51 protein-coding genes, 3 riboswitches and 2 other annotated features (1 of these 56 running past the window's edge) are annotated in these 57,671 nt (G+C 28.7%); of the genes, 11 read left to right on the top strand and 40 right to left on the bottom strand.

The genetic code is table 11. From position 1 onward, the window contains the following. Nucleotides 1-1,031 (top strand): asparagine--tRNA ligase (gene asnS / locus Q1K13_RS04960; protein WP_300348124.1); only part of this gene is annotated, 1,031 nt, incomplete at its 5' end. A gap of 201 nt (nucleotides 1,032-1,232) precedes the next feature. On the opposite strand, the gene Q1K13_RS04965 is transcribed toward asnS, so the two are convergent. The 3 genes from Q1K13_RS04965 to nrdG all read right to left on the bottom strand — a co-directional run bounded on the left by Q1K13_RS04965 (nucleotide 1,233) and on the right by nrdG (nucleotide 4,081). Beyond that, nucleotides 1,233-2,711 (bottom strand): leucyl aminopeptidase, encoded by a 1,479-nt coding sequence (locus Q1K13_RS04965; protein ID WP_300348125.1) that lies wholly within the window; start codon nucleotides 2,709-2,711, stop codon nucleotides 1,233-1,235. 175 nt (nucleotides 2,712-2,886) lie between these two features. Then, nucleotides 2,887-3,438 (bottom strand): YcxB family protein, encoded by a 552-nt coding sequence (locus tag Q1K13_RS04970; RefSeq protein ID WP_300348126.1) that lies wholly within the window; start codon nucleotides 3,436-3,438, stop codon nucleotides 2,887-2,889. 133 nt (nucleotides 3,439-3,571) lie between these two features. Next, nucleotides 3,572-4,081 (bottom strand): anaerobic ribonucleoside-triphosphate reductase activating protein, encoded by a 510-nt coding sequence (gene nrdG / locus Q1K13_RS04975; protein WP_300348128.1) that lies wholly within the window; start codon nucleotides 4,079-4,081, stop codon nucleotides 3,572-3,574. Nucleotides 4,082-4,195: 114 nt separating this feature from the next. On the opposite strand from nrdG, the gene Q1K13_RS04980 reads away from it, so the two are divergent. Then, complete coding sequence (locus Q1K13_RS04980) at nucleotides 4,196-4,816, top strand: HD domain-containing protein (protein WP_300348129.1); 621 nt, start codon at nucleotides 4,196-4,198, stop codon at nucleotides 4,814-4,816. Nucleotides 4,817-4,870: 54 nt separating this feature from the next. Here Q1K13_RS04980 and Q1K13_RS04985 read toward each other — a convergent pair whose 3' ends face one another. The 3 genes from Q1K13_RS04985 to Q1K13_RS04995 form a co-directional block, all read right to left on the bottom strand. Beyond that, on the bottom strand, nucleotides 4,871-6,229 hold the full coding sequence (locus tag Q1K13_RS04985; RefSeq protein ID WP_366522615.1) for an MATE family efflux transporter: 1,359 nt from the start codon (nucleotides 6,227-6,229) through the stop codon (nucleotides 4,871-4,873). Between the two features lie 506 nt (nucleotides 6,230-6,735). Next, nucleotides 6,736-7,728 carry an adenosine deaminase gene (add, locus tag Q1K13_RS04990; protein ID WP_300348131.1) on the bottom strand — a complete coding sequence of 331 codons (993 nt, stop codon included), beginning with the start codon at nucleotides 7,726-7,728 and terminating at the stop codon, nucleotides 6,736-6,738. Between the two features lie 79 nt (nucleotides 7,729-7,807). Further along, nucleotides 7,808-7,907, bottom strand: a riboswitch (purine riboswitch). A gap of 136 nt (nucleotides 7,908-8,043) precedes the next feature. Further along, nucleotides 8,044-10,161, bottom strand: coding sequence for an anaerobic ribonucleoside triphosphate reductase (locus tag Q1K13_RS04995; RefSeq protein WP_300348133.1), 2,118 nt, complete (start codon nucleotides 10,159-10,161; stop codon nucleotides 8,044-8,046). Nucleotides 10,162-10,421: 260 nt separating this feature from the next. Here Q1K13_RS04995 and Q1K13_RS05000 point away from each other — a divergent pair, with 260 nt between their 5' ends. From Q1K13_RS05000 to Q1K13_RS05010, 3 genes are all read left to right on the top strand, one after another. Next, on the top strand, nucleotides 10,422-11,489 hold the full coding sequence (locus Q1K13_RS05000) for a DUF3048 domain-containing protein (protein ID WP_300348135.1): 1,068 nt from the start codon (nucleotides 10,422-10,424) through the stop codon (nucleotides 11,487-11,489). Nucleotides 11,490-11,659: 170 nt separating this feature from the next. Then, nucleotides 11,660-12,505 (top strand): DegV family protein, encoded by an 846-nt coding sequence (locus Q1K13_RS05005; RefSeq protein ID WP_300348137.1) that lies wholly within the window; start codon nucleotides 11,660-11,662, stop codon nucleotides 12,503-12,505. A 3-nt stretch (nucleotides 12,506-12,508) separates the two neighbouring features. Then, nucleotides 12,509-12,949: a PadR family transcriptional regulator gene (locus Q1K13_RS05010; RefSeq protein ID WP_300348139.1), complete on the top strand. Its 441-nt coding sequence runs from the start codon at nucleotides 12,509-12,511 to the stop codon at nucleotides 12,947-12,949. Nucleotides 12,950-12,991: 42 nt separating this feature from the next. Here Q1K13_RS05010 and Q1K13_RS05015 read toward each other — a convergent pair whose 3' ends face one another. The 11 genes from Q1K13_RS05015 to Q1K13_RS05065 all read right to left on the bottom strand — a co-directional run bounded on the left by Q1K13_RS05015 (nucleotide 12,992) and on the right by Q1K13_RS05065 (nucleotide 23,340). Next, entirely contained in the window at nucleotides 12,992-13,180 is a 189-nt protein-coding gene (locus tag Q1K13_RS05015; RefSeq protein WP_300348141.1) for a ferredoxin, read from the bottom strand. Between the two features lie 121 nt (nucleotides 13,181-13,301). Further along, nucleotides 13,302-14,156 (bottom strand): Mrp/NBP35 family ATP-binding protein, encoded by an 855-nt coding sequence (locus Q1K13_RS05020; RefSeq protein WP_300348143.1) that lies wholly within the window; start codon nucleotides 14,154-14,156, stop codon nucleotides 13,302-13,304. Nucleotides 14,157-14,176: 20 nt separating this feature from the next. Continuing rightward, complete coding sequence (locus Q1K13_RS05025; RefSeq protein ID WP_300348145.1) at nucleotides 14,177-15,019, bottom strand: YhfM domain-containing protein; 843 nt, start codon at nucleotides 15,017-15,019, stop codon at nucleotides 14,177-14,179. Next, nucleotides 15,009-15,779 (bottom strand): prolipoprotein diacylglyceryl transferase, encoded by a 771-nt coding sequence (locus tag Q1K13_RS05030; protein WP_300348146.1) that lies wholly within the window; start codon nucleotides 15,777-15,779, stop codon nucleotides 15,009-15,011. The genes Q1K13_RS05025 and Q1K13_RS05030 overlap by 11 nt, the downstream gene beginning before the upstream one ends. A 99-nt stretch (nucleotides 15,780-15,878) precedes the next feature. Beyond that, nucleotides 15,879-16,451 (bottom strand): hypothetical protein, encoded by a 573-nt coding sequence (locus Q1K13_RS05035; protein WP_300348147.1) that lies wholly within the window; start codon nucleotides 16,449-16,451, stop codon nucleotides 15,879-15,881. 171 nt (nucleotides 16,452-16,622) lie between these two features. Further along, nucleotides 16,623-17,963 carry a hypothetical protein gene (locus Q1K13_RS05040; protein WP_300348149.1) on the bottom strand — a complete coding sequence of 447 codons (1,341 nt, stop codon included), beginning with the start codon at nucleotides 17,961-17,963 and terminating at the stop codon, nucleotides 16,623-16,625. A gap of 98 nt (nucleotides 17,964-18,061) precedes the next feature. Further along, a complete protein-coding gene (gene rsmA / locus Q1K13_RS05045) occupies nucleotides 18,062-18,919 on the bottom strand; it encodes a 16S rRNA (adenine(1518)-N(6)/adenine(1519)-N(6))-dimethyltransferase RsmA (protein WP_300348151.1) in 858 nt (285 codons plus the stop codon). Between the two features lie 11 nt (nucleotides 18,920-18,930). After that, nucleotides 18,931-19,479: a ribonuclease M5 gene (gene rnmV, locus Q1K13_RS05050; RefSeq protein ID WP_300348153.1), complete on the bottom strand. Its 549-nt coding sequence runs from the start codon at nucleotides 19,477-19,479 to the stop codon at nucleotides 18,931-18,933. Between the two features lie 305 nt (nucleotides 19,480-19,784). Then, nucleotides 19,785-20,807, bottom strand: a complete 1,023-nt coding sequence (locus tag Q1K13_RS05055) for a resuscitation-promoting factor (protein WP_300348156.1) — start codon at nucleotides 20,805-20,807, stop codon at nucleotides 19,785-19,787. A gap of 244 nt (nucleotides 20,808-21,051) precedes the next feature. Next, nucleotides 21,052-21,822 carry a TatD family hydrolase gene (locus Q1K13_RS05060; protein ID WP_300348158.1) on the bottom strand — a complete coding sequence of 257 codons (771 nt, stop codon included), beginning with the start codon at nucleotides 21,820-21,822 and terminating at the stop codon, nucleotides 21,052-21,054. A gap of 18 nt (nucleotides 21,823-21,840) precedes the next feature. Further along, complete coding sequence (locus tag Q1K13_RS05065; protein ID WP_300348161.1) at nucleotides 21,841-23,340, bottom strand: DUF445 family protein; 1,500 nt, start codon at nucleotides 23,338-23,340, stop codon at nucleotides 21,841-21,843. Between the two features lie 101 nt (nucleotides 23,341-23,441). Between Q1K13_RS05065 and Q1K13_RS05070 the strand changes: the two genes are divergently transcribed. Next, nucleotides 23,442-24,122: a Crp/Fnr family transcriptional regulator gene (locus Q1K13_RS05070; protein ID WP_300348162.1), complete on the top strand. Its 681-nt coding sequence runs from the start codon at nucleotides 23,442-23,444 to the stop codon at nucleotides 24,120-24,122. 348 nt (nucleotides 24,123-24,470) lie between these two features. Here the strand turns inward: Q1K13_RS05070 and metG are convergent, their stop codons facing one another. Beyond that, nucleotides 24,471-26,408 (bottom strand): methionine--tRNA ligase, encoded by a 1,938-nt coding sequence (gene metG / locus Q1K13_RS05075; RefSeq protein ID WP_300348163.1) that lies wholly within the window; start codon nucleotides 26,406-26,408, stop codon nucleotides 24,471-24,473. Nucleotides 26,409-26,484: 76 nt separating this feature from the next. Next, nucleotides 26,485-26,739 (bottom strand) — a binding site (T-box leader). A 161-nt stretch (nucleotides 26,740-26,900) separates the two neighbouring features. Between metG and Q1K13_RS05080 the strand changes: the two genes are divergently transcribed. After that, nucleotides 26,901-27,470, top strand: a complete 570-nt coding sequence (locus Q1K13_RS05080; RefSeq protein ID WP_300348164.1) for an FUSC family protein — start codon at nucleotides 26,901-26,903, stop codon at nucleotides 27,468-27,470. Nucleotides 27,471-27,501: 31 nt separating this feature from the next. On the opposite strand, the gene Q1K13_RS05085 is transcribed toward Q1K13_RS05080, so the two are convergent. The 7 genes from Q1K13_RS05085 to Q1K13_RS05115 form a co-directional block, all read right to left on the bottom strand. After that, a complete protein-coding gene (locus Q1K13_RS05085) occupies nucleotides 27,502-29,220 on the bottom strand; it encodes a Na+/H+ antiporter NhaC family protein (protein WP_300348165.1) in 1,719 nt (572 codons plus the stop codon). Between the two features lie 172 nt (nucleotides 29,221-29,392). Continuing rightward, nucleotides 29,393-29,569: riboswitch (Lysine riboswitch) on the bottom strand. Between the two features lie 85 nt (nucleotides 29,570-29,654). Next, entirely contained in the window at nucleotides 29,655-31,265 is a 1,611-nt protein-coding gene (locus Q1K13_RS05090; protein ID WP_300348167.1) for an ABC1 kinase family protein, read from the bottom strand. Nucleotides 31,266-31,362: 97 nt separating this feature from the next. Next, a complete protein-coding gene (locus Q1K13_RS05095; protein WP_300348169.1) occupies nucleotides 31,363-31,701 on the bottom strand; it encodes a phasin family protein in 339 nt (112 codons plus the stop codon). A gap of 182 nt (nucleotides 31,702-31,883) precedes the next feature. Beyond that, nucleotides 31,884-33,128 (bottom strand): aminopeptidase P family protein, encoded by a 1,245-nt coding sequence (locus Q1K13_RS05100; protein WP_300348172.1) that lies wholly within the window; start codon nucleotides 33,126-33,128, stop codon nucleotides 31,884-31,886. Nucleotides 33,129-33,276: 148 nt separating this feature from the next. After that, on the bottom strand, nucleotides 33,277-35,874 hold the full coding sequence (gene adhE, locus Q1K13_RS05105) for a bifunctional acetaldehyde-CoA/alcohol dehydrogenase (RefSeq protein WP_300348174.1): 2,598 nt from the start codon (nucleotides 35,872-35,874) through the stop codon (nucleotides 33,277-33,279). Between the two features lie 438 nt (nucleotides 35,875-36,312). After that, the gene (locus tag Q1K13_RS05110; RefSeq protein ID WP_300348176.1) at nucleotides 36,313-36,831 is read right to left on the bottom strand and encodes a spore maturation protein; all 519 of its coding nucleotides are present in this window, start codon (nucleotides 36,829-36,831) and stop codon (nucleotides 36,313-36,315) included. A 16-nt stretch (nucleotides 36,832-36,847) separates the two neighbouring features. Continuing rightward, nucleotides 36,848-37,426 carry a nucleoside recognition domain-containing protein gene (locus tag Q1K13_RS05115; protein WP_300348177.1) on the bottom strand — a complete coding sequence of 193 codons (579 nt, stop codon included), beginning with the start codon at nucleotides 37,424-37,426 and terminating at the stop codon, nucleotides 36,848-36,850. Nucleotides 37,427-37,537: 111 nt separating this feature from the next. On the opposite strand from Q1K13_RS05115, the gene Q1K13_RS05120 reads away from it, so the two are divergent. Beyond that, the gene (locus Q1K13_RS05120) at nucleotides 37,538-37,717 is read left to right on the top strand and encodes a hypothetical protein (protein WP_300348178.1); all 180 of its coding nucleotides are present in this window, start codon (nucleotides 37,538-37,540) and stop codon (nucleotides 37,715-37,717) included. A gap of 94 nt (nucleotides 37,718-37,811) precedes the next feature. Here the strand turns inward: Q1K13_RS05120 and Q1K13_RS05125 are convergent, their stop codons facing one another. From Q1K13_RS05125 to Q1K13_RS05145, 5 genes are all read right to left on the bottom strand, one after another. Continuing rightward, a complete protein-coding gene (locus Q1K13_RS05125) occupies nucleotides 37,812-39,179 on the bottom strand; it encodes an MATE family efflux transporter (RefSeq protein ID WP_300348180.1) in 1,368 nt (455 codons plus the stop codon). A gap of 208 nt (nucleotides 39,180-39,387) precedes the next feature. Then, nucleotides 39,388-40,020, bottom strand: coding sequence for a hypothetical protein (locus Q1K13_RS05130; RefSeq protein WP_300348182.1), 633 nt, complete (start codon nucleotides 40,018-40,020; stop codon nucleotides 39,388-39,390). Between the two features lie 125 nt (nucleotides 40,021-40,145). Continuing rightward, the gene (locus Q1K13_RS05135) at nucleotides 40,146-40,838 is read right to left on the bottom strand and encodes a cytochrome c biogenesis CcdA family protein (RefSeq protein ID WP_300348183.1); all 693 of its coding nucleotides are present in this window, start codon (nucleotides 40,836-40,838) and stop codon (nucleotides 40,146-40,148) included. 1 nt (nucleotide 40,839) lies between these two features. Further along, a complete protein-coding gene (locus Q1K13_RS05140) occupies nucleotides 40,840-41,268 on the bottom strand; it encodes a thioredoxin family protein (RefSeq protein ID WP_300348185.1) in 429 nt (142 codons plus the stop codon). 100 nt (nucleotides 41,269-41,368) lie between these two features. Next, the gene (locus tag Q1K13_RS05145) at nucleotides 41,369-42,367 is read right to left on the bottom strand and encodes a LacI family DNA-binding transcriptional regulator (RefSeq protein ID WP_300348186.1); all 999 of its coding nucleotides are present in this window, start codon (nucleotides 42,365-42,367) and stop codon (nucleotides 41,369-41,371) included. A gap of 317 nt (nucleotides 42,368-42,684) precedes the next feature. Here Q1K13_RS05145 and Q1K13_RS05150 point away from each other — a divergent pair, with 317 nt between their 5' ends. Continuing rightward, the gene (locus tag Q1K13_RS05150) at nucleotides 42,685-43,014 is read left to right on the top strand and encodes a rhodanese-like domain-containing protein (protein ID WP_300348188.1); all 330 of its coding nucleotides are present in this window, start codon (nucleotides 42,685-42,687) and stop codon (nucleotides 43,012-43,014) included. Between the two features lie 125 nt (nucleotides 43,015-43,139). On the opposite strand, the gene ileS is transcribed toward Q1K13_RS05150, so the two are convergent. Then, nucleotides 43,140-46,259: an isoleucine--tRNA ligase gene (ileS, locus tag Q1K13_RS05155; RefSeq protein WP_300348190.1), complete on the bottom strand. Its 3,120-nt coding sequence runs from the start codon at nucleotides 46,257-46,259 to the stop codon at nucleotides 43,140-43,142. 95 nt (nucleotides 46,260-46,354) lie between these two features. Then, nucleotides 46,355-46,638, bottom strand: a binding site (T-box leader). A gap of 386 nt (nucleotides 46,639-47,024) precedes the next feature. On the opposite strand from ileS, the gene Q1K13_RS05160 reads away from it, so the two are divergent. Further along, complete coding sequence (locus tag Q1K13_RS05160) at nucleotides 47,025-47,240, top strand: (2Fe-2S)-binding protein (protein WP_300348193.1); 216 nt, start codon at nucleotides 47,025-47,027, stop codon at nucleotides 47,238-47,240. A gap of 470 nt (nucleotides 47,241-47,710) precedes the next feature. Here the strand turns inward: Q1K13_RS05160 and Q1K13_RS05165 are convergent, their stop codons facing one another. The 5 genes from Q1K13_RS05165 to Q1K13_RS05185 all read right to left on the bottom strand — a co-directional run bounded on the left by Q1K13_RS05165 (nucleotide 47,711) and on the right by Q1K13_RS05185 (nucleotide 52,469). Beyond that, complete coding sequence (locus tag Q1K13_RS05165; RefSeq protein WP_300348195.1) at nucleotides 47,711-48,322, bottom strand: DUF1643 domain-containing protein; 612 nt, start codon at nucleotides 48,320-48,322, stop codon at nucleotides 47,711-47,713. 161 nt (nucleotides 48,323-48,483) lie between these two features. After that, nucleotides 48,484-50,412, bottom strand: coding sequence for an ABC-F family ATP-binding cassette domain-containing protein (locus Q1K13_RS05170; protein ID WP_300348197.1), 1,929 nt, complete (start codon nucleotides 50,410-50,412; stop codon nucleotides 48,484-48,486). A gap of 182 nt (nucleotides 50,413-50,594) precedes the next feature. Next, nucleotides 50,595-51,203: an energy-coupled thiamine transporter ThiT gene (gene thiT, locus Q1K13_RS05175; protein ID WP_300348199.1), complete on the bottom strand. Its 609-nt coding sequence runs from the start codon at nucleotides 51,201-51,203 to the stop codon at nucleotides 50,595-50,597. 2 nt (nucleotides 51,204-51,205) lie between these two features. Continuing rightward, nucleotides 51,206-51,868, bottom strand: coding sequence for a thiaminase II (gene tenA / locus Q1K13_RS05180; RefSeq protein ID WP_300348201.1), 663 nt, complete (start codon nucleotides 51,866-51,868; stop codon nucleotides 51,206-51,208). A gap of 141 nt (nucleotides 51,869-52,009) precedes the next feature. Next, nucleotides 52,010-52,110: riboswitch (TPP riboswitch) on the bottom strand. Between the two features lie 47 nt (nucleotides 52,111-52,157). Beyond that, entirely contained in the window at nucleotides 52,158-52,469 is a 312-nt protein-coding gene (locus tag Q1K13_RS05185; protein ID WP_300348202.1) for a hypothetical protein, read from the bottom strand. Nucleotides 52,470-52,678: 209 nt separating this feature from the next. Here Q1K13_RS05185 and Q1K13_RS05190 point away from each other — a divergent pair, with 209 nt between their 5' ends. Further along, nucleotides 52,679-53,854 carry a class I SAM-dependent rRNA methyltransferase gene (locus tag Q1K13_RS05190; RefSeq protein WP_300348205.1) on the top strand — a complete coding sequence of 392 codons (1,176 nt, stop codon included), beginning with the start codon at nucleotides 52,679-52,681 and terminating at the stop codon, nucleotides 53,852-53,854. Nucleotides 53,855-54,390: 536 nt separating this feature from the next. Here Q1K13_RS05190 and Q1K13_RS05195 read toward each other — a convergent pair. From Q1K13_RS05195 to glpK, 4 genes are all read right to left on the bottom strand, one after another. Then, nucleotides 54,391-54,738 (bottom strand): DUF1667 domain-containing protein, encoded by a 348-nt coding sequence (locus Q1K13_RS05195; RefSeq protein ID WP_300348207.1) that lies wholly within the window; start codon nucleotides 54,736-54,738, stop codon nucleotides 54,391-54,393. 2 nt (nucleotides 54,739-54,740) lie between these two features. Further along, on the bottom strand, nucleotides 54,741-55,994 hold the full coding sequence (locus tag Q1K13_RS05200; RefSeq protein ID WP_300348209.1) for an NAD(P)/FAD-dependent oxidoreductase: 1,254 nt from the start codon (nucleotides 55,992-55,994) through the stop codon (nucleotides 54,741-54,743). Between the two features lie 12 nt (nucleotides 55,995-56,006). Further along, complete coding sequence (locus tag Q1K13_RS05205; RefSeq protein ID WP_300348211.1) at nucleotides 56,007-57,437, bottom strand: NAD(P)/FAD-dependent oxidoreductase; 1,431 nt, start codon at nucleotides 57,435-57,437, stop codon at nucleotides 56,007-56,009. 155 nt (nucleotides 57,438-57,592) lie between these two features. Then, nucleotides 57,593-57,671, bottom strand: partial view of a glycerol kinase GlpK gene (gene glpK / locus Q1K13_RS05210; protein ID WP_300348214.1) — the 3' portion only. The gene runs 1,424 nt beyond the window's last position; only the last 79 of its 1,503 coding nucleotides appear in the window; its start codon lies beyond the right edge, outside the window; the stop codon is at nucleotides 57,593-57,595.

Raw genomic sequence — 57,671 nt, forward strand, 5'->3', positions numbered from 1 at the left:
TAGCTCACTTAAGACCAAGAAGTAATGCTTTCTCAGCTACATTCAGAGTAAGAAGTGTTGCAGCTTACGCTATCCATAAATTCTTCCAAGATCAAGGATTTGTTTACACTCATACTCCAATATTAACAGGATCAGACTGTGAAGGTGCAGGAGAAATGTTCAGAGTAACTACTTTAGATATGATGAACCCTCCAATGAATGAAGAAGGATCAATCGACTTTTCACAAGATTTCTTTGGAAAAGAAACTAACTTAACAGTTTCAGGACAATTAAATGCAGAGTGTTTCGCATTAGCATTCAGAAATATTTATACTTTTGGTCCAACATTCAGAGCAGAAAACTCAAACACAGTTAAACACGCTGCTGAGTTCTGGATGATAGAGCCTGAAATGGCATTTGCTGACTTAATAGATGATATGGAAGTTGCTGAAAACATGCTAAAATACGTAATAAAATACGTAATGGATGAATGTCCAGAAGAAATAGCTTTCTTCAATCAATTTGTTGATAAAGGATTAGTTGAAAGATTAAACCATGTTGTAAGCTCAGACTTTGGTAAAGTTTCTTACACAGAAGCTGTTAAATTACTTCAAGAATCAGGTAAAGAATTCGAATACCCAGTTGAGTGGGGAATAGATCTTCAAACTGAGCATGAAAGATTCTTAACTGAAGAAATATTCAAGAAGCCAGTATTCGTTACTGACTATCCAAAGGATATTAAAGCATTCTATATGAGATTAAATGAAGATGGAAAAACAGTGGCTGCTATGGATTGTTTAGTTCCTGGAATTGGTGAAATAATAGGTGGTAGCCAAAGAGAAGAAAGACTTGATGTTTTAAAAGCTAGAATGGCTGAATTAAACTTAAGTGAAGAAGATTACTGGTGGTACCTAGAGCTTAGAAAATACGGTGGAACTGTTCACTCAGGATTTGGTCTAGGTTTTGAAAGATTAATCATGTATATCACAGGAATGGCTAACATAAGAGACGTAATTCCATTCCCAAGAACTACTGGTTCATCAGAATTCTAATAAAATAAAAAAGAAGTGGAAAATCCACTTCTTTTTTTGTTTTATTCTTTTTTAAAAGAATTTTGATTTTAGCTATCCTATAAGAAATACTTAATTTTAATTAAAAACCAAACTTTGTATTTTTAAGTTATACCTTAAAATGAATATTATAAGTTAAATCTTATTTAGGTTTAAATATTCTAGAATAATCTAAAAATTATATTATTTATTTCTCTTCTTAGCTAATTCATATAAAGTTCTAACTGCTGCCCCTGTTCCACCTGCTGGACAGTAATCTAAATTTTTCTCTGCAAAGGCTGGACCTGCTATATCAAGATGTAACCATGGTTTATTTTCAACAAACTCTCCAATGAATAAACCAGCAGTTATTGTTCCTGCATATTTACCACCTATATTTTTTAAGTCCGCTATACTTGATTTAATAAGATTTTTATAATCTTCAAAGCTTGGTAGCTGCCACATCTTCTCTCCTGTTATTTCTGTAGCTTCTTTTAATTCTTTATAAAATTCATCTTTATTAGTTATAACAGCTGTTACATCCTCTCCTAAGGCAACTAAAGCAGCCCCTGTTAATGTAGCTAAGTCAATAACCTCACTTGCTTTTTCTTTTTCTATTGCATAAGTTACAGCATCAATTAAAGTAAGTCTTCCTTCTGCATCTGTATTTAAAATTTCTATTGTTTTTCCTGCCATTGAGCCAATTATATCTCCTGGTTTATAAGCATGACCTGAAATCATATTTTCACAGGCAGCTACTATACCAACTACGTTTATTTTTAGATTTTTCTTTGCTATTGCACTGATAACCCCAATCACAGAGGCAGCTCCACCCATATCTGATTTCATTGTTGCCATTCCTGCTGTAGGTTTTAATGAATATCCACCTGAATCATAAGTTAATCCCTTACCTACTAATGCAAGTCTTTGATCCATATTATCTCTATCTCCAAAGTATCTCATTACTATAAGTCTTGGTAAGTTATCTGAACCCATCCCTACTGATAAAAAAGCTTCCATTTTCAATTCTTCTATTTGTTTTTCATCAAAAACTTCAACTTCAAAACCATATTTTTTACCAGTTTCTAACACCTTATTAGCTAGTGTTTCTGGATATATTTTATTTGCAGGTTCGTTAACTAAATCTCTAGCTAGACAAGTTGTTTCTGCAAGTAATAAAGCTTCTTCTACAAATTTTTCGCAGCTCTCGACTTCATCCTCTTTTATATTATGTCCACCAATATGAATTACTACTTCACTTTCTTCTTTTTTATCACTCTTATATTTATTAAAAGTATATGATGCCAATGCCATACCTTCAACTAAAGCTTTTAAAGATTCTTCTAAAGAAAATTTTCCTCCATCAAATCTAACAAAAACACTTTTACACTTTAATCTTTTAACTTCTGATACAACTTTACCAAAAGCTCTTCTTAAATTTTCTTTTGTTAAATCTTCTGATTTTCCAAGACCCAATAATATTATATCTTGTATATTTCCTTCAACAATTCTATTTGTATTGAAAATTTCTCCATAACTTCCTTTAAACTGTCCTTTTTTCTTTAATATATCTATTGTATTTTGAACTTCTTCACTAGATATTTTTGTTTCATCTTCAAAAAATGGAATTATTAATGCCTCTGTATCTGTACATTTTGCTTTTTTTACTAAAAAGTCATACATACTCTCACCTCATTATGTTTTTCTAATACTATATTATAAACTTTACTTATTTTTCTATTATTATTTTTTTAAATAAATTTATAAAATCAATATAACCTAATTTCATTAAAAAGTACGTAACTTAAATCACCAATTTAAAATTTAATAAAAAAAGCTTAACTTTTTAGTTAAGCTTCTATACAAGTCCAATTATTGATAACAGACGTTCTTTAATATCATTTCTATCACTATTTATTTTGTTTAAAAATCCATTACGTTCTTCTTCATTTTTAAAAGCATTTTTAGGTATTGATAAATAATCAAATGATGATATATAAATATATATGTTCTTTTTAAAAGAAAATACTTCTCTTACTATTTTCCAAGGATATCTTCTACCTGTTATGCCATTATTATAAATCACATTAATCCCATCACTTGAAACTTCAATTATACATGGTCCAAACATATTTCTTTCTTCTAGTAAATTTAATTTATTTTGAATATCTTTTTGTATTAATTTTTTATTATTTCTGTTGCATATAATCGAGAAAATAATCCATACTGACAAAGTAACTAAGTAGAAAGTTTCACTTAAATTTTTGTTAGCTTTAATAAAAACCATGGTCATTATAAAAACAAAAACTGCACCTATTAATTCAAATAAAACCCAAAATAAAAATTCTCTACTTATAAAATCTCTACGACAATCTATGAATTCATTTTTATCTAAAATAAACTCCAACATATACTTCCCCCTATTGCCCACTAATACTCTAATATTAAAGCTACAATATTTATATAAATAATTTTATCATAGCTTTCCTTATTAAACTATACAGATAATTTACATTTGAAATATTTTACAAAAACTTAATCAACTAAAATTGAAATTCAAAAATCTTACCATGTTTTAAACTTTTTTTAACATCAATTATCCTTTGATTAGCTGATCCTCTAAATCTTAATCCATCTTCTTTTTTATTAATCTCAAACTTTCCATCAACTAAAACATCTATATTCTCTAAAAATTCTCTCCACTTATTTTCATCATTTGCATTTTCTAAAATAAATTCAAATCTATAACCAGTAAAACTCCAAACATTTAATCCTAGTTTTTTACTTTCTTTAGCTAAATATATAAATTTATCAGCTTGTTCTAAAGGATCTCCTCCACTAAATGTTACTCCATCAATAAATGGATTTTCAGCTAAATCAGCTATTAATTTATCCATATCCATTATTTCTCCCCCATTAAAATCATGGGTATCGGGATTGAAACATCCTACACAATTATGTTTACATCCTTGTGCAAAGAATACTCTTCTTATTCCTGGACCATTTACTAAACTCTCATAGGCTATACCTGATAATCTGATAGTTTTACTCATTTAAATTCCTCCTACTTTTTATCTATATGTTGCTTATTTTTTCATTTTTAATGTTTAAAAATCTATTCATATGTTAATCCTCTAAATAAGTATTTATATTAGGGGGTAAATCAAATGAACAGTAAAAATTTATTTTTAGAAATCGAAAGTCACTTATTAAATGATAATAAACCATCTTTATTTTTAAATCAAATAAAAAATAAAGATGATTTTAAAAACTCTCCTTTTAATATTTTCAATCAATTTACTAATGAAAATCAAATTGATAATATTCTAAATAAGGATAATATATGGACTCACACGCTAAATGTAGTTGATTTAGCATCAAAATACAAATACCTATCAAATAATCAAAAAGCTTTTATGTGGGCTGCTTTATTTCACGATATAGGTAAAATAAGAACCCTTAATCCAATTCACGATAAAATAGGTGGTGAAATAACTAGAAGGATTCTTAGGGAGGTTAGTAATGATGAAATACTAAATAAAAACATAATTTCACTAGTTAAACATCACTCAGCTCCATCCTTTATTTTAAATAGAATTTCATATAGCATAATTGATTTAATAAACACAGCAGATATTCATGATATTGCTTTACTTTCTCTTTGTAATGAACTAGACACTCTTTCTCTTAAAGATTGTAGTTTAGAAAAAGTTCTTTTAGATAGCAATAAATTTTTAGAAGTTATGTCTTCTAAAACATGCATGTATTTTGAAAAACTAATATTATAAAAATAAGGTTGTATTAAGTTTTATAAATTAACTCTTAATACAACCTTTAATTATTTAAACAGGTATTAAATCATCTTCACTTACTTCTTCATTCTTAACATTATTTATAACATTCTTTATCCACTTACCTGATTTTAATCTTCCTACCTCAAATATAATCTTTAAGAATTCTTCAGTACATATTAGGAAATATACACTATAAACAGGAAGTGAGAATACTGTGGCACCTAAGAAGGCCATTGGAACAGCGTATAACCATATAGTTCCTGATTGAACAAGCATTGAATAAGTAGTATCTCCACCACCTCTAAATACTCCAACTATCATAACCATATTAAAAGCTCTTATTGTGAAGAATAATCCTATTACTCTAAGCACTTTTAATGTGTCTAGATAAGTTGATTTACTAATATTGAATGGTAACAATGCTAATGGAGCGGTAATCCATATTAAAACTCCTAATATAAATCCAACACTCACAGACATAACTGCTATACTCTTAGCATATTTCCTTGCTGTTTCTTCTTCATCAGAACCTATCTTATTTCCTATCATTATTGATGAGGCTGTAGCAAGACCTATTAGGAAAACCATAAACATATTATTTAATGTTGTGGCTATTTGCATACTAGCTACAGCATTTGTTCCTATGGCTGCGTAAGCAATAGAATATGCTGTCATTCCTAATGACCAAACAATCTCATTTATAATAACAGACCAAGATGTTCTAAAATATATTTTTACAAAATTTAAATCAAAACTAGTAAGCTCAGCAAATCTTGAAGCTATCTTATTGTTCTTAATATAAACAAATGTTAAAATAACGATCATCTCAATACCCCTTGCAATAGTAGTGGCTAAAGCAGCACCTGAAACTCCCATTTCTTTAAATCCTAAATTTCCAAATATAAATACCCAATTTAAACACGCATTTACTAAAACACCTATTAAGCTGGCATACATAGGAACTTTAGGTTGCTCAGTACTTCTTAATGCAGAAGAATATGCTTGAGTAAAATTAGTAAATATACAACTTATAGCAACAATTTTTAAATAGTTAGCACCTAATTCTATTACTCTAGGGTCATTAGATAAAATCTCCATTATTTCATTTGAAAAAACTCCACAACCTATTGCAAAAATCATAGATACAACAAGACCTACTGTTAAGTCTAAGCCTAAAATCTTCTTAATATTTTTCAAATCTTTCTTTCCCCAAAATTGAGACATAAAAACACTAGCACCTGCATTTACTCCTAAAATACATAGTGTAAAGATAAAGATATATTGATTTGCTAAACCTACTGATGCAATGGCTTCTTCTCCAAGTTTTCCAACCATTAAGTTATCAACTAAGTTTAATGATGAAGTTATAAAACTTTGTATAGTTATTGGAACAGCCATCATAATCATAGTAGATAAAAACTCTTTATTCTTTAAATCTTTAAACAAAATCATTCCCCCTTAAATTTAATATATGCACAAAAAAATAAAAGCAAATGGGTAGTACTCAGCCGCCCATCTGCTTTTAAATCTCATTTATTTTCTAATAAATAGAACATAAAGTCAATATATTATCTATACTCTTTACACTAATTTAAAATATTATAATAAAATAAATTTGTTACCTAATTTATACTAGTATTTTCATAAATTTTTAGGTATAATATATTTCTCACTAAATTTTTTAGTGAAAATAGACCAAAATTACTAACAATAATACATTCAAAAAAATTATCCACAAAATATTTTTTTGAAAATTATCCACAGCTGTTAAAATAAAAAATAATCCACAGGTAAATGAATACTTCATCCCTGTGGATTATTTTGTGCTTTTTAAAACAATTTCTCTAAATTATAAAGAAATTCTCTTCATATTAAGTTTATATATTAAAAATAATACTAAGTTTAATATTATTTTATATAGCTAATTTTAATTGCTTTTTTAATTCCTCATTACAGAAAGCTGCTTCTATACTATTAATGTAAATTTTTTTATAATCCTCAAAATCTATATTAAATACTTTATGTACATTTGAAAATTCTTCAGTAAGAGTTATATTAGAAACAGTTCTATTATCTGTACTTAAATTAACTTTTATATCATCTTTATGATATTTATAAATAGGATGCTCTTCATATTCATTTACCCCCTTAGTATCTATATTACTCTTAGGACACATTTCTAAAGTTACTCCTTTTTCTTTAACTAATTCATATGCTTCCTTATCGTTGAATATAAATAGTCCATGTCCTATTCTTTCAGCACCTAAAAGTTCAATTGCATCCTTAACATTTTTTCCATATCCGGTTTCACCAGCATGAATTGTAACTCTAAACCCAGCATCTCTAGCAACATTCATAACTTCTTCGTAAGGTTTTACGAAATCTTTAACCTCACAACCAGCTAGATCTATAGCAACTACTCCATTTCCTATAAATTTCTTACCAGCTTCAATAACTTCATAAACACTATCAACAGAATGATGTCTTAAACATGATAATATTACATTTCCTCTTATATCATACATTGATTCAGCTTTTCTAATTCCCCTTATAACACTTTCAATTACCTCTTCTTGATTCATTCCTTGTTCTAAGTGGAATAATGGTGCAAATCTTATCTCTATATATTTTACATTCTCTCTATTTGCATCTTCCATTAATTCAAAAGCTACTCTTTCTAAATTTTCTGGTTTTTGCAATATACTAACAGGAAGATCAAATCTTCTTAAATATTCATCTAGTGATGAACAATCTTCTGGTATAACTAATAATTCTTTAACCTTATCATAGTCATAACTTTCTAATTCAATTCCTTCTTTTTTAGCTAATTCTATAGCAGTTTCAACTCTTAGTGATCCATCCAAGTGACAATGTAACTCTATCTTAGGTAAATTTAATAAATCCATTTTATATCCTCCCTAAACATTATTATTTATATAAATTCCCAAAAAAATTTTTAAAAAAAATTCTTGATTACGAAGAAAGCACCTATAGTGCTTTCTTCGTAATCAAGAATTATTGGTTCTTGGTAGAAACCCCCAAACCATATTATTGGGGTTATACGAAGATTTTTATTGTTTTTTATTCTACCACATAAAAATATTAAGTCAACAAAAAATAATAAAATAATAGCATTTCTTTATTTTCTTTCTCCTAAAAACAATAAAATAAAAGAATCATATTAATTTTAATATGACTCTTTTATTAAAACTCTTATTATGTTAAACACATTTATATGATTTTTTATTTCCATCTAAATGTGAACGTCTGTCTGCTCTCTCATGATATTTTCCTGGACCAAACCTTTCATCAAGACTTAAGTACCCAGTAACTCTTGATATACCTTGAATATCTTGACTTCCACATTTAGTACACTTGCACTCATTATTATGAAGGTATGTTCCACAATCCTTACAGTATCTTATATGGAAGTTGATTCCTAAGTAACTTATATTAGTTTGCTTATATGCATAGTTTAATATTTTCATTATAGCTTCACCATTTGGACAGTCATCTACTTCTAAATAACTTATATGTCCACCATTACATAATTTATGATATGGTGCTTCTATATCAATTTTATGCTTAATTGAAATTGCATAGTAAACTGGAACATGGAAACTATTAGTATAGTAGTCTTTATCAGTTACACCTTCTATACATCCAAAAGCTTTCTGATCTTGTTTTATGAATTTTCCTGATAAACCTTCTGCTGGTGTAGCATAACAACTCCAATTTAAACTAGTTTCTTCACATAATCTATCACAGTATTCTCTTATATGACCTATTATTTTTAATCCTAATTCTTTAGAAGTCTCATCTTCTCCATGGTGCTTTCCAGTTAAAGCAATTAATGTTTCTGCAAGTCCTATAAATCCAATTCCCCAAGTACCTTGTTTTAATATTGGTTCTATTGAATCGTCTGGTCCTAAATTTTCAGCACCTTTCATTAATCCTTGACCTGCAACAAATGGTAAATCCTTAACTTTTAAATTTTTAAGAACTCCATATCTATGCATTAATGATTCTTTTGCTATTCTTAATCTATCATCTAATAATTCAAAGAATTTATCCAAATCTTTCTTTGCTAATATACCAAGTCTAGGTAAGTTTAAAGTTGTAGGTGCTATATTTCCTCTACCTTTGCAACCTGGCTCTCCATTAACATTTTTCATAAGATAAGTTCTACATCCCATAGTTGCTGGCATATATCCTTTATCATAGTATTCCTTATTAAAGTCCGCATCGATATTCATGAAGGTTGGGTTCATTCTTTTAGCTGCTACTCTACATGCTAATTCATATAAATAGAAGTATGGATCTTCAGTATCTCTGTTAACCCCTTCTTTTACTCTAAATATTATGTTAGGGAATATTGGTTGCTCACCTTTTCCTAAACCTTTATCATACTCTTTTAAGAATACTTCACACACTAATGCTGCATCCTCATTATTTGGTATTCCTAAGTTTAATGAACTAAATGGAACCTGTGATCCTGCTCTTGAATGCATAGTGTTTAAATTATATACAATACCTTGCATAGCTTGATGAACTCTTTCTCTTAATTTTTTTTCAACTAGTTCATCTAATTTCTCGCCTTCTAAGCCTAAACTTATATACTCTTCTCTAATTTCTTCTCTTGTAGGCTCTACAAAAACACTCATATCATTATCAAAGTCTGGGTGTGATTGACCACCAAACATATCATTTTGAGTTGATTGTAATAAAATACATGATAACTCAGCGGCAGTTTCTATTCTTCTTGGGGCATTTATTGTTCCGTATCCTGTGTTAAATCCACTTTGTAGTAACTCACCAGTTGGTATGTGTAAACAGTTAGTAGTTAAATTATAACTATCTAAATCATGGTAATACACATCTCCATTTTCATGAGCTCTTGATAATTCTTTAGGCATATTTGCTAAATTAAACCACTTGTTAGATTCTGAAGCTATTCTTAATAATTTTGATGAGAAGTTATTTCCTACGTTAGCATTATCTCTATCAGTTTCTATTCCGATCTTACTAATAGCTTTCATTAAGTCTGATTTAATTTCCCTAACTTTTGTTCTTTCTGTTCTATATGCCTTATAAGCACTAGCTATTTTATTAAATCCGTTGTCTACTAAAGCTTTTTCTACTAATACTTGAATTTCCTCAACTGTTACTTTTGTCTTACCTGACATTTCTATGTAGTTGATTACCTTTTGTATAGTATCTAAAACTTGACTTTCTCTTATTGTAACGCCAATTTCATTGGCTGCTCCTTTTATTGCGTTTGCTATTTTATCTGCATTAAATCTTGCTTCTCTACCGTCCCTTTTCACAACATGTAGCATTAATACTTCCTCCACTCCACTATATATTGTACTCGAACCATTATACCCCACTATAGCTAGTTATGCTAATTTTCAAAAATCCTTATAGTTAAAAAAGACCTTATTATCTCCATCTTTTCTTCTTTTTCTTAGCACATATTCATTTTTTCTTTAGTTGACATTAGAAAAATATTGTTAATCACTTCTCCATATGATGAATAATATTCCATTTAATGTAACATAATATTTTATGTATATTGCCATACGAAGGAGGATATTAAATGAAAAAAATACTGTTAATATCAATCCAATTGATAGTTAGCTTATTAATTGGATTATTTTTAGGAAACTTTATAGTTCCATTAAACCAAGAAAAAGAAATAAATACTTTAAAAGGGATAGATTCATTAAAAGAAACTTTTAGTAAAAATAATTCTAAAAACTATTTAAACTCAGAAAAGTCTCAAGAAATATTCAGCCCATATACAGGAAGTTTATTAGACTCAGAATCAATTGATAATATTCCTTTCTTATGTATAGTTGAAAATTCAAGAGATGCTCGCCCACAAAGTGGATTATCTCAAGCTGATTTAGTTTATGAAACTATGACTGAAGGAGGTATTCCTAGATTCTTAGCATTATTTCATAAAAGTTTTCCTGAAGTAATAGGACCAGTTAGAAGTGTACGTCCATACTTCCTAAACATATCAAAAGAGCATTCTCTTCCATTTGCTCATTGCGGAGGTAGCCAGGAAGCTTTGTTAGCAATATCAACAGATGATTCTCTAAATAGTATAAATGAAATTAAAAATGGTACTGCTTTTTGGAGAGATAAAACTAGAAAAGCCCCTCATAACTTATATACCTCTGCTGATAATATAAGAAATTTTATAAAAGATAATTCCCTTCAATACTCAAAAGAAAACAATCTTAAATTTGAAGATAATGCATTGTTAAATTCAAACAACTATTCTTCTAATATTAATTTAAAATTAAGTAACTATTATAATACTTCCTATAAATATGTAGATGGTTTTTACGAAAAATACATGGATGGTAAATTATCAATTGATAAAAATACAGGTGAAACTTTAAAATTTAAAAACATAATTATTCAAATTACTAATATGTCTTTACAATCTGATAATGTACATATAGATGTGGATTTAGTTGGTGAAGGAGAAGGTTATTTACTTACTAATGGAAAAATAGAAAAAATAAATTGGAGAAAAGATAATTTGAATAGTAAAACTACTCTAAAATTTGAAGATAATTCTCTAGTTACTCTTTCATCAGGAAATACTATTTGGCATATAGTTGATCCAAATTCAAAATTAAACTTTAATTAAGTTTACAAATAAACCATTAAGTTTATTTGTAAACCGTTTTCCTCAAAAATAATCTGTTTTAATATTTTATTAACAGATTGTTTTCCTTTTGTACCATTATCAGTATTGATAACACTCTCAATATTGATATATAATGCAATAAACAATAAAAGGATTGGGGGACAAATAACTTGCAAAAAATCGCTATAATAACAGATAGTTCTTGTGACTTAACTATAAATGAAATAAATAAATTTAATATAAATGTATTACCACTAAAGATAATCTATAAAGATAAAGAATATAATGATATTTTTGATATAACATCAAATGAAGTTTACCAAAACTTACATAATGAAGTTCCTACAACTTCGCTTTGTAGCCCTGATTATATAAATTCAGTTTTAGACAAACTAGAAGAGGAAGGCTACACTCACCTAATAGGAATTTTTATATCTAGTTCATTATCTGGAACATTTAATGCAGCTAGATTAATAATAGAAGAAAGAACAACTATTAAATCATTTCTATTTGATAGTAAAATAATTGGTTTCCCTCTAGGTTCTATAGTTTTAAAAGCTTCTGAATTAGTTTATGAAGGAAAAAGTTTTGAAGAAATAATTAAAGATTTACCAATTATAAGAGAATCAACAACTGGTTACTATACCATTAACACTTTAGAATATTTAAGAAAAGGTGGAAGAATCGGAAAAGTAGCTGGAACAGTTGGTGATTTACTTCACTTAAAACCTATAATAAGTGTTGATGAAAATGGTGCTTATTGTACTTATACTAAAGCAAGAGGAAGAAAACAATCTTTAAAAAAGCTTATAAATATAATTTTAGAGCATCTTGACGAAGATAAATGCAATATATCTATATTAAATGGAATGGCTGAAGAGGAAGCTAATCAAATACTTTCTTCAATAGAAAACCACCCTAACTTACTAAAATCTGAAATTAGATCAATTGGTGCTGCCATGGGTGTACATGCTGGTCCTGGAATGGTAGGAGTATCAATTCAAAAAGGAATTTAAACTATGTATAATGATGAATTTATAAAAGCTGAAGAAAAACGCCTTTATGAAGAATATAAAAAGCAAGTTTCTAAGTTAAAAAAAGTTCAAAAAGAAAAAAATGCTGTTGGACAGGTTTTTACTAAAGGTTTACTACCAATTTATGCATTGCATATTCTAAGCATACAACCTACAAATGGAAATGATTTAGCACAAAAAATAGGAGAACATACCCATGGACTTTGGATTCCAAGTACAGGTGGTATTTATCCTTTATTAAAAAAATTAGAAAAGCAAGGCTTTGTAGTCGGAGAATGGGATGATCCTAAACGTAAAATACAAAAGGTTTATTCTCTTACTCCAGAAGGTTTATTAGAATTTGAACAAAAGAAACATCTATTAAAACCTAAAATAAAAGAGGCCTTAGAGGTTTTTAAAATAATATATTCTAATCTCTATAACTAAAAAAAGATTCTAAGAGAATTAATTTCTCTTAGAATCTTTTTATTATCCTACTGATATAGCTCCTACTGGACAGCTTGTTTCAGCCTCTTTGGCTACTTCTTCACTATTTGCTGGAACTTCATCTACTATTACATGAGCTTTTCCATCATCATCCATATCAAAAACATCTGCTGCTATTGACGGACATAGTCCACATCCAATGCAAGTATCTTTATCTACTGCTGCTTTCATTGTTGCTTCCTCCTTAAATTAGATTAATAGTTATAGTATTATCATTTTTAAGGATTCTATGTAATTTTAATTATTTATAAAAATAAAAAGGCATGACTTAAAAATCATGCCTCTATATTAATTAGTATAATCCTTCAAATATTAATGAATATAATGGATTTTCAGCTACATAAGCTTCTGCTTTTCCCTCTTCTAATGCTTCTGTTAAATCTAAGTTTATTGGTAATTCTCCTATTAAAGGAAGTCCTAAATATTCAGCATGTTCTTCTGAAGATTTTTTGCTAAATACTTTCATCTTCTTACCACATTCACATTCAATGTAAGCCATGTTTTCAACAACACCTCTTACCTTAACATTCATCTTATTAGCCATAGTAACAAGTTTCTTAACTATCATAGAAACCATATCTTGAGGTGTTGAAACTATTACAAGTTCCTTAATAGGGAATGTTTGCATTACTGTTAAAGTAATATCACTTGTTCCTGGTGGCATATCTATTAATAAATAATCTAATTCTTCCCACTCTGTATCCCTAAACATTTGATTTAATACTCCTGTAACCATTGGTCCTCTCCATATTACAGGATCATCTTCAACTTCCATAAGTAAGTTCATTGAAATAACTTTTACACCTAATTCAGTTTTTACTGGAACAAATTTAACTTGCTTTCCTTCGCTATCCATAGCTATCATGTCAGCTCTTTTTTCATTTATTCCAAAGAATCTTGGCATTGATGGACCAGTTATATCGGCATCTAAAACTCCAACTTTATATCCTTTTTTAGCTAACTGAGTTGCTAATATTCCAGTAACAGTTGATTTACCAACTCCACCTTTACCACTTATAACTCCGATAACATTTTTTATATTTCCATAATTATTTCCTAGTTTTAAAGATACAGATGAACTGCATCCTCCATTTTTACTAGCTGAACCACATTTATCTTTATTGGCACAACTTGCACAACTTCCCATAATAAAACTCCTCCATTAATTTATTTATTCCATTCCTTTTCGACATCATTCCAACTGTCATAAACTTTAATATCCCAAGAGTTTTTATACTCCCCATCTACATAGAATTTCTTTTCTGAATGAGTTACTTTGTTTTCTATGGTTATTATTGTTCTAAACATTGTTGATGTATAACCATAGTTTCTAACACTAACTATTATATCAAAATCATTTCTATTATGGTTCATTATTGAAGCATTTGGCACAATTTTTTTCATTTGATCTTCAAAATCTTCAATGTCAACTGATAACATATATCTTGTGCATTCTCTATCACCAAATATATCTACTCCAACTTTTCTATTATCTTTATTTAATTCTTCTTTTTCTTTTTCTAAAACTTTCAATATTGAATCATAATAAACTTCATCAAATTCTCTAGGCTTTCTTATTACTTGCATGTTCTGCATCAAATAGTTATCTAATCTTTTTGATATTCTGTAAAAATGATTATCATCATAGAAGTTACCTTCTCCACTATTTTTTACTCCTGTTACATAGTAAAAAGTTTTAACTTCATCCCCTACATGAATTTCAAAAATATAGTCTGGAGGTAAGTCTGTTTTCTTTTTAACCACCTCTGCATCTGATAACATGTTGTATATATTGTCTATAACTAATTTTTCTTTAACTAAAAATCTAAATCCAGGATCTCTTGTACTTTGAATAACAATTTTATCTGTTTTATTTTCTTTTATATATTCAAAGTCTGTATTCTTATTTCCACCAAATTTATTAGTTATATCCTTAGATGTACATCCAACAATAATTAATCCTAAAGCTATACATAATACTATAATAAAACTTACTTTTTTATTTTTCACTTGTTTGTTTTCTCCCTTTTATTTTATTTATATTATATAGTATAATTCCTCCTATTAATATAAATATTGATATAAATTGAGATGTAGATAAAAATCCAACGTTACCTCTAGGGTCATTTCGTAAAAATTCAACAAAGAATCTTCCTATGCTGTATATTATCATATACATACTAAGAGTTTTTCCATGTTCTTTATTTTTATTGCCATACCATAGTAAAAATAAACCTAATGCAAAATCAAAAACTGATGAAAAAATTTGTGTTGGATATAATGGAATTCCTGCCGGTGCTAATGAACCCTTTGGAAAAACAACCCCTATAAAGCTATGTGTTTCAGCTCCATAACAACATCCTGCAAGGAAACATCCTATTCTTCCAAAACCTTGTGCTATAGCAACCCCAGGTATAACCAAATCACTAAGTTCTAACACACTCCACTTATTTTTACGAGAATACATTGCAATTGCTAAGGCTCCTCCAATTATAGCTCCGTAAATTACAAATCCATTTCCAAAATCTCTAAATATTATGCTTGGATCTTCTGTTACAAGTTTCCATTCCGTAATTATATAAAGTAACTTTCCTCCAAGTATTCCAGAGATAACAGTTATGATAGTTGCATTGAATAATTTATCTTCATTGTACCCCCTTTTGGTAGCCCTGTTTATGAATAATAAGGTAGCACAAATTATGCCTAGTCCTATCATAAATCCATAGCTATAAATCTTCAAGCCAAAAATTTCCCCTAAAACAATTCTCATAAACTCCTCCATATTTAATTTGTAAATTTAAAAAAGAAGCATAATTTATGCTTCTCTTTTAAATAATTATAATACTTATACAAATTCAAATCAAATTTTCTAATCATTGTCAAACAAACTATGAATTATTGCTTTATACACAACAGAATAATCCTCTTTTTCATTCTTCTCACTAGCACTAAATAATACTTTCACTATCTTATTTTCACCAATTTCCTTGTAGTAGATAGTATTTATATATATATCTCCCTTTTCATTTTTCTCTTTAAATACAACTTTCTTAACAATATCATCTTCAATCTTTTCATCCACAATCAAATAATTGCTTACATTACTTGTGTCTAAATTTTTCTTATCCTTTTCAATTACATTATCTATTTTCTCTTCAAAATTTAATATTTGAACATATCCAAAAATACCCATATCTTCACTAGTAAAATTATTATCATAAATAATATAGTTTCCTGGATATTTCTTTTCTTCTACATCCCAACTATCAGGTAACTTATAAGATACAACTCCATCTAGGGCAGTATATGTACTAAGTCCTTCAATATTCTTATTTATCAATGCAACTCTGTTTATATTATTATTAAATATATTCTCACCACTAACTAATATAAGCATAAGAAGAATCAGTACTAATGTTATTCCTAACTGCTTTTTATTCATATTGTTTCACCTCTTTTCCCTCATTTAGTAAAAAGTCTATACTTAAATATATTCAAGTTAACTTTAAAAATTACCATAAAATTAAAACACATTACCAAAATAAAAAACTTTGCTTTAAACAAAGAAAAACTGTCTATATAGTTTTTCTATATAAACAGTTTTTAGTTAAATTTATTTCATAGGAATAACAACACATGAATTTTCAAAGTCATAGAACATTATCCAATATCCATTTCCCTCTTCACCATGCTCATCCCAAGTAACAAATCCTGTTCTTCCACCATAAGGTTGATCTTTTTTGCTCTTTGTTCCTGGAATTGCATATAAAATATATTTTATTTCTCCATCCTTATCACACTTAATTCCAAAGAAGAAATGCCCTTTCTTATTTATATATGGATAATAATTTATCATTGGATAATACATCATTGTGTACTTATTATAATTTGACATGTTACACATAGCATCAAAACTATCTACATCTACCTTGTACCAAGCACACCTTTTTATATCTTTAGCAAAACCAGTTACTTTTTCACATCCTTCTAATGCACCAACTATGATTTCGCCTATAGGGCTATCAAAATCTACCTCATAACTTTCTCCTTGCACATTAACTTTCTCTCTATACTTAACTGACTCTATATCTTCTTCATACTTATCAAATCTATTCTCTAACTCATACTCCTCTCCCTGATAGCTATCAGAACCTCTTTCTAATTTACCTATATAATCAAAGTCTCTCTTTATTTCTTCTTTCTTACTATAATCTTTCTTTTCTTTCATATAGTATTCATCATCATCTTTTTCATAACACTCTTTTTCCTTACTATATGTTTTGATATTTTCCTTTTTTTCTTTCATTACTTTTTCATTTTTTGGCTTTTCTTCAATTATATCTTCACAACTATGTTTTTCATCATCATTATACTCTTTATTCTTGCTATAATCCTCTTTTTTGTTATCTTCACTCTTTTTATAGTCATATTTTTTATGCTCTTTTTTCTCTTCCTTCTTATATTCTTTATCATTCTTATATTTATATTCCTTATTTACCTTTTCCTTAACTTCTCCACCAACAACCTTCTTAAGATCATAGTTTTTCCAGTTATCTTTAGGCATTTGATTATTTAAAAATCCACACATAAAGAAAACAATTCTACCATTAATCTCTTTTCCAACTGCAGCTCCAACTATTTTGTCATAAGATATGTTTAAATCACCTATGTTGATAGAATCGTATTCTATGTTCATTTCAGCCTTTCCTTGCGGACTTATGTTCATTGGACCAAGATTTATATTCTTTTTAAAATCTTTTTTATCGCATACAAGTATCATGCAACACTCTTTATAATCTTTCTTTAAATTCTGAGCATAGAAAGAAACCTTACATTTATCATTTCTAGTTTCTATTTTGGCATATCCAGTTAAAGGCTTATCTGAAGCCATTGAATGTCCTTTTTCATCTTCTTGTAAAATTATAAAACTTCTATATGATTTATTATGTGCCAATTCTCTGGTCCCTCCAATATAATTTTATTCTTTACAGTATATGAAAGAATAAAAAAAAAGAGAATAAAAATTTTTTAAATTCTTATTCTCTAGAACATCTAATTATTCATATATTTATCTATTGCATCTGAAAGAGCACCAAACTCAGCTAAACTTAAAGTTTCTCCTCTTCTCTTTGGATCTATTCCTGATTCTTCATATGCTTTTTGCATAAGTTCTTTATCAAGTTTTATATTCTTAGTTGCATTCCATAAAGTTTTTCTTCTCATATTGAATGCATGTCTAACAATCTCAAAGAATAATTTTTCATTATTAACCTTAACACTTGGTTCTTCTAATCTTTCTAATCTTATTACTATAGAATCAACCTTTGGTCTTGGTATAAAGCATGAAGGTGGTACTTTTCTAACAATCTTAGTATTGCAGTAATATTGTACTAAAATTGATAATGCGCCATAATCCTTACAATTTGGTTCTGCATTCATTCTCTCTGCAACTTCTTTTTGAATCATTATTGTTAATGATTTAAAATTATATCCACCTTTTAATAGATTTACTATTATAGGAGTTGTTACATAGTATGGTAAGTTAGCAACAAGCTTAACACTCTTCTCTTCTCCTATAATTTCATTAAAATCTACTTTTAAGGCATCATTATGTATTAATTGAAATTTTTGATTATCTCCAAGCTCGGCTGTTAATATTGGTATTAATGAACTATCTAGCTCAATAGCAACAACCCTCTTAGCTCTCTTAAGCAACTGGGCAGTAAGTGTACCAACCCCAGGTCCAATCTCTATTACTAAATCCTCTTCATTAACATCTGCCCCATTAACTATATCTCTAGGCACAGACTCATCTATTAGGAAGTTTTGTCCTAAACTTTTTGAAAATCTAAAGTTATACTTTTGAACAAGCTCCTTGGTCTTGATATCTTTTATATCGTTTATATCCATTCATTTTTCTCCTATATCATTTTTTCTATCTTTTCTATAGCTTTAACAAATTCTTCTTTTGTTATGCCATAGTTATTTAATCTTGAAAGAACTTGGTTTGCATTACCATAACCAATTCTTAATTCTTTTCCAAGCAATTCTCTTCTAAGCTTTGCTTTTGGATCTGCTGATAATCCAAAGTATATTAAATCTTGTATTGTAAACTCTTCTCTCTTATCTTCAAGTGTTATTTTTGCACTTTCTAAAGCTTTTATAATAGCTTCTGGGCAAGCATTTTCCACACCTATATTTCCATCCTTAGCTCTTGTTCCTTCTTCTCTTCCAATATAAGCATGTTTAACACCTTTAACTCTCTTAGAAATTATATTTCTTATTTTTTCCCCAGCAAAATCAGGATCAGTAAGAACTATAACACCCTTTCTCTTCTGTGCTTCCTTTATTCTCTCTATTACCTTTGCATTTATTCCAAACCCACCAACAGCAATCATTTCGGCATCCACAGCTTTTTTTACTGCTGTTATATCATCTCTTCCTTCAACTACGATAACTTCTTTAATCAAGGTCAAAACTCCCTTTCTAATTATAAATACTTAAATTAAGCATTCTCCATTTATGTAAATATATTTTCATTCATCAATGTTTAATTTATAAAACTCTATTTAATTTCTAAATAGATATATTATATATAAATTTTTTTATAAAAAGCTACGTGAGCCTTACTACAACATTATAACAGATTATATTATAACAAAACTTATATTTAATTATAAGTAAAAATACTAAGCTTTTACATTTTACTATTTTTCCAAAAAAATTAGAGGGTTCTAAAAGACCTAAATCTTTTAGACTCCCTCTTTAATTTCTTTTACCATTCTCCTGGATAAGCTATAACATAAAGATTAATATTTCTTCTTCCCCAAGCTTTACATTCAGATGAAGAATTTAAGAATATATCTATTATATTATTTTTTATAGCTCCACCAGTGTCCTCAGCTATTGCATAGCCATATCCTTCAACATAAACCTTTGTTCCTAAAGGTATAACTCTTGGATCTACTGCTATTGTACTTAAACCACCTGGATTTCTCTTAGGCACTGTACCTGTGGCAGTTATTCCATCTCCAGAATAAGCTGTAGCTTGGACTGCTATTTTCTTTTTATAATTTATATTGTCATTTCCTCTTGAAAGAACTAACTCTTCCTTAGTTCCTTTTGTAATGATTTGATTAACTGGCTCCTTGACAACTTTAGATTCAACTACTTCTCTTGAAACTTCTTGGCCATTTTCCATAACTACTTTTATAGTTACTTCTTTTTCTCCATTAACTCCTTCTTGAGTAGTTTTTTTAACACCTTTATCTAAGTTTTTATCTTCTTTTATTTCAGTTTCAAATTCAATCAGTTCTTTCTCAACTATTGTTTTTTCATGAACTCTTGTAATTTTTACTTTTAAATCTTTAGATAGTTCTGTGTCCATTGAAGGTTCAACCTTATCTAAATTGTTGATAGTTATTCCTTCTTTAACCAGCATATCCTTTACTGAATTCTCAGCAGAATCTATCTTAATATCTTTTCCATCAACCATTACTTCCACTGGAACTGCTTTTTTAATCTTTATAACATCATCATTAGATAATTTCGTTGTTAAGCTTGGCTCAACTTTATCCTTATCTGATAAATAAATTCCTTCTTGATTTAAAACTGCTTGTACATTTCCTTTAAATGTAGTAACCTCAATTTTATTTCCGTCTAAATCTATAATTATATTTTTATGTGCTGTTGCACCAATTATTACAGAGCATGTTAATAATACTCCACATACACTTAATATAATTTTACTGTTTTTCGAGGCAACCTTCTCTTTCAATGCCTTAAATATTTTTTTCATGTAACTTCCCCCTTTTAGGCAAGAGTCATTTCGACATTATATATTACCTTTTCAAGTATGTCAAATTTACTGACTCTATTTTTTATACTTTTAGTTGTAAATTATAATAAATAATTGACCTCTGCTTATACAGGGATTTGGATAATAATGGTTAATTAATATTCAAAAGAAGTACACTATAGTATATTAGTGTACTCCATTTATTATTACTTATATTTTTCATTAGTTTAATATTTTTTACATATTAAATTTTAAATAAATCACTCTTATTTTTAAGTAAAATTTCATTCATTTCTTCTCCAGAAACTCCTCTAATTTCACTCATCTTGTCTATTATAAATTCTATATAATCTGACTGGTTTCTTTTTCCTCTAAAAGGAACTGGTGCCATGAATGGACAATCTGTTTCAACCAGCATTCTATCTGAAGGTATTTCCTTACAAACTTCCACTAATTTCTTTGCATTTTTAAATGTTAAAACACCTGTAAATCCTATATAATATCCAAGCTTAATACATTCTTTTGCAAATTCAACAGAACCTGAAAAACAATGTATAACCCCTTTTACATTAGGAAATTCTTTCATGATTTCTAAAGTGTCCCCATGTGCATCTCTATCATGAATTATTACAGGTAAATTTAACTCATCTGCCAGTTTCATTTGCGCTCTAAAAACTTCTTTTTGAACTTCCTTTGGTGGATTTTCTTCCCAGTAATAATCTAGTCCAATTTCACCTATAGCTTTAACTTTTTCTTCTTTAACATATTCTTTTATTTCTTTTACAACTTCCTCATTAAATTCATCTGCATTTTCTGGATGAATTCCAACAGCTGCATAGAAAATATCAAAATCTCTTGAAAGTTCAACTGATTTTCTTAATCCATATAAATCAGAACCGCAGTTTAAAATTCCAACAACCCCATTATTTTCTAATTCTTTTACAAGATTTTCTCTGTCCTCATTAAAATCTTTTGAATCATAATGTGCATGTGTATCAAATATTTTGTACTTCATAATTTTCTCCTTCTCTCCTTACATATACATTGTAGATAAAAGTGGTGAAAGTATTCCTAAAATCCCACCTAATAAAGCTCCAAGCCAAGTTATAGCCTTAAGTTCCTTATTTGCTATTCCTAAAATTATTTCCTCTGCATAATCAACTTCAAAAGCATTAATCTGCTCTTCAACTATAGAAGAAATATCCACTATTTCAAGAACTTTAGATGATTTATTATCCACAAAATCATTATAAAGATTGTCTAAAATACTCATTATCTTATCTTCTAGTTTTTGTCTATTATAACATATATCACCCAGAGTTTTCTGTAAAAATTTAGAAAATAATTTTTCTATTACTTCACTAATTTGTAAACTTAACTTAGAATCATTAATAATTTTTGAAATAATTAAATCACCACTCAATATTAAGGTGCTTTCATAATCCCCAAATAAAGCTTTTAAAAGTTCATCATAACTTGTAAATTCAGATAATTTCTCATTAATTTTTTCAATCAATAAATTTTTATTATCTTCTTCAAAAACCTTTTTAGCTACTTTATTTCCTAATGTTTCAGAAATAATGCTAAACTTATCCTCTCCAATATTTTGTGCAACATCACTTATTTTTTTATTCATACTCTCTTGAATAAATATTAAGACTGCATCACATAAATATTCTTTATTTTCTTCTTTATCTAAAGCTGAGTCTATTAAAGAAACAATTTTTCCATATATCACATCACCATTTAAAAACATAGATACTATAGAAGGAATATTTTCATTTATAGCACCTTTTATTTTAAATGATACCTCTTCATCCCTTAATAACTTTTTAATAATTTCAGCAAGTGTATCCTTTTGAGATTTAACATATTCCTCAATTGTTGGCTTTAGGGCTTCTGGAACTAACTCATTTATTAATCTCTCATCATTTTCTAAAGCTTTTAATTCTTTTAAAATACCACTTTCTAATGCTTTACTAGTTTTTTCTTCAGATAAAACTTTATCAACTAACTTTTTAAATTTTTCACTATTTAAAAACTGTGATATTTTCTCTGGCTTCTTACTTAATTGTTCCTTTAATGCATCAACAATGTAAAATTTAAGCTTATTCTTAAACTCTTCTTCTTTAATTGAATTTAAAATAGACTTACTAATTTGTTTTATAGTATCTGATTTTAAAGAATAATATTCTTCTCCTATATAATTTTTTAAAATCTCTTCAATAGCCTCATCACTTTCAATTAACTTTTCTATTTTATTTTTAGCCATCTCATCAAATTTCAATTTAACCTTATCATTTTTTAAGGCTTTTGTTAAACTATCAGAATTTAACAAATGGGTTCCAACAGTTTCTCCAACCTTATTAGCAATTCTACTTTTTTCTTTTGGTATTAAACCTGGTGTAAAAGGAACTTTCATTCCAAATATGTATTTTGCTTCTCTTGGTCTAAATAACATCTTTATAGCTAACCAGTTTGTTATATACCCTATAACCCCTCCAATCAAAGCTCCTATAAGATAAATTTTCATTTATTTTTCACTCCTACCTATTAAATTTTCCCCTTAATAGTGTACACTATTAATATTCATATTAATATAATACTACTTATTTTAAAAAGGTGGGTGATAAAATGAACATCAATAAAGTAATAGCTTTAAAGAAATGCAAATTATTTTCTCAATTTACAGATGAAGATATTAAATCACTTCTTAACTCAGGATTTGCATCCTTAAAATCATATACTAAAGAAGATTTATTATTCTCAGAAGGAGAACAATGTAAATTTTTAAGCGTAGTAATAGATGGTACTATAGAAATTCAAAAATTAGATTCCAATGGTAATCTTCTAGTTGTTGCTACCCTAAACAAAGGAAATGTTTTTGGTGAAAACCTTCTTTTTGGAGATAGAAACACTTATCCTATGTCTGTTGTTTCAAAAAACAATACTGAAGTTTTACATATAAATAAAGATTACATATATAAACTTTGTTCAACTAACGAGTGTTTTTTAAGGGAAATATTAAGAATACTTTCAAATAAAGCCCTAAACCTAAGCTCAAAACTAAAACAAGTAACAATGAAATCCATAAGAGAAATGATTTCTTCATATTTGTTAGAAAGATATGAAAGTGAAAAGAACGAAACCATAAAACTTGAATTTTCAAGAAAAGCATGGGCTGATAAACTAGGAGTGCAAAGACCCTCTCTTTCTAGAGAACTTATGAAAATGAGAGATGCTGGTTTAATAGACTTTTCAAAAGATATAATAATAATAAAAGATATGAAAGCCTTAAAAGAAAACTTATTTTAAATAAAATGTTAATATTTTTATACCCTTTTGACACATAACTGCCACATAACAAGATTAATATAATAACTGTAACGTAGCTAAAACACTAATTTAATTTTACCCCTTAAATAGTCCTTGAACGGTTTGTCCCCCTTACGCAAATGTCAAGGACTATTAAGTTTAATCAATTTAAAATTTCTATATAATAATTCCTAACCTTAAACCTTTAAATTAAGTTAAGCCTTGTTTCTTACATTAATTAGAATCAAAGCTTAACTTAATTTTTTTATTAGGTCTTAAAAAAACTCCCATATTCAATAAAGCTATTTTTATTGAATACAAGAGTCCTTTTATAATCTATAAAATTTCCTATCTTACTTGGCTTCCAGTTAATAATTCACCTGGATTAACTAATAATAACTCAGAATCATCTGAAGGGGCTGCAGCAAGTATCATACCTTGTGATAACTCCCCTCTTAATTTAACTGGTTTTAAGTTAGCAACTAATACTACATACTTTCCAACTAATTCTTCTGGTTTATAGTGCATAGCTATTCCTGAAATAACCTGTCTTTCTTCTCCACCTAAATCAACTTTAAGTTTTAATAACTTTTTAGCTTTTTTAACTGGCTCACACTCTAAAACCTTAACAACTCTTAAATCAATTTTATCAAAGTCCTCTATAGTTATTTCTTCTTTTATTGGATTTTTAACTAATTCTTCATTAGCTGGTTTAACTTTAGCTGGTTTTAAAGCTTCTAATTCTGCTAATTTTTCCTCAACATCTATTCTTGGGAATATAACATCACCTTTAACAACCTTTTCTCCAGCAATTGTTCCATTAAACTCTTTTAAACTTTCCCAAGTTATTAACTTATTGTTTAACTGATCATTTATTTTTTCACTAGCCTCTGTTAAAAATGGTGAAACCATTACTGAAACAAATCTTAAGGTTTCAAGTAAGTTATATAAAACTGTGCCTAATCTTTCTTTCTTATCTTCATCCTTAGCAAGTATCCAAGGAGTTGTTTCATCTATATATTTATTAGCTCTGCTTATTAAAGTCCAGATATTTTCTAAAGCTTCTGGTATTTTTAAAGCATCTATGCTAGCTTCCACTTTTTTAGGAGTAGCTAAAGCTAAGTTTATTAATTCATCGTCTATAGCCTCTTTACAAGTTGGTGCTTGAATAACTCCATCAAAATATTTATAAACCATAGCTATTGTTCTTGATAAAAGATTACCTAAGTCATTAGCTAAGTCTGTATTTACTTTTTTAATGAATATTTCATTATTGAATAATCCATCTGAACCAAATGGTATTTCTCTTAATAAGTAATATCTTACAGCGTCTGCTCCAAACATATTAACTAATACTACTGGGTCAACAACGTTACCCTTTGATTTTGACATTTTTCCTCCATCAACAAGTAACCATCCATGACCAAATACTTGCTTAGGTAATTCTAAACCTAAAGCCATTAACATTATTGGCCAATAAATTGTATGGAATCTTAAAATATCCTTTCCTATTAAATGAACATCAGCTGGCCAGAATTTTTTATATAATTCTTGATTCTCTTGACCATATCCTAAGGTAGTTATATAGTTTGATAATGCATCTATCCAAACATAGATAACATGTTTTTCATCAAAACTTACTGGAATTCCCCAAGTAAAACTTGTTCTTGAAACACAAAGGTCTTGTAATCCTGGTCTTAAGAAGTTATTTAACATTTCATTCTTTCTTGATTCTGGTTGAATAAAATCAGGATGTTCTTCTATATACTTAATTAATCTATCAGCATATTTGCTCATTTTGAAGAAATAAGCTTCTTCCTTAGCTTTTTCAACTGGTCTTCCACAATCAGGACAATTTCCATTTACTAATTGAGTTTCAGTCCAGAATGACTCACATGGAGTACAATATAAACCTTCATATGAATCCTTATAAATATCTCCTTGATCATATAACTTTTTGAAAATCTCTTGAACAGCTTTCACATGATAATCATCAGTTGTTCTAATAAATTTATCATAGCTTATATTCATCATTTTCCAAAGATCTTTTATTCCTGCAACTATTTCATCAACATGCTCTTTTGGAGTAATACCTTTTTCATTCGCTATTCTCTCTATTTTTTGACCATGTTCATCAGTTCCTGTTAAAAACATAACCTCATGACCTGTAAGTCTTTTAAATCTTGCTATAGCATCAGCTGCCACTGTAGTATAAGTATTACCTATATGTAGGTTAGTTGATGGGTAATAAATAGGTGTTGTAATGTAATAAGGTTTTTTACACATTTATTTCTTCCTCCTCTTTCATTTACTACTATTATTTACATTATTTCAAAAATTAAAAAGCCTCTATGGGAATTCCCATAGAGGCGTTAATTACGCGATACCACTCTATTTCATGCTTTCGTCACCAAAAACATCTCACTAAGTAACTCCTAAATATAAGTTTATTTTATTACTTTGCAATATAACGGTTGCCACCGTACCTTTCTAAGATTATTTCCTCAAAAAGTCTGCTCCAAGTCCATATTCACAAAGCTTCCTGTCTCTGGCTTTCACCTACCCCAGCTCTCTTTTGCACCATCTACTTCATTACTCTTCTCTTCATAGCATTTATTTACTTAATTTAAATTATATGATTAGTTCATTGGTACTGTCAATCGTTTTTCTACACAAATACTCATATATTCTATATTTCTTATAGTTTATAATAAATAAAAAATATTATATACTATCTATATTAACTCAATATCTTAAATTATTAGGGGGTTTTAATTCATGAAAGGTTTTACCTTACCTAAAATAGGTGCGAGAAACTTAAAAACAGCCTTGGCTGTTAGCTTATGTATAATAATTTTTGAACTAATTGATAGACCATATCCATTTTACGCATGCATAGCAGCAGTAATTTGTATGAAAGATACTGTGGAAAATTCTATGTCAATAGGTAAAAATAGAATGATTGGAACTATAACAGGAGCTTGTGTTGGAATTCTTCTTACATTTATAGCAAGAAGCTTTAATCTTACAAATTTTCAAGGAATAATAACTGGCATAGGGATTGTACTAACAATTTATTTACTAAATATATTTAAAAAGAATGGTTCAGTTGTAATAGCTTGTATTGTGTGTATAGCTATAATGACAAACCTTCATGGCAGAACACCATATTCATATGCAATAAACAGAGTTATTGATACATTCATAGGCATAATAATAGCTCTTTTAATAAATAATTATATATATAAATATAGAAAAATAGTAAAAAAAGATTTAGAAAATATAGAAGAAAAAATACTAAGACTTGAAAAAGAAGTTAAAGAAGATATTAAAAAAAATAAAAAATAGAAGAAATTAATTCTTCTATTTTTTAATTTAATTAATTATTATTTATGGCAAACTCATCAACTTTCTTACCAAATATCATTGTAAATATAAATAAAGCGACTAAAGCCATAGGTAATACAATCCAGAAATTTAATCCAAGTCCTGCTGGTATATATCCAAATAATACTGTTATAGCCCCAACAAATAAAGCATACCAAATCTGAGTTCTAACATGTTCTATATGGTCACATCCTGATCCTGTTGATGAAAGTATTGTTGTATCTGATATTGGAGAACAATGATCTCCAAATATTGCTCCTGTTAAGACTGCTGATGTACTAACTATAACAAACTGCCACTCTGGATTTATAGCATAAGCTAAAGGAATTGCTAAAGGCATCAAAATTCCCATGGTTCCATAAGCTGTACCTGTTGCAAATGCTATGACTGAACCTAAAACAAATATTATTGAAGGTAGTAAAAATGCTGGTATTCTATCAGATAATATTCCAACTAAATAAGGTGCTGTTCCAAGTTCTTTTATTACTGAACTTAATGACCAAGCTAATATAAGAATTACTCCTGTTATAAGAAGTCCTTTCATTCCTTCAATCCATATTCCAATCCCTTCTGATATTGTAAATATTTTTCTTACTACTCCTAAAATTAAAGCAACCATTGTAGCCAATAATGCTGATTGGAATAAAACAATTGAAGCATCTGCATTTGAAAATGCTGCTTGTATGCTAGAAAAACTTAATGGAGAATTATTCATCATTTCTATGATTTTTAAATCTTCTCCTCCCATTATAGTTACCCATCCACTATAATAGAATCCTATTAATGAAGAACCTATTAAAACACCTATTGGAATTATTGCATTCCAAATACTTAATTTAACCCCTTCTATTGGTTCTAAATCTTCACTGTCTACAGAAACCTCAGTTATAGGTAAAACTTCTCCTTTTCTTGCCCTTCTCTCTGCTTTAAGCATTGGCCCAAATTCCCTTAAGGTTAAAGCTGATATAACAACAAAAGCTAAAATTAATATATTATAAAATCTATAAGGTATAGTCTCTAAAAAAACTCCAAATCCGTCAGCTTCTATTCCCACACTTTTAAGTGCATCACCTATTAAACCAACTTCTAACCCTATCCATGTTGAAATTATTGCTAAGCCTGCAATTGGAGCAGCTGTAGCATCTATAACGAAAGCTAATTTCTCTCTTGAAACTCCTAATTTGTCAGTAACTGGCCTCATTATAGGTCCAACTATTAATGAATTAGCATAATCATCAAAGAAAACTGCTAATCCTAAAAGCCAAGTTGTAATCTGAGCACTTTTCACAGTCTTTGCCTTCTTTGCTAATGCCTCTGCAATAGCCTTAGCACCTCCCATTTTAGCAACCAAATGAATCACTCCTCCAATAACTAAAACCTGAAGAATTATTCCTGCATTCCATGGATCTGCTAAGGAATTTAAAGCTCTGTAAGTAAAATCAATAAATCCTTGTGATAATGATTGAAGAATATTAAATCCATTAATTTGAAGCATTATACATCCAGTAATTGTGCCTATGAATAATGACACTATAACATTCTTTGTTATAAAAGCTAAAACAATAGAAACTAATGGTGGTAATACAGTCCAAGCCCCAAATTTTACTGAATTAACCGCTGCAATATCTTCTGTTGCAAATACTAATGTTGAACAAAGCATTGTCATAATAAAAATTGCTAAAAAAACCTGTAATCTTGTTCTTTTTTTCATATTAAAGCCCCCTTAAAATTTTAGTGAATTAATTTATAGAGGTATATCTTTTCATTACTATTATCCCTAAACTTTTTATATTTATAAAAAAGACCTTAGGTTTATCAACCTAAGGTCTTAATAGTCATGAAATTTATTAAAAACAAATTATACATTACTAATAATTATTCCCTAAGATGATAGCACTCCACAAATCTTCTTGTGACAGTGTTACATATATTCTATGTAACCCCAGCAATTAGCATTAAAGCATCCGCTAAAAACTTCGGCAACCATCCCTTTCCTAAAAACTTCATCGTTGCTTAACTCAGTTTTAGTACTTTTGATTAATCGCACCTCTACCTCTTTTAAATTATTCACTTCATATTATTATATACATTTATATCCTATAAGTATGCATAATTCAATACAAATTTCAATTTATTAACTATTTATTAAAAAAATCCAGATTTTATTATTGAAATTAAAAGCCAAAAACCAAAGATACCAGCAGCTACAAATCCAATAACCCCCAAAATAGGTACTCCTCTTAAAGTAGGACCAATCTTTGAATCAACAATCAAAGAAGAACCTATTATAATACAACCCACAATAACTGCAAAGGCAATTCTATTTACCATTCTATTTAAATCAGTTAAAGGCTTATCTAATCCAGTTACCTCTATTTGAACCTTAGTTCTACCATTTGATAAACTATCAACTAACTCAGAAAATTTAGCAGGTATTTCAAAGCTTTTTGAAGCAAATTTATATGCCCCAATAATAAGTTTATCCTTATCTAAACTATTTAACATTTCTTCTTTATTTCTCTCTTTTATATAAGGGAAAATACATTCCATTATTTCTAATTCAGGGTCTATTTTTGCAACAACCCCTTCTAATATAACAATTGATCTAACAAGTGCTACAAATTCCTTTGGAAACTCAAGATTATTTCTATCTGTAATATCAAAAACTTCTTTAAATAAATTAGATATTTTAATATTTTTCAATGAAGCATTTATGTATTTTTTAACCATAGTATTTAAATCGTCATACAAAACTGAAATTTTAACTGGTCCTTTTTTTACTCCAACAGCATTAACAAAATCAACTAAAGTATCAATATCCTCTAAAGCCATTGCTATCATTGCCTTTGTAAGCCATTTTTTTAAATTTGAATCTAACTCACCAACTAGTCCAAAATCCAAGAAATATATCTTTCCATCCTTTATAAAAATATTACCTGGATGAGGATCCCCATGAAAAAATCCATCTTCAAAAACTTGTTTAAAGAAAGAATTCGCTAGTTTATTAGCAATATCTTTTTTATCATATCCTTTTCGTTCCAATCCCTCATGATCAGTTATTTTAATTCCTTCTATATACTCCATTGTCAATACTCTTTTTGAAGTTAAATTATCAATGATTTCTGGAACATCCACACAAGCTACATTCTCGTTTAACCTCCTAAATTTATCTAAATTATCAGCTTCTTTAAAGAAATCTAATTCATTTAATGTAGCCTCTTCAATTTCTTTAAAAGCCTCAAAAGGATTCACTAAAGTATTAGATATATGAGATGCAGCTATTCTACTTAGCCTTCTTAAAATACTTAAATCAAGTATCATCTTCTCTTCTATTTTATAATGCTGGACTTTAACAACAACTTCCCTTCCATCAAGCAAAACAGCTCTATGAACCTGTGCAATAGAAGCTGATGCTAATGGCTCCTTACTAAAATATTTAAAATAATTTTTAATCCCTACTCCAAATGATTCCTCAAAAATTTCTTCAACCTTATCAAAACTTGTTATTTCATTTTTATCCTGAAGTTTTTCAAGTTCCTCAATATAAGCTTTAGGAAGTAAATCTGGCCTTGTACTTAAAATCTGACCTATTTTAACAAAAGTAGCTCCTAATTCTTCTAATGCCTCTCTAAAAGCTTGTGGTCTTGGCTCCACCTTATTATTAGGCATCTTACTAGAAACTAAAAAATCAAATCCATAGTAAGTAAAAACTCTAACTATCTCTTTTAACCTTTGTACTTTCTTTTTTTTACTCATAAATTCACCTCCTGACCAATTATTTCATTTTCCACTAAATACAATAAATAAAACTATGGACTATACCAAACTAATTTGATACAGTCCTATATCTATATTATTCTTCTCTATTATTTAATTTATCTTCTAATACTTTAACTCTTTCTCTAAGCCTATTAATTTCCTCCAGTGTTTCCTTATTAGCCTCATCATACATAGCCTTAAAATCTTCCTTAGTTAATGGTTTTAATTTTTCTAATTTATCATTTATTTCAATAGTTGCTTCCTGTGTTTTTTCCTGAACATTTCTTTTTAATTCCTCTGAAAGAACTTTTCCATCCTCCACAGTCATTTTTCCTTTTGAAACCATATCCACAATAAAAGAATCTGCTTTTTCATAAGCTGTTGCAGCTGTTCCAACTCCTGCTAACAAAGCTTTTTTGAGTTCATTAATCATAATTATCATCTCCTAAAACCATATATTTTTATTTTATTCTTAATTTTAAATTATCTAATTATAATCTTAATTTATTCAAAAATACAAGTATTATACTTAGGTATTTTTTTAATCTCCTAAAAACAAATACCTAAGTAAGCAGTCTACGCAGTTTTTAAGATAGAATGCTTACTTAATTTAAGTTATCTATTAGCCATGAAGTTTTCTATATCCTCTACAGATTTTATACACTCTTTAGTTAATACTTCACACCCATCTTTAGTTACCAAAACATCATCTTCTATCCTTATTCCTATGCTTTCTTCCTCTATATATAAGCCAGGTTCTACAGTATAAACCATACCTTCTTCTAATATTATATTTCTTTTACCAACATCATGAGTATCAAGACCTAAACTATGACCTATTGAATGGAAGTAATATTTTCTATAATCCTTCTTATCCTCAACAAGACCAAGTCTTACACAAGCTTCTGCTAATAAATCATTAGCCTTTTCATTTAATTCAACAAATCCTATTCCCGGTCTAATAGAATTTATTATCTCTTCATTAACCTTTAAAACTTCTTCATAAACTTCTTTTTGTCTTGGTGAGAACTTACCGTTTATAGGGAAAGTTCTTGATATATCACCATTGTAGTAGTTTACTTGAGCCCCTAAATCAAATAAAATTAAATCTCCATCTTTCATTTCACTATTATTATCAACATAGTGTAAAGTGGCCGCATTAACACCTGCTGCTGCTATTGTTTTAAATGCAAAATCCTTAACACCATGTTGTTTTAAGTAGAAATCAAAATAAGCCTCTAATTCATATTCTTTCATCCCTGGCTTACACTCTTTCATTAAAAGCTCTACACCCTTAGCTGTTATGTGGGCAGCTTTCTTAATTTCCTTAACTTCTTCTCCACACTTAACTTGTCTTAAAGCTGCAATTTTACTATAAGCATCTTTTATAATTATTTGTGGATATTTATCTCTAATTTCTTTTGCAAAAGCCTGACTCTTACTTATTTCTTCACCATAATTAAATCTCTCTAAATCTAAATAAAGTTTATCAACTATTCCGTTAACAAATAATCCATTTAAATCACTTTCAAATTGTTCTAAATACTTAATATTTTCTATCCCTGAAACTTCCCTAGCTTCATAATCTCTTATTGTTTTTCCAGTCCATTTTTCTTGTTCTAAATTTGGTCTTAAAATATATAACTCTTCCTCAACAACGCTATTAGTTTTCTTAATAACTAATATATGTTTTTCTTCATCAATACCAGTTAAATAGTAAAAATTTCTGTTAGGAGTAAATGGGAAATACTCATCAGCAGTCTTTCTCTTTGCCTCTCCTGCAAACAATACTAATACTGAGTTATTATCTAATTGCTTTGATAAATTCTCTCTATGTTTAGTAAAAACTAATTTATTCATATAAATCCCTCCAATTCCTATTTATTAAATTTTACCATATATAAAATCTAAAATCTTAATCTTTCACATAATATCTTTTTATTTTTTACTAAAAAAATACTCACTAGTTATCTAGTGAGTATTTATTATTTATCTTAGTACAAAGCTATTAAACTCTGTCTTTTTTGCCTTCGAAAGCATTAATATACATTTGCTTTATTTCACTAATTAATGGGTATCTTGGGTTAGCTCCTGTACATTGGTCATCGAATGCATCTTCACTCATTTTTTCTAATGTAGCGTAGAAGGCTTCTTTTGAAACTCCACATTCAGCTATTGTTGTAGGAATTCCAACAGTCTTCTTAAGACCATCTATAGCTTTGATTAAGTTGTTAACTTTTTCGTCTTCATTCTTTCCACCTAATCCTAAGTAATCAGCTACTACGGCATATCTCCATTTAGCATTAGGATACTTGTATTGTGGGAATGCAGCTTGTTTTCTTGGATTGTCAACAGCATTGAACTTTATTACTTGGTCTATTAAAATTCCATTAGCAACTCCGTGAGCTATATGGTGTTCTGATCCTAATTTGTGTGCCATTGAGTGACATACTCCTAAGAATGCGTTAGCAAATGCCATACCTGCCATTGTTGAAGCATGAGCCATTTTCTCTCTTGCTTTAACATTTGTAGTTCCCTCAGCATAAGCTTGTGGTAAGTATTTAAATATTAATCTTATAGCTTCTAAAGCTAATCCATTAGTATATTCTGATGCTAAAACTGAAACATAAGCTTCCAAAGCATGAGTTAATGCGTCTATTCCTGATGCAGCTGTTAATCCTTTTGGCATATTCATCATAAGCTCAGCATCAATAATAGCCATATCTGGAGTTAACTCATAGTCTGCTAGTGGGTATTTTACTCCTGTCTCTTCATCAGTTATAACCGCGAATGGTGTTACCTCTGATCCAGTACCAGCTGATGTTGGAACTGCTATCATCATAGCTTTTTCACCCATAGTTGGGAATGGATAAACTCTCTTTCTAATATCCATAAATCTCATTGCTAAATCTTCAAAAGCAACTTCTGGATGTTCATACATTACCCACATAATCTTAGCAGCATCCATTGGTGAACCTCCACCAAGAGATATTATTGTATCTGGTTGATAGCTTCTCATTGCTTCAGCTCCTTTTTTAGCACATGCTAAAGTTGGATCTGGAGTAACTTCTGAGAATACTCTGAAATCTACACCTATTTCTTCTAAAACATTTGTTATTTTATCAACATATCCTAGACTAGCTAATACGTTATCTGTTACTATAAATACTTTCTTTTTGTTTAAATCTTTTAATTCTCTAAGAGCAACTCCTAAAGCACCATATTTGAAGTAAACTTTTTCTGGAACTCTGAACCAAAGCATATTTTCTCTCCTTTCAGCTACACTCTTAACATTTAATAAGTGTTTAGGACCAACGTTTTCTGAAACTGAGTTTCCACCCCATGATCCACAACCTAAAGTTAATGATGGTGCTAGCTTAAAGTTATATATATCTCCGATTGCTCCTTGAGTTGATGGCATATTGATTATTGTTCTACCAGTTTTCATAGTTGCACCGAATTTAGCAATTCTATCTTGTGATTTCATTCTATCAGTATATAAAACTGAAGTATGTCCGAATCCACCAAGTTCAACTAATCTTTCAGCTTTAGTTAAAGCTTCTTCAAAATTAGCAACTCTATACATTCCTAATACTGGTGATAATTTTTCATGTGAGAATGGCTCTTCTAATTCAACTGATTCAACTTCACCAATTAAAACTTTAGTGTCCTTTGGAACTTTAACACCAGCCATGTCAGCTATTTTCCATGCTGATTGACCAACTATATTAGCATTTAAGTTACCATTTATTAAAATTGTTTTTCTTACTTTGTCTATTTCTTTATCTTTTAAGAAGTAAGCACCTCTATCAGCAAACTCTTTTCTTACTTTATCATAAACTTCATCAACAACTAATACTGTTTGCTCTGATGCACAGATAACTCCGTTATCAAAAGTTTTTGATAATAATATTGAGTTTACAGCCATTTTTAAGTGAGCTGTCTCATCTATTATAGCTGGTGTATTACCTGCTCCAACTCCGATAGCTGGTTTTCCTGATGAGTAAGCTGCTTTAACCATTCCTGGACCACCAGTAGCTAATATTATATCAGCTTCTGACATTAATACTTGTGACATTTCAACTGATGGCTCATCTATCCATCCAATTATATCTTTTGGAGCTCCTGCTTTAACAGCTGCATCTAAAACAACTTTAGCTGCCTCTATTGTTGAGTTTTTAGCTCTTGGATGTGGTGAGAAGAATACAGCATTTCTAGTCTTTAATGATATTAAAGCTTTGAAGATTGCTGTTGATGTTGGATTTGTAGTAGGAACTATTGCTGCTACAACTCCTATTGGCTCAGCTATTTTAGTGATACCAAATGATTCATCTTTTTCTATAACTCCACAAGTTTTATCATCTTTATATTTGTTGTATATATATTCAGCAGCGAAATGGTTTTTGATAACTTTATCTTCTACTATTCCCATTCCTGACTCTTCAACAGCCATTTTAGCTAATTTTATTCTCTCATTATTAGCTGCTACTGCTGCTTGTCTGAAAATTTCATCTACTTGTTCTTGAGAAAATTTTGAAAACTCTTTTTGAGCTGCTCTAACTTTCTCTAATCTAAGCATTAATTCATCTACATTTGTTACTTTCATGATACCCACCTCATTATAGATTAGTTTCTATTTTTATAATATATGTAAAATTTAATTAAAAGCATTTTAGTTATTTTTTTAACTTTAATAATATTCCATTTAATGATATTTTTATCATTAAATTTTGTACCTTTTTATTTGTAAGCTTTTTCATACTTTCTAAAAAAGTAATTTACCAACCTTACGAAATTATAATATCATCTTTCACTTCTAAAATCCAGACTTTTTTTTACATTTATTACATTTTATCGGCAAAAAATTGTTATTTATTTAACTATTTTGTGATTTTTTTATCAACTCTAAATATTTATATTTTAGTTAAACGATTTCTGTAATATTTTGGATTATTTCTAATCACTATTCAAATTTAAATTAAATTCATCTTTTGTGTCTTATTTTCATAATATTATATTGCTAAATTTTAAATATTTTATTCATTTAAATTCCAAAGAAAATACTTACTACTATTACAGCCATAATTATAGCTGTTAAATCAGCCATAAAAGCTGCCCAAAAAGTATGTCTTATCTTTTTAATGCCTACAGCACCAAAATACACAGTCAATGTATAGAATATAGTTTCTGTTCCACCCATTATCACTGAAGCTATCAATCCTTCTCTAGTATCAGGGCCTACTGTGTTTATAAGTTCTGTATAAATTCCTAATGCCCCACTTCCTGATAATGGTTTAATTAATACTAAAGGAACCACCTCTTTAGGAAGTCTTATTAATGAAACAAAAGGTTCCATAAAGTCATTTAATAAATTAAGTAAATTTGCATCTTTAAAAATTTTAATTGCAATCATCATAGCTAATAAAGCAGGAAATATTTTAAAACATACTATTAACCCCTCCTTTGCACCTTCTAAAAACCATTCATAAACTTTTCTTCCTTTAAACATTCCATAACAAACTATTAAAAGAAATATTATTGGAATTATGTTACTTGAAAACAAATATTTACTCCTCCTTTTAAAAATATCTCTGAAGTATCTTACAACATATTATTCCTATACAACATGAAGTAAATGTAGCTATTATTGCTGGTAGTATTATACTAGCTGGTTCACTTGATCCTGCGGCTGCTCTAATTGAAACAACAGTTGATGGAATAAGTTGAATACATGATGCATTTATAACTAAAAATAAAGCCATATCATTGGATGCTTTTCCATCCTTTTCTTTATTTATCTTATTTAATTCAACCATAGCTTTAATCCCAAAAGGAGTGGCTGCATTTGATAATCCAAACATATTGGCGGTTAAATTCATTACTATTGCTCCCATAGCCTCATCATTCTCAGAACTCTCTTTAAATATTTTCCTTAATATAGGTTTTAATAACTTAGCAATTTTTGAAGTAAGTCCACTTTTTTCTGCTATTTTCATTACTCCACACCAAAAACACATTATTCCAACTAATGAAATTATGAAATTCACAGCACCTTCTGATGACTCTATTATTCCCTTTGTAATCAACTCTCCCTGGCCTGTCATTATGCTAAAAACCAACCCTGAAGCTATAATAGCAAACCATATATAATTAATCATGTCTCCTCCCTACTCACAAGTAATTTCTGTATAATATATGCCTTGCGTAGAAAGAATAGTAGTGTTACCATAAAACTACAAAGAACGAATTTACTTCAAAGGAGAATTTTTATGAACGAGAATAATTTAAAATTAGCTCAACAAGATATTGATGAGGTTTTAAAAACAGTTGAAGAATTAGAGGGACAAATAGAAGATTTATCAAAAGATGATATAAAACAAAAATTCGTTACGTTAACTGAAAAGGTAAGAAAACTTGAAAATCTATTAAAAGATGAAGGTATTATATAAATAAAAAGCTTGGTTTATCAATTTCTAAACCAAGCTTTTTTTTGTTTTCTATAATTTATTTTCCATAAGCTATTGATATTTTAATTATTATTTATTAAACATATCCTACCACTTCTTCTTTATCTTCTTTTTTGAATTCTTTCACAACAAATATTCCTGTTATTACTGTTGATAAGAAATCTGAAGTTGTACCAGCTAACCAAACACCTATTAATCCTAAACCAGCTACTTTAGGCAATATAATTGTAAGTGGAATTAACAAAATTACCTGTCTTAACAAACTTAAAAAGGTTGCAAGTTTAGCTTTACCAATGGCTTGGAAGTAATTTGATCCTATTATTGGTATTCCTATAATAGGCATCATTAATAAGTAAATTCTTAATCCTGGAATACCAATTTCTAATAACTGTGGATCTGAGTTAAACATACTTATTGCAACTTCTGGGAATGTTTGAATTAGTATTCCACCAATTACTAATATTACAGATGCTACTGCCATTGCAAGTTTTAATGTTTTCTGAGCTCTCTCATATTTCTTAGCCCCATAATTATATCCTATAATAGGTTGTGACCCTTGATTTATTCCAAATATAGGCATTAAAAATATCATTGAAATTGATGATATTACTGCCATTGCACCTATTGCTAAATCCCCACCATAGTTTTTTAATGAATTATTAGCTACTATTTGGACTGCACTTGCTGCCATTTGCATTGAGAAAGGTGCAATTCCTATTGCTACTATTAATTTTACTATCCTCCATTCTAATTTAAATGTTTTAAACTTAAATTTTAAATTTGAAGAACCTAATGTATAGTAATATAACATTATTACTGTTGTTACAATCTGAGAAATTACTGTTGCCCATGCAGCCCCTTTAATTCCTAAGCCCAATCCAAAAATAAATACAGCATCTAAAATAACATTTACTATACATCCTAATATCATTATTGCTGCTGACATTTTAGGATTTCCATCTGCCCTAATTGTACTATTTAAAGAAAATGACATTAAGTTAAATATTGTTCCAAGTAATATTACATTTATATATTCCTTAGCATAAAATATTGTTGATTCACTAGCGCCAAATAAACTTAATATATTATTAGCAAATATAATTCCTACTACTGTTAATATTATTGATATTAAAGTTATTAAAATTACAGAATTACCTAAAATCTTCTCTGCATCTTTTCTATTATTTTGTCCAAATTTTATAGATATGTTTGCAGTTGCACCTATACCTATAAGCATTCCAAAACCAAGTAATATAGACATAATAGGCATTGTTATACCTACTCCTGTTATTGCCATAGGTCCAACTTTTGGTATATGTCCTATAAAGGCTCTATCAACTATGTTGTAAAGCGCATTAACAAGCATTCCTATAATTGCAGGTACAGAATACTTAATTAAAAGTTTAATTTCTGATTCTTCCCCTAATATTTTTTGATTTTTCATAATCCTTCCTCCTTTGAATCTATACTTCTTAAATATATGCATTAGTCTATTATACATTAATATTATTTTTTCATAAGATATAAAAAAATCATAACCACCTGTAAAATATGTGTTTTAATCTAGTCCTATAAAGGCATGTTATTGGCTGTAGTATTCATTAAATACAACAAAAAGACTAAAAGTACCTCTACTCTTAGTCTTTATATTTCTATTTGACAATATCTCCATATATTATATTGCCAGCAATTAAATTTAAGCTAGTTGTTAGATTTAATACTATTGATAATACTATAATAGAAATAATATTTTTACCTAAAAACATGGCTAGTCCCATAGTTAAAAAGTTTAATATTATCATAAGTAACATCTGCTTTAATAATACATCTAAGAAGTTTTCTTTAATAACTGAAAAACTCTTCTTTATACTGTCCATTGTATTCTTATTTTCAAATATGCAGCACTGCATAGCTATTACAAAAAATATTGATAATACAATTCCTATTGGTGCAAAGAATCTTGTGCCAAAGGATATTGTAAAATTTTGAATCATAAATACTGATAGTGGAAATATAGGATCTTTAAATGATGATTTTATTGCATCTATCCATTTCATCTTTGATCCACTTGTAAAACTACTAGTAACTTTAACTATCGCTATAGAAAAAAATCCTAAAGCAAGCATACTTATTACAGATATTATTGGGTTACCTGCTCCTAAAAAGCTAGGTATAGTAAATAGTATTGTTATTGTTATAATGTCTAGTAAGTTTTTACTAAATGTATTGAAAACTGTTTTTATAAATTGACCAGCAGGCATGTTTTTTCTAACACTCTGTTGCATAAGTTTCCTCCAAACAAAAATTTAACCTTCGATATAGTGTAACACTAATATTATCAAAATTATTTATATTTTTGTTTATATTAACCTTAATTTAACATATTGTATAAATTTATTTACAAATAACTTTATACCCCTAAATAGAAAAGATATAAGCCAACTAAAAGTATTATTATTCCTAGAATATTTTTCAAAATATTGCCTACTCTTTGCCCTTTATCTGAGTAAGCTATTTTTTCAACTAATCCAAAGGATGTTCCTGCTAATATTATAAGTACACTATGACCTAATGAATACATAAGCAACATAATAATTCCTAATATTAAATTCCCACTTGCTGCTATGAATGCTATTATGGCAGCCATAATAGGGGTTGCACAAGGCGAAGCCAAAACTCCACTTAAAATTCCTAAAAAGAATACTTCAAAAAATCCTTCTCTCTTTTTAGGAATTTTACAAGCCTCCTTTTTATCTCCAAATATATTTATAACTCCTATAACTTGAAGTCCAGATGCAAGCATAATTAATGATAGTACTATGTACCACATCTTTCCTGCACCTAAAAATACTTTTCCTATAATTGCAGTAATTACCCCAATTGAAGTGAATGTAATTGCTATTCCTAAAGAAAATATCAATGAATATTTTAATGCTTTTTTATCATCCTTTATACCATTGCCTTGAACATATCCTATAAGCAATGGTATTGATGAAATTGTACAAGGACTAAAAGAAGCAACACATCCTGCAAAGAATGATAAAAATATTGCTAAAAATGTATTATGAAAAATAACTTCATTAAAATATGATAAAAACTCCATATTAATTAACCCCCAATGATTTTAATACATTTTCTATATAATCTGCTCTCATTAATCCTTGTTGAGTATAAAATTCTTTTCCATTCTTATCTAAAAACACAGTTGTTGGAACAACATTTACCCTGTATTTATATGCTAAATCCATATTTCTATCTTCTTCTAACCTAGCATAATAAACATTAAATTTCTCTGGATACTTTTCTGATATTCCCCTTATTTCCTTTTGCATTTCAACACAATAAGGACATGTATCTGTTTTAAACATTATAATAGTTGGAATTCCTTTTTTAGCATCTTCTAAATTTTTAATAATATTAATTTCTGAAGATGTTATTTCTTTCCTTTTGTCACCATAATTTTTCCCCAAATATATTCCTATCAAAGATAAGATCAGTAGAGATAAAATTACTATCTTTTTTTTATTTCCCATATATTCCTCCCTTTAATTTAAATTCCCCTCTAAAAAATAAAAGGGTAACATAATTTTTATATTATGTTACCCAATAATTATGCATTTTTTATGCATTATATTATTTACAACTATCTCTTTCAACCAACTTATGATTTAAGACAAAATGGTCTTGTTCTAATGGTTTGTTATTTATTATTTTTATTAACATTCTCATAGCTATTGATCCCATATCATACATTGGTTGAGATACAGTTGTTAATTTCGGATAGAATACGTGAGCTAAGTCTATATCATTAAATCCTATAACACTAACATTCTCTGGAACTTTTATTCCATTATCTCTTAATGCATTTATAGCACCCATTGCTATCTCGTCAGAAGCACAGATTACACCCTCTATCTTCTGTCCTCTCTCTAGCATTGATTTAATTGCATCATATCCAGTTTTTACTTTTAAGTTCTTGAAATAAGTTAATTCTTCTTTCATTTCTATTCCAGCTTCTTTTAAAGCAGCTTGATATCCTTGAAATCTTTTACCCCAAGCATTATTTAAATCACCTTCAACACCTATGAAAGCTATATTTTTTATACCTTTTTCTATTAAATGCTTAGTGGCTTCATATGTAGCTTTTTCATTATCAATTGTTACACTTGGAAACTTACCATTTTGTTCATCGTTCTCAACTAAAACAGTTTTTAAATCTAACTCATTTATTAGGTTTAAAGTTTCCTCGCCTAATGATGAACTCATATAAAGAACACCATCAACCATTTTCTCTTTAAGAACTCTTAAATATTCTTTTTCTTTTTCTAAATCTAAATCTGAATTACATAGCATAACATTATATTTATATATATTTGCTACGTCTTCAGCACCTCTAACTATTTCAGGGTATATTTGGTTTGATATATCAGGAACTAATATTCCTATAGTTCTTGTTCTATGTGTTTTTAAACTTCTTGCAACTATGTTAGGTCTATAACCTAATTTTTTTATAGCTTCTAAAACTTTTTTCTTAGTTTCTTCGTTTACAACGTCTATGTCATTTAATACTCTTGAAACTGTTGCTATTGATACTCCGGCTTCTCTAGCAACATCTTTAATTGAAGCAGCCATTTAACTCAACTCCTCTATACTTAACTTATTACCTATCTATTACTCAGTACTTCAATATTATAATGATAACTTTTAATTTATACAAGGAATTTGTGTAAATTGCTTAAATTCCTTATAACATTTTTAATTTAAAAACGTTTTCTCATTAATAATTGTAATAAAATTCAAAAATTAATTCAATGCAAAAAACTAATTATATGATTTAAATTTTCTACACTCAGTAAATTATGTTGTATAATCAAATATATCAACAGTAATATGTTAACCACAGGTTGTTTATATTATAACATTTGAAAATTTATAGGAGGAAAATATAAATGTATAAAGATATAGATATAAAAGAATCAATAAAATTAATAGAAGAAAATAAAGATTTACTAATCTTAGATGTTAGAACAGACGAGGAATATGAGTTTGATGGCTATATAAAGAATGCTAAACTAATTCCTCTTGGAAAATTACTTTTTTCTCTAGATGAACTTTACGGTTATGAAGAATCTCCCATATTAGTTTATTGTAGAAGAGGTTCTAGAAGCATGCAGGCTTGTGAAATTCTAGAAGACAATGGATTTGAAAATCTTTATAATATGATGGGTGGATTTTCAAAATTAGTTAATGAAGGACCAAAGGAACTTTGGACTAAGTAAATTCATTAAAACTTATATTTCAATAATATATAAAGTATTTATTATTTTTATATTGTGTTGTTATATAAATTTATCATTTAAATAAAAAAAGAAGGTAATTTCTTACCTTCTTTTTTTTATTTAGATTAAGCTCTCTTTTGAACAGCCATTTTTAATACTTCACCGTTTATTTTAGCTTCTGAGTAATCAGCTTCTCCGTTATAAACAACTTCTTCTGTTAAAGTTTCTTTCTTTATAACATCTTCAAATTTCTTGATTACATCTATAAGCATATCATTATCAGCAACGTAAAGAGTTATTTTATCAGCAACCTCAAATCCACTTTCTTTTCTCATGTTTTGGATTTTTGATATTATTTCTCTTACATGACCTTCTTCTCTTAACTCTGGAGTGATAGTTGTATCTAAAACAACCCCAACTGAACCTTCACCAGCAAACGCAAATCCTTCTAATCCTTGCATTGTTACAAGTAAGCTTTCAGCATTTAACTCTATTTCATTTCCATCTATAGTTATAACTTCTGTTCCACCATTTTGGATTTTTTGAGCTAATTCCATTTGATTTCTTGAAGCTATTTCTTTTCTTATAGCTGGTATTAACTTACCATAAGCTCTTCCTAAAACAGGTAGGTTAGGCTTAATTTCAAAGTTAACATACTTAGAAAGGTCAGCTCCTAATTCTACTTCCTTAATATTTAACTCATCCTTGATTATGTCTCCATAATATTCTGGAAGATCTGATGTTGAAAGAAGCATTTTTGAAAGTGGCTGTCTATTCTTAATATTAGCACCATTTCTAGCACTTCTTCCAAGCTTAACTATTTTATAAGCTAAGTCCATTTTCTCTTCTAATTCTTTATTTATAGCTGATTCATCAGCCACTGGCCACATTCCTAAATGTATGCTTTCTAAAGCATCTTTATCTAGGTTCACAACTAAGTTTTGGTATATTTCCTCAGTTATGAATGGTACGAATGGAGCGGCAACTTTACATAAAGTAACTAATACTCTGTATAAAGTAGTGTAAGCACCAATCTTATCATCAGTTAACTCTTCTGACCAATATCTTGATCTATTTCTTCTTACATACCAGTTTGATAACTCATCTGTAAACTCTTCAATTTCTAAAGCAGCCTGAGTGATTCTGTAGTTTTCTAAATGATTATCTACATCATTAATTAAAGTATTAAGTTTTGACATTATCCACTTATCCATTACGTTGTCTGATACGAAATCTTTGTAATCTAATGGATTAAACTTATCTAAGTCTGCATATAAAACGTAGAATGAGTAAACATTCCATAATGTACTTAAGAATTTTCTTTGAGTCTCAGCAACATCATTGATTGAGAATCTAGTTGGTAACCACGGAGCACTTGCTGTGTAGAAATGCCATCTAGTAGCATCAGCACCCTGTGAATTAAGTACTTCAAATGGATCTACTGCATTGCCCTTAGATTTTGACATCTTTAAGCCTTTGCTATCAAGAACGTGACCTAAAACTATACAGTTTTCAAATGGATTTCTATCAAATATAGCAGTTGATATTGCTAGCATTGTGTAAAACCATCCTCTTGTTTGGTCAACAGCCTCTGATATGAATTGAGCTGGGTAGTTTTGATCAAATAATTCTTTGTTCTCAAATGGATAATGAAGTTGTGCAAATGGCATTGATCCTGAATCAAACCAACAGTCAATAACTTCTGCTGTTCTCTTCATTTCTTTATTACAATGAGGACAATTTAAATGAACTTTATCAATGTATGGTTTATGAAGTTCTATATCTTCTGGAACATTTATTCCTTTAGATTTTAATTCTTCAATACTTCCTATACATTCTCTGTGGCCACATTCACATTCCCATATTGGAAGTGGTGTTCCCCAATATCTATCTCTTGAGATACCCCAATCTATAACATTCTCTAAGAACTTACCAAATCTTCCGTTCTTAATGTTATCTGGGTACCAGTTTATCTTATCATTGTTAGCTAAAAGTTTGTCTCTTAATGTTGACATTGCAACAAACCAGCTGTCTTTTGGATAATAAAGAAGTGGTGTATCACATCTCCAACAATGTGGATATGAGTGAGTATGTCTTTCAGCTTTGAATAATTTATTTTCTTCTTTTAAATAATCAACTATTTGTTGATCACATTTCTTAACGAATTTTCCAGCCCATGGAGTTACTTCTTCAACAAAGTTACCATTTAAATCAACTAAGTTTAAGAACGCTAATCCATTTTGCTTTCCAATTAAGTTATCATCTTCACCATAAGCTGGTGCTATGTGGACAATCCCAGTACCATCTGATAATGTTACATAATCACCATGAACAACAACAAAAGATTTTCCTTCAGTTGGTGTTACGAATGGTAATAATTGCTCATATTCCATTCCTAATAATTCTTCACCTTTGAACTCTTTAACTATTTCGAATCCTTCTCCTAAAATTTTAGGTGCTAATTCTTTAGCTAAGATATATATTTCATCATTATCAGCTTGCTTAGCTTCAACATAGTCATAAGCTTTGTTTATACATAAAGCTACGTTTGAAGGTAAAGTCCAAGGAGTTGTTGTCCAAGCTAAGAAGTATTTATTATCTTCTCCTTTAACTTTGAACTTAGCAACGGCAGTTAAGTCCTTAACATCCTTATATCCTTGTGAAACTTCGTGTGATGATAAACTTGTTCCACATCTTGGGCAATAAGGCATTGTTTTATAACCTTTGTATAGAAGGTTCTTATCCCACATTTGTTTTAATGCCCACCATACTGATTCTATGTATGGATTGTGGTAAGTAACATATGGATGCTCCATATCTACCCAGTAACCTATTTGCTCAGTCATTTTTTCCCACATGCTAACATATGTGAATACACTATCCTTACATTCAGTTACAAATTTCTCTACTCCATAATCCTCTATTTGAGGTTTACCTGATATTCCTAATTTCTTCTCTATTTCAAGTTCAACTGGAAGTCCGTGAGTATCCCATCCTGCTTTTCTTATTACTTTATAACCCTTCATAACTTTATATCTTGGGATTATATCTTTCATAACCCTTGTTAAGATATGTCCTACGTGAGGTTTTCCATTGGCAGTTGGAGGACCATCATAGAATGTGAAATATTCACCATCTTGATTCATATCAAAGTTCTTTTGGATTACATTTTTTTCTTTCCAAAGGTTTGCAATTTCTTTTTCTACACCAACAAAACCTTTAGGCAATTCAACTTTTTTATACATATTGAAACTCCTTTCCTACTTCTTTAATATTTAAATTATTTACTTATAATTGATTATTTAGCCAAAACTTTGTGAAAAATAAAAAAACTCCATCCTAAAAGGACGAAGTTATATTCGCTATACCACCTAAAGTTAAATCCTATCTATTAATTCAATTATAAATATTAAAAATTTGCATTTTTTGATAGGTATATTTAAAAGCACATATTATGCTCGCATCCTATAACGTGGATAAACGGGATAAACTTAATAAGAATAGAATTCCTTTCAGTCACCAACTCCCAGGTGATTTTCCTTAAATATTCTTATAGTTTCACACCAACCAACTACTCTCTGAATAAGTTTCTACTTAAGTACTTGCCCTGTTCACAGTCTTTAAAAAAATTATATAATAGCACTTTTGAAAAGTCAACGAAGTAAATCCATATATTTGAAGTATTTAGGTTTTATTTTTCATTTCTATATAATTTTAAAATTTTTATAAATGTTAAATATACATTATTATATTTTAAAATTACATTTTACAAGTAATTTATATAAAGTTACTTACTTTATTATAAAGTCAAATTAAAACCTATATTTTTAAACAAAATAAATCATATAATAAATAGCTTATGAATTAAATAACAAAAACTAATTAATAATTTTTATTATTTAATGTTGACTTTTCTTATCAACTAACTTATAATTAAATCATCAAATACATTCCATTCCCTTTTGTTAATCGTGCTGTTTTACTTTAAATTTATTTAGGAGGAAAATAGTATGACTGATAATAATAATTTAAATCAACAAATAATTGATAAAATGACTAAAGTTTGTATCTGTAGAGCAATCTCTAGAGCCAAAATTAAAGAGGCTATAAAAAATGGTGCCCACACAGTTGAAGCCGTTGCTGAAAAGACTGGCGCAACAAAGGGCGCATGTAGAGGTTGCAGATGCAAAGATAAAATTGAAGAATTAATTGAAGACAACCAATAATTCTTTTAAGCAAAACTTATTTACTGTTTTAATTTTGTATCTCCCTAAAAGAGTGCCATACCCTGGCACTCTTTTTTACTTGTTATATAAATTTTAAAGTAACTGAGTAAAATTCTTATAAATCTTATAAACAAAAAGGCATGTATCAAAATAACTTTTTATAAAACTTACAAATAATTATGAAGAGAATATCTAGATGGGCTTTAGAATTTAAATTATTCCGTAGAAAATATCACGTTAAAAAACTTAAATTGCTTAAAGCGTAGCAAGTTTCTAAGCTTTAGTGATATTTTCGTAGTAATTATTATAAATTCTTAGCATAATCTAGTAATTCTATGAATATATCTGTAAGTTTTATTATTGTATTTTGATACAGACCATTTCAATTTTTCTTTGTTTTAAATTAGTATTGATTTTATATAGAAGAAATAGCTAAAATCAACACACTCTTAAGACAGAACCTAATTTTTTTATATATCAAATTCATTTAAAGATGTGTTCTTTGTCCAACTAGTATAATGTCTAGGATATCCTTGATTTGTTAGAGTTCCAACATGGTAAAACTTCTTAATATCAAAGCAATTATTTTTTACCACCTTAAATCCTTTTAAAAGATAATGAAGCCTACTTTCGTATAACCTCTTCATTAACTTAGTTTTAGGTTCTCCCCAAGCAAATATTATATGATTACTATTTATTAGATTTTCAAATATTACTAAGTCATTTTTTAAATATTCTCCATCCTCTATAAATCCATCATTACCACATAGGAATAATTCACCCTTTGTTTCATAAATCTCTTCAAAAACATCTTTATTATATTCTATAACAGGGAATAAAAATACGAAGTTAATTTCTTTTATTGTTCCAAATTCATCTTCATTATTTAATAAATATTTTACCGCTCTATTTAATTCTTTTTTTAAATCCTCAATATTATGTGATTTAGGAGCTCTAGTAATAACTAATATACTACTTTCTCCCTCTTCATATATTGGAAAAGTTACTTTAAATCCTCTTCCACTTTTATGATCAACTAGAAAATTTATATTATTAATTGAATTCCTATAATACATCTGCATAAGCGCTCCCCTTTTTTACCCAACTCTTGTTCATCAACTTAATATTCAATATTAAGTATATTCTTAATTTAGTTTAGTATATAATCGAATCTTTATAAATTCTACAAATTCAAATAAATTTAACTTATTAAAAGAAATAATTGAATACTTTTTAATAAAATCTATTTATTCTTCTTGTTTTCCTCTATTTGAGCAGCTAATTCATTAAGATATTCCCATCTTTCATATTTATTATTTAATTCATCTTCCACTTTAGCTTTTTCTTCCATAAGTTCTTGAAGTCTTCCATACTCTGATGCATGTTTAGCCATTAATTCATCTAACTCTTCTATTTTTTCTTCAAGCTTCATAATATCTTCATCGATAGTTTCAAATTCTCTTTGTTCTTTAAATGAAAATTTAGTCACCTTACTCTTATCTTTAGATTTATCCACAGGCTCTTCTTTTTTAGATTTATCCACAACTACTTCTTTTTCTTTAACTTCTGCAATCTCTTCTTGCTTTGTTAATAAGTAATCGAAATAATTTCCAGTATAGATATCTATTTTTCCATCTCCTTTATAAGAGAATATTTTATTACAGATTCTATCTAAGAAGTATCTATCATGGGATACAGTTATTACTACTCCACCAAAATCATCTATATAATCCTCTAGTCTATTTAAAGTTTCAATATCTAAATCATTTGTAGGCTCATCTAGTAATAAAACATTTGGTGCTTCCATTAAGGTTCTTAAAAGATGAAGTCTTCTTCTTTCTCCACCTGATAGCATTCCTATCATTGTCCATTGTAAAGTTCCATCAAATAAAAATTTCTCACACATTTGAGAAGCTGTTATTCTTTCACCAGTAGCAGTTTGAAGATATTCTCCTGCTTCCTTAATATAATCTATAGCTCTCATTTCTGGGTGCATATGAGTATCTTCTTGTGAGAAACAAGCTATTTTTACTGTCTCTCCTTTTATTATTTCCCCACTATCTGGAGCTATTTTTCCTTCTATCATGCCCATAAGCGTTGATTTACCTATTCCATTAGGTCCTACAATTCCTATTCTATCACTTCTTAAAACTATGTAGTTAAAATCATCAACAATCTTTTTATCACCAAAACTTTTATTTAGGTGTTCTATCTCTATTATTTTCTTTCCTAATCTAGTTCCCATAACAGAGATTTCTATGTTTTCATTCTCAACAAATCCCTCTTGATTTACTAATTCATCAAATCTTTGAAGTCTTGCTTTTTGTTTAGTTGTCCTAGCCTTAGCTCCTCTTCTAACCCAAGCAAGTTCCTTTCTCATAAGATTTTGTCTTTTTTCTTCGCTAGCTTTTTCTATTGCTATTCTCTCCATTTTCTTTTCTAAGAAAACTGAGTAGTTTCCATCATAACTAAATAATCTACCTCTATCTAGTTCAAGTATTCTATTTGTTACTCTATCTAAGAAATATCTATCATGAGTAATCATTAATAAGGCACCTTTTCTACTATTTAAGTATTCTTCTAACCAACTTATAGTCTCATTATCTAAATGGTTTGTAGGCTCATCTAGTATTAAAAGTTCACAAGGCGTTATTAAGGCAGCAGCAAGCATTATTCTCTTTTTCTGTCCACCTGATAAATTTCCAACTTTCTCTTCAAAATTAGTTATTCCAAGCTTAGTTAAAACATTCTTAGCTTCACTTTCCATATCCCAAAGATTTAAAGCATCTATTTTACCTTGTAATTTTATTAATTTATCTGAATCTGAATCAGTACAACTTCCATTATTTATTTTTTCTAAAAGTTCCTCATAATTTCTTAATATTCTCATTTCCTCTGAGTTACCTTTGAAAACTTGTTCTAAAACAGTTGCATTATTATCATAATCTGGAGTTTGAGCTAAATATTCAATTCTTACTCTATTACCCTTTGTAATAGTCCCTTCATCTGGTTCTTCAACACCTGCAACTATTTTTAAGAAAGAAGATTTCCCTGTACCATTTACACCTATAAGACCAATCTTCTCTCCTTCATTTATTCCTAAAGATATATTATTGGCTAAAATTTTCTCTGAATAGCTCTTACTTATATTTTCAAGAGTTATTAAATTCATCTCTTATCCATCCTTTTCAAACAAATCTTAACTTCATTATAATATATAAATTAAACTTCTTCCAAAAAATAAACTATTTATTAAAGATAAAAAATAAAACTTACAAATATTATGAGAAATCTAGTAATTCTCAAAATAGATTTGTAAGTTTTATTTATAACTTTTATATAACATATTTTATTTTAAATCTTATTTTTTCCTGGATTCATTCTTTTAACAAGTAAATTTATAGGCATTAATGCTAAAATAACTGAAGTCATTAACCCCTCTAATCCCATACTACTTACATTATATATTAGTGAGTAAATCCATACATTCATGCCTTTTGGTGCATACTGTCCAAAGAAAACTGCCCCTGATATTACACATATAAGTGTACTTAATCCACTAGCCATAAAAGCCCCTAAGAATATTTTATATTTTTTATTAATTCCAAAACTTCCAGCAAGTCCTAATGCCATGGTAGATAGTAAGTAATCTAATATAAATTGAACTGGATGTATTATAAAAGCTCCATTTAATAATTTTAAAAGTCCAAATATTAGTCCGCTTGTTACTCCAATTGTTCTTCCATATACTAAAGAAAGTAGCATTATTGGTAGCATTGAAAATAATGTTATTCCTCCACCTTGTGGATATCTAATAAGTGGTATCATATAAAGAACATATGAAATGGCTACACTCATTCCTATCATTGTTATTTCTCTTGTTTTTATCTTATGTCTCTTTAAATCAATAAAATATAAAATAATTAATACTATGCTTATACTTCCAATTAAGTATATACTCATTATTATTCACCTTCTTCATATGCCATATTCCAGAAGTCTAATTCGTATAAACTTGCCCTCTTAAATATATCTATTAATCTTTCTTTTTTCTCTCTTGATAAATTAGAACAAGTCTTATCCACATATTCTAACCAATCTTCTGTAAAATCAGTAAATCCCTGTGCAGAATACTCATCAATCCAAGGTCTAAAGAAATTCCCTTCTAATTTATCCTTATATTTTTCAGCAATATGTCTACCTATAAAACTATAACTCCAAGTACATGGAAGAGTTGAGATAGCAATATCAGCCAAATCTCCTGTTAAAGCTATTCCTTGCATATAACTTGTATAATTTATAGTTGTTGATTTATACTTCCTATTTTCAGCATCACGTTCTGATATTCCAAAATCCTTTAAATATTCAATATGTACTGCAGTTTCATCTTCCATTGTTCCCTTTGTTGAATTATAGAAGAATCTCATTTCTTCCATTGTTTTAGCTTTCACTACTCCTGCACAAAAAACTTTTGCATATTCTTTTAAATAAAGATAATCTTGAACTAAATACTCCCTAAACTTATCCTTATTTAAAGTTCCTTCTCCAATTTCTTTTATGAATGGATGTTCTAAATATTTCTCCCATATTGGCATAGCCTCTTTTAGTAGTTCTTCTGTAAATCTCATTTTAGCCTCTCCTCTATTCTTTTTTGATTAAACTTTTAATAGCTTAAATAAGGATTGCCCCCAATTATAAAAAAAGCTACATCCAAAGTAGGATGTAGCTAATATACAAAGTCTATAATCTAATAAGTAAATTACTATTATAAAACTTTCCACAGGCTTTCCTACGCTGGTATTATCCAGATCAGGTTTAAGGGTTAATAACCAAAGTTATTTCTCAGCCAAAGGCACCCCTAGCTATAAAGTTTATAATAATTATACCTTTTTTTAATAATAAATTCCATTTTTAATTCTAAATCATAAAATGAAAGTGATTCCAATAATTTTTATCCATCATCATCTTTCTTATTTCATCATCATCACCATATTCATCATACCATTTTTCTAAAATTTCATAAGCAACACCATGATAAATCAAACTTCCTATTACAAAAGGTTTTGCTGGCGCATCACTTAAGGAAATTATTGTCACGCCAGTTCCTATAGCTCCATATATTACTGTTCTTTCTGGTGTTACAAAAGATTTTACCTTATTTTTAAAATCATTCTCTTTTATGTATTTTTTTAATCTTTTTGGTGTTGGAATAACTATGGCTTTTATCAAATTTATTCAGTCCTTAAAATTACTCTCTTAAAATATATATGCAGACTCTTAAATTTCTCTTCTTAAATTTCAAATTTTGTTTTAAATTTATATTATTTTTATTTCTAATAATATTTGAAGAATATCTTTTAAACCTTATCTTTACTTTACTTGAACCTCTTATTATGTGTTATAATCTTATAAGAATTATTTTGGAAGGAGCTATTTTAATGGCAAGTAAGTTTTATTTACACAAAGGCAAAAATAAAAAAGCTGAACAAGGTAGACCTTGGATTTACATTGATGAAATAAATGAATATGATGGAGACTATGAAAACGGAGATATAGTTGAGGTTTACAATCATAAAGGTTATTTCATAGGAAAAGGATACATAAATGACAAAAGTAAAATAACTATAAGAATAATGACTAGAAATATAGATGAAGAAATTAATGAAGAATTCTTTAAAAGAAGATTCCAAACTGCCTGGGAATATAGACAAAGAGTTATAGATACATCATCATGTAGATTCATCTTCGGAGAAGCTGATTTTCTTCCTGGTTTAACAGTTGATAAGTTTGAAGATTACTATGTAATTCAAATATCAACTTTAGGAATGGATAAATACAGAGATTTAGTTGTTAAAATCCTAGTTGAAGAGTACGGTGCTAAAGGTGTTTATGAAAGAAGTGACATAAAAACTAGAGAAATAGAAGGATTAGAGCAAACTAAAGGATTCTTAACAGAACCATTTGATACAAACGTACAAATAGTTGAAAATGGAGTTAAATACATAGTTGACCTTGAAAATGGTCAAAAAACTGGTTTCTTCTTAGATCAAAAAGAAAATAGAGCTGCTATGCATAGAATTTGTAAGGACAAAGATGTTTTAGATTGTTTCACTCACACTGGTTCATTTGCATTAAATGCAGGTATTGCAGGGGCTAAGTCTGTTTTAGGAATAGATGTTTCTCAACATGCCGTTGATTGTGCTACAAGAAATGCTGAACTTAACAATCTTCAAGATAGGGTTAAATTTGAAAAGCACAATGCATTTGATGTTTTAGGAGATTGGTCAAGAGAAGGAAAACAATTTGATGTTGTTATCTTAGACCCACCAGCTTTCACAAAATCAAGAAATACTGTTAAACAAGCAATAAGAGGATATAAAGAAATAAATCTTAGAGGAATAAAAATGGTTAAAGAAGGAGGATACTTTGCAACTTGTTCATGTTCTCATTACATGGATGAAGAACAATTAAAGAAAACCGTTGCTGAGGCTGCTCACGATGCCAGAAGAACTTTAAGACAAATAGAAGTTAGAACTCAAAGCTCAGACCATCCAATACTTTGGAATTCTGATGAATCATACTACTTAAAATTCTTCATATTCCAAGTATTCTAGGAAATTCAGGCTCTGTCTTAATAGAGTGTTAATTTTAGCTATCCCTTCAGACCTACTTATTAAAATTGTCAAAAAGTTATATCTAAAATTAACACTAGTTTAAAACAGAGCCTTACTTTAAAATTTATTTGAATTTTAATGAATATAAAAAACAATATTGGTTAATATAATAATATAGCAAGAAAATAAAAAGCATACTAAAACTTATAAATAAAGAAATTCTTTACACAAATGGAATACACTCTAAATTTTATAGGTATAGTATCTATAAAAAATATTAATTAATTATTATCATGAGGTGCTTTACATAAATGGCATACACTCATAAATATGGTCATAATCAATTTATTATTTTGTTTTTTCTATGCTATAAATATAGTTAGGAATATTCTATCCTAATTAATGTACATATAATATTAGATGTAAAAAAGAAAGGTATGTATTTTAAAAAGTACATACCTTTCTTTTAGGTTGATTTTAATATTTAAATTAACTAATAAAATTATCAATGATAACTTTTTAGAATTATTAACTATTTATATAATAGTTTTAGTTGCTACTACATTAACTCCAGTTCCTAAAACATTTGTTATTACAACCTCACCAATCTTAACTGGTATTTTAGCAGAAACACTATTTATTTCTTTCATAACATCAAATATCATTCCTTTTGGAATAGGTTCTTCTGTCTTAACTGGAATAACTCTATTTTCGCATCCTTCTATTTTAACAGTTGAAGTAACAACTCTAGTTGGATTTTTAACCTCATTTAATCCGTAGATTTCTCCTCTTTTACAAGTATTACCTGTTACTTCTTCTAAATCTGTATCAACTTTTAAATGACATCCTTTTGGACATACTATGCAAATTAACTCTTTTACCATTTTTATTCACCATCCTCTAATGAAATTGTTATTGTTCCTTTAGCATCTTTAAGCTTATCCTTAAGAATTAATATTCTCTCCATTTCAGCAGGCACAACATGAGGCTTTTTAAAACTTTGGATTATATTATCTTCCTCATCTCTAACAACAATTCTCTTATCTTTAAATACGTTTCTAACTCTCATAAACACATTTAAATTTCCATCTAAAGATTCAAGTTCAAATTTTTGAGGAACTGTGTAACTTATATTCTCTCCATTTTTAATTTCAATAAAGTTATTAGCTCTCTTCTTACCTTTTATATATTTAGCAGCATTTCTTCCTGCATTTTTAGATTCCTCAGTAACAAAGTCAACTAAGTCATGAACGTGAACAACATTACCACAAGCAAATATTCCTTCTTTGTTTGTTTCCATGCTTTCTGAAACAACAAGTCCATTAGTTCTTCTATCTAATTCAACCCCTGCATTTTTAGAAAGTTCATTTTCTGGTATTAATCCAACTGATAATAATAATGTATCAACATCAAACTCTATCTCAGTTCCTTTAATTGGTTGTCTATTTTCATCAACCTTAGCTATGATTACTTTTTCTAATCTTCCATCACCTTTAACATCAACAACTGTATGTGAAAGGAAAAGTGGAATATTGTAATCTTCTAAACATTGAACTATATTTCTAGTTAATCCATTTGAATAAGGCATAAGTTCAACAACAGCTTTAACTTCTGCCCCTTCTAAAGTCATTCTTCTAGCCATTATAAGACCTATATCTCCTGATCCTAGAATAACAACTTTCTTACCAACCATATATCCTTCCATATTTATAAATCTTTGTGCAGCCCCTGCTGTAAATATTCCAGATGATCTATCTCCTGGAATGCTTATGGCACCTCTTGTTCTTTCTCTACATCCCATAGCAAGTACAATAGCATCGGCTTCAATTGTTAAATATCCTCTTTCACTATTTATAGCATGTACAATTTTATCTTCTATTTCTAAAACCATTGTATCTAACATTATTTCAACATTAGTTTTTTCAACCATTTCAATAAATCTACCTGCATACTCAGGTCCTGTAAGTTCTTCTTTGAAAGTATGAAGGCCAAATCCGTTATGAATACACTGATTTAAGATCCCACCTAGTTCTTTATCTCTTTCTATTATTAAAATCTTTTCTATTCCATTCTCATAAGCTTCGTATGCTGCTGCTAATCCTGCTGGACCTCCACCTACAACTACTAAATCATACTTCATAACTAAACCCTCCTACTTTGTTTTTCCGCTTATTATATATGAGCCTTTTTTATCTAAAAGAATATCCTCTATGTTTGTTCCTGTTTCACGAGCTATTATCTCCTGAACTCTTGGTCCGCAGAATCCACCTTGACATCTTCCACAACCTGGTCTACATCTTCTTTTGACACCGTCTACTGTTCTTGCACCTAATGTTCTATTTATACTATCTACAATCTCACCCTCTGTGATATTTTCACATCTACAAATTATTCTTCCATATCTATTATCTTTCTTAATCATCTCAGCCTTTTCTTTTGGTGAAAGATCAATAAAATGAACTTGCTCTCTTTTTTCTATAAAGTTTTCTTTTTTATCTAAAGATAAACCACTTTCTCCTAACATTCTTACCACATCAACTGCGATTGCAGGTGCTGAACTTAATCCTGGTGATTTTATACCAGCAACATCAAAGAATCCTGTAACATCCTCAGCTTCTCCAATTATGAAATCTGGTGCATCAGATATAGCACGAAGTCCTGCAAAGTTTCTAATATTATCTCTAAAATTCACAGCATTAGTTGTTTTTAAAGAAATTTCTCTAACCTTGTTTAGTCCATCTAATTCAGTAGAAACTGATTCCTTATCATGAGTATTGATAGCATCAGGACCTACTAATAAGTTTCCATGGACAGTTGGAGTAACCAAAACTCCTTTTCCAAGTTTAGTTGGACATTGGAAAATTGTTTTAGTAAACAAACTTCCTTGGCTTTTATCTAAAACAAAGTATTCTCCTTTTCTAGGAGTTATTTTGAAAGCTTCTTTACAAACAAGATTGTGAATTTCGTCTGCATGAATTCCAGCTGCATTTACAACAAATTTAGCTTCTATCTCATCTCCATTTTCTAAAGTGATTTTAAAATTATCATTTTTCTCAATTCCTACAACTTTAGAATTAAGTCTTATTTCTCCACCATTTTCAACTGCATTCTCAGCTAAAGCAGTAGTAAATTCATAAGCACCAACTATTCCACCTGTTGGATAATATAAAGCACATTCAACTTTCTCACTAAGATTAGGTTCCATTTCTAAAACCTCTTCTTTTGTTAAAAGTCTTGCTCCCTCTACTCCATTTTCAATTCCTCTATTATATAAAAGCTCTAATTCTTTTTTATCCTCTTCATCAAAACCTATTATAAGTGATCCATTTTTCTTAAAAGGAACAGATAAATCACTACAAAGTTTTTCAAACATTTTATTACCTTCTACATTATACTTAGCCATTAATGTACCTGGCTCTGGATCATATCCAGCATGTACAATTGCAGAGTTTGCCTTAGAAGCCCCCATTGAAACATCATTTTCTTTTTCTAATGAAACAACTTTTAAATTATATTTTGTTAATTCTCTAAATATGGCATTTCCTGCAACACCTGAACCAATAATTGCTACATCATAAATCATTAAATATCGCTCCTTTTATAAAAATAAGAGAGTCCACTCAAAAAAGGCATAAAAATACCTCTTTTGTGTTTACTCTCTTTCTCTTCTACACAAAATTCATAAATTTTTTATTAAGTTAAATATATTATATCACACTTTTGTAAATGTTACCATACCTAATCTTCAATTGCCCATCTTTTTGATCTTTCAATGGCTTTTTTCCATTTTTCATAATATTTATCTCTTAATTCATCA

Source organism: Clostridium sp. (assembly GCF_029267215.1).
GTDB lineage: Bacteria > Bacillota > Clostridia > Clostridiales > Clostridiaceae > Sarcina.

Bases quoted from the DNA above. Each gene is read 5' to 3' on its own strand.
- Q1K13_RS05070 (WP_300348162.1), top strand. From the start codon at position 23,442: ATGAACATCAATAAAGTAATAGCTTTAAAGAAATGCAAATTATTTTCT.
- Q1K13_RS04970 (WP_300348126.1), bottom strand. From the start codon at position 3,438: ATGTTGGAGTTTATTTTAGATAAAAATGAATTCATAGATTGTCGTAGA.
- Q1K13_RS05140 (WP_300348185.1), bottom strand. From the start codon at position 41,268: ATGGGAAATAAAAAAAAGATAGTAATTTTATCTCTACTGATCTTATCT.
- Q1K13_RS05130 (WP_300348182.1), bottom strand. From the start codon at position 40,020: ATGCAACAGAGTGTTAGAAAAAACATGCCTGCTGGTCAATTTATAAAA.
- Q1K13_RS05125 (WP_300348180.1), bottom strand. From the start codon at position 39,179: ATGAAAAATCAAAAAATATTAGGGGAAGAATCAGAAATTAAACTTTTA.
- Q1K13_RS05165 (WP_300348195.1), bottom strand. From the start codon at position 48,322: ATGCAGATGTATTATAGGAATTCAATTAATAATATAAATTTTCTAGTT.
- Q1K13_RS05135 (WP_300348183.1), bottom strand. From the start codon at position 40,838: ATGGAGTTTTTATCATATTTTAATGAAGTTATTTTTCATAATACATTT.
- Q1K13_RS05030 (WP_300348146.1), bottom strand. From the start codon at position 15,779: ATGAGAATTGTTTTAGGGGAAATTTTTGGCTTGAAGATTTATAGCTAT.
- Q1K13_RS05205 (WP_300348211.1), bottom strand. From the start codon at position 57,437: ATGATTTATGATGTAGCAATTATTGGTTCAGGTGTTGCAGGAAATGCC.
- add (WP_300348131.1), bottom strand. From the start codon at position 7,728: ATGGATTTATTAAATTTACCTAAGATAGAGTTACATTGTCACTTGGAT.
- Q1K13_RS05020 (WP_300348143.1), bottom strand. From the start codon at position 14,156: ATGGGAAGTTGTGCAAGTTGTGCCAATAAAGATAAATGTGGTTCAGCT.
- Q1K13_RS05190 (WP_300348205.1), top strand. From the start codon at position 52,679: ATGGCAAGTAAGTTTTATTTACACAAAGGCAAAAATAAAAAAGCTGAA.
- Q1K13_RS05095 (WP_300348169.1), bottom strand. From the start codon at position 31,701: ATGATTAATGAACTCAAAAAAGCTTTGTTAGCAGGAGTTGGAACAGCT.
- Q1K13_RS05145 (WP_300348186.1), bottom strand. From the start codon at position 42,367: ATGGCTGCTTCAATTAAAGATGTTGCTAGAGAAGCCGGAGTATCAATA.
- Q1K13_RS05015 (WP_300348141.1), bottom strand. From the start codon at position 13,180: ATGAAAGCAGCAGTAGATAAAGATACTTGCATTGGATGTGGACTATGT.
- Q1K13_RS04965 (WP_300348125.1), bottom strand. From the start codon at position 2,711: ATGTATGACTTTTTAGTAAAAAAAGCAAAATGTACAGATACAGAGGCA.
- Q1K13_RS05195 (WP_300348207.1), bottom strand. From the start codon at position 54,738: ATGGTAAAAGAGTTAATTTGCATAGTATGTCCAAAAGGATGTCATTTA.
- Q1K13_RS04995 (WP_300348133.1), bottom strand. From the start codon at position 10,161: ATGCTACATGTTGTGAAAAGGGACGGTAGAGAAGCAAGATTTAATGCA.
- Q1K13_RS05055 (WP_300348156.1), bottom strand. From the start codon at position 20,807: ATGAAAAAAATATTTAAGGCATTGAAAGAGAAGGTTGCCTCGAAAAAC.
- rsmA (WP_300348151.1), bottom strand. From the start codon at position 18,919: ATGGATATAAACGATATAAAAGATATCAAGACCAAGGAGCTTGTTCAA.
- Q1K13_RS05160 (WP_300348193.1), top strand. From the start codon at position 47,025: ATGACTGATAATAATAATTTAAATCAACAAATAATTGATAAAATGACT.
- Q1K13_RS05010 (WP_300348139.1), top strand. From the start codon at position 12,509: ATGTATAATGATGAATTTATAAAAGCTGAAGAAAAACGCCTTTATGAA.
- Q1K13_RS04980 (WP_300348129.1), top strand. From the start codon at position 4,196: ATGAACAGTAAAAATTTATTTTTAGAAATCGAAAGTCACTTATTAAAT.
- Q1K13_RS04985 (WP_366522615.1), bottom strand. From the start codon at position 6,229: ATGATTATGATGGCTGTTCCAATAACTATACAAAGTTTTATAACTTCA.
- nrdG (WP_300348128.1), bottom strand. From the start codon at position 4,081: ATGAGTAAAACTATCAGATTATCAGGTATAGCCTATGAGAGTTTAGTA.
- Q1K13_RS05150 (WP_300348188.1), top strand. From the start codon at position 42,685: ATGTATAAAGATATAGATATAAAAGAATCAATAAAATTAATAGAAGAA.
- Q1K13_RS05000 (WP_300348135.1), top strand. From the start codon at position 10,422: ATGAAAAAAATACTGTTAATATCAATCCAATTGATAGTTAGCTTATTA.
- metG (WP_300348163.1), bottom strand. From the start codon at position 26,408: ATGTGTAAAAAACCTTATTACATTACAACACCTATTTATTACCCATCA.
- Q1K13_RS05115 (WP_300348177.1), bottom strand. From the start codon at position 37,426: ATGATTAATTATATATGGTTTGCTATTATAGCTTCAGGGTTGGTTTTT.
- tenA (WP_300348201.1), bottom strand. From the start codon at position 51,868: ATGAGATTTACAGAAGAACTACTAAAAGAGGCTATGCCAATATGGGAG.
- Q1K13_RS05035 (WP_300348147.1), bottom strand. From the start codon at position 16,451: ATGAATAAAAAGCAGTTAGGAATAACATTAGTACTGATTCTTCTTATG.
- Q1K13_RS05065 (WP_300348161.1), bottom strand. From the start codon at position 23,340: ATGAAAATTTATCTTATAGGAGCTTTGATTGGAGGGGTTATAGGGTAT.
- Q1K13_RS05170 (WP_300348197.1), bottom strand. From the start codon at position 50,412: ATGAATTTAATAACTCTTGAAAATATAAGTAAGAGCTATTCAGAGAAA.
- Q1K13_RS05200 (WP_300348209.1), bottom strand. From the start codon at position 55,994: ATGAAGTATGATTTAGTAGTTGTAGGTGGAGGTCCAGCAGGATTAGCA.
- adhE (WP_300348174.1), bottom strand. From the start codon at position 35,874: ATGAAAGTAACAAATGTAGATGAATTAATGCTTAGATTAGAGAAAGTT.
- ileS (WP_300348190.1), bottom strand. From the start codon at position 46,259: ATGTATAAAAAAGTTGAATTGCCTAAAGGTTTTGTTGGTGTAGAAAAA.
- Q1K13_RS05060 (WP_300348158.1), bottom strand. From the start codon at position 21,822: ATGAAGTACAAAATATTTGATACACATGCACATTATGATTCAAAAGAT.
- Q1K13_RS05080 (WP_300348164.1), top strand. From the start codon at position 26,901: ATGAAAGGTTTTACCTTACCTAAAATAGGTGCGAGAAACTTAAAAACA.
- Q1K13_RS05100 (WP_300348172.1), bottom strand. From the start codon at position 33,128: ATGAATAAATTAGTTTTTACTAAACATAGAGAGAATTTATCAAAGCAA.
- Q1K13_RS05085 (WP_300348165.1), bottom strand. From the start codon at position 29,220: ATGAAAAAAAGAACAAGATTACAGGTTTTTTTAGCAATTTTTATTATG.
- Q1K13_RS05120 (WP_300348178.1), top strand. From the start codon at position 37,538: ATGAACGAGAATAATTTAAAATTAGCTCAACAAGATATTGATGAGGTT.
- thiT (WP_300348199.1), bottom strand. From the start codon at position 51,203: ATGAGTATATACTTAATTGGAAGTATAAGCATAGTATTAATTATTTTA.
- Q1K13_RS05090 (WP_300348167.1), bottom strand. From the start codon at position 31,265: ATGAGTAAAAAAAAGAAAGTACAAAGGTTAAAAGAGATAGTTAGAGTT.